Origin of the sequence: Klebsiella sp. 18074, assembly GCF_902705905.1 — a bacterium.
Lineage (GTDB): Bacteria > Pseudomonadota > Gammaproteobacteria > Enterobacterales > Enterobacteriaceae > Klebsiella > Klebsiella terrigena.
In genome coordinates this window covers 109712-165357 of sequence record NZ_CACSIS010000014.1, presented here as the reverse complement: position 1 = coordinate 165357, position 55646 = coordinate 109712, and the positions used below count along the sequence as shown (strand labels likewise).

At 55.2% G+C, this 55646-nt stretch carries 60 protein-coding genes and 2 pseudogenes (1 of these 62 cut by a window edge); 18 read left to right on the top strand and 44 right to left on the bottom strand.

The features are described from left to right. Window positions 1–354: 354 nt before the first annotated feature. Window positions 355–1293: an omptin family outer membrane protease gene (locus GVK32_RS15805; protein WP_159869564.1), complete on the bottom strand. Its 939-nt coding sequence runs from the start codon at window positions 1291–1293 to the stop codon at window positions 355–357. A 519-nt stretch (window positions 1294–1812) separates the two neighbouring features. Here GVK32_RS15805 and GVK32_RS15800 point away from each other — a divergent pair. Then, window positions 1813–2220, top strand: a pseudogene (locus GVK32_RS15800) (tyrosine-type recombinase/integrase); the annotation flags it as partial. Window positions 2221–2266: 46 nt separating this feature from the next. Then, window positions 2267–3202, top strand: coding sequence for a tRNA 2-thiocytidine(32) synthetase TtcA (ttcA, locus tag GVK32_RS15795; protein ID WP_159869561.1), 936 nt, complete (start codon window positions 2267–2269; stop codon window positions 3200–3202). Between the two features lie 48 nt (window positions 3203–3250). Here the strand turns inward: ttcA and dbpA are convergent, their stop codons facing one another. From dbpA to GVK32_RS15765, 7 genes are all read right to left on the bottom strand, one after another. Continuing rightward, the gene (gene dbpA / locus GVK32_RS15790) at window positions 3251–4624 is read right to left on the bottom strand and encodes an ATP-dependent RNA helicase DbpA (RefSeq protein WP_132510699.1); all 1374 of its coding nucleotides are present in this window, start codon (window positions 4622–4624) and stop codon (window positions 3251–3253) included. A gap of 14 nt (window positions 4625–4638) precedes the next feature. Then, on the bottom strand, window positions 4639–4824 hold the full coding sequence (locus GVK32_RS29545) for a hypothetical protein (RefSeq protein ID WP_071844916.1): 186 nt from the start codon (window positions 4822–4824) through the stop codon (window positions 4639–4641). A 282-nt stretch (window positions 4825–5106) separates the two neighbouring features. Further along, complete coding sequence (zntB, locus tag GVK32_RS15785; protein ID WP_159869558.1) at window positions 5107–6090, bottom strand: zinc transporter ZntB; 984 nt, start codon at window positions 6088–6090, stop codon at window positions 5107–5109. A gap of 63 nt (window positions 6091–6153) precedes the next feature. Then, window positions 6154–7110, bottom strand: a complete 957-nt coding sequence (locus tag GVK32_RS15780) for an ROK family protein (RefSeq protein WP_159869555.1) — start codon at window positions 7108–7110, stop codon at window positions 6154–6156. Next, the gene (locus tag GVK32_RS15775; RefSeq protein ID WP_159869552.1) at window positions 7107–7967 is read right to left on the bottom strand and encodes an ABC transporter permease; all 861 of its coding nucleotides are present in this window, start codon (window positions 7965–7967) and stop codon (window positions 7107–7109) included. The genes GVK32_RS15780 and GVK32_RS15775 overlap by 4 nt, the downstream gene beginning before the upstream one ends. Window position 7968: 1 nt before the next feature. After that, on the bottom strand, window positions 7969–8889 hold the full coding sequence (locus GVK32_RS15770; RefSeq protein ID WP_159869549.1) for an ABC transporter permease: 921 nt from the start codon (window positions 8887–8889) through the stop codon (window positions 7969–7971). Window positions 8890–8913: 24 nt separating this feature from the next. Continuing rightward, window positions 8914–10446 (bottom strand): ABC transporter substrate-binding protein, encoded by a 1533-nt coding sequence (locus GVK32_RS15765; protein WP_200842896.1) that lies wholly within the window; start codon window positions 10444–10446, stop codon window positions 8914–8916. Window positions 10447–10677: 231 nt separating this feature from the next. On the opposite strand from GVK32_RS15765, the gene GVK32_RS15760 reads away from it, so the two are divergent. From GVK32_RS15760 to GVK32_RS15750, 3 genes are read left to right on the top strand one after another with little or no spacing between them, the layout of a single operon-like run. Next, window positions 10678–11814 carry an ROK family transcriptional regulator gene (locus GVK32_RS15760; RefSeq protein ID WP_159869543.1) on the top strand — a complete coding sequence of 379 codons (1137 nt, stop codon included), beginning with the start codon at window positions 10678–10680 and terminating at the stop codon, window positions 11812–11814. 10 nt (window positions 11815–11824) lie between these two features. Further along, complete coding sequence (locus GVK32_RS15755) at window positions 11825–13276, top strand: M81 family metallopeptidase (RefSeq protein WP_159869540.1); 1452 nt, start codon at window positions 11825–11827, stop codon at window positions 13274–13276. Between the two features lie 3 nt (window positions 13277–13279). After that, the gene (locus GVK32_RS15750; protein ID WP_159869537.1) at window positions 13280–15097 is read left to right on the top strand and encodes an ABC transporter ATP-binding protein; all 1818 of its coding nucleotides are present in this window, start codon (window positions 13280–13282) and stop codon (window positions 15095–15097) included. 47 nt (window positions 15098–15144) lie between these two features. On the opposite strand, the gene fhuE is transcribed toward GVK32_RS15750, so the two are convergent. Beyond that, window positions 15145–17331 carry a ferric-rhodotorulic acid/ferric-coprogen receptor FhuE gene (gene fhuE / locus GVK32_RS15745; RefSeq protein WP_159869534.1) on the bottom strand — a complete coding sequence of 729 codons (2187 nt, stop codon included), beginning with the start codon at window positions 17329–17331 and terminating at the stop codon, window positions 15145–15147. 445 nt (window positions 17332–17776) lie between these two features. Between fhuE and GVK32_RS15740 the strand changes: the two genes are divergently transcribed. From GVK32_RS15740 to GVK32_RS15730, 3 genes are all read left to right on the top strand, one after another. Then, complete coding sequence (locus tag GVK32_RS15740) at window positions 17777–18847, top strand: YncE family protein (protein WP_159869531.1); 1071 nt, start codon at window positions 17777–17779, stop codon at window positions 18845–18847. Between the two features lie 213 nt (window positions 18848–19060). Continuing rightward, window positions 19061–19807: a DeoR/GlpR family DNA-binding transcription regulator gene (locus GVK32_RS15735; RefSeq protein WP_159869528.1), complete on the top strand. Its 747-nt coding sequence runs from the start codon at window positions 19061–19063 to the stop codon at window positions 19805–19807. Between the two features lie 13 nt (window positions 19808–19820). Then, window positions 19821–20903, top strand: coding sequence for an oxidoreductase (locus GVK32_RS15730; protein WP_159869525.1), 1083 nt, complete (start codon window positions 19821–19823; stop codon window positions 20901–20903). A 52-nt stretch (window positions 20904–20955) separates the two neighbouring features. On the opposite strand, the gene GVK32_RS15725 is transcribed toward GVK32_RS15730, so the two are convergent. Continuing rightward, a complete protein-coding gene (locus GVK32_RS15725) occupies window positions 20956–21621 on the bottom strand; it encodes a GntR family transcriptional regulator (protein ID WP_200842895.1) in 666 nt (221 codons plus the stop codon). Window positions 21622–21794: 173 nt separating this feature from the next. On the opposite strand from GVK32_RS15725, the gene GVK32_RS15720 reads away from it, so the two are divergent. Genes GVK32_RS15720 through GVK32_RS28940 form a run of 4 tightly spaced genes read left to right on the top strand, consistent with a single transcriptional unit; the run spans window position 21795 to window position 25231 of the window. Beyond that, entirely contained in the window at window positions 21795–22628 is an 834-nt protein-coding gene (locus GVK32_RS15720) for a fumarylacetoacetate hydrolase family protein (protein ID WP_159869522.1), read from the top strand. A 42-nt stretch (window positions 22629–22670) separates the two neighbouring features. After that, window positions 22671–23573 carry a VOC family protein gene (locus tag GVK32_RS15715; protein WP_159869519.1) on the top strand — a complete coding sequence of 301 codons (903 nt, stop codon included), beginning with the start codon at window positions 22671–22673 and terminating at the stop codon, window positions 23571–23573. 43 nt (window positions 23574–23616) lie between these two features. Beyond that, window positions 23617–24888 (top strand): bifunctional 3-(3-hydroxy-phenyl)propionate/3-hydroxycinnamic acid hydroxylase, encoded by a 1272-nt coding sequence (locus GVK32_RS15710; protein ID WP_200842894.1) that lies wholly within the window; start codon window positions 23617–23619, stop codon window positions 24886–24888. 22 nt (window positions 24889–24910) lie between these two features. Beyond that, a complete protein-coding gene (locus tag GVK32_RS28940; RefSeq protein WP_200842893.1) occupies window positions 24911–25231 on the top strand; it encodes a hypothetical protein in 321 nt (106 codons plus the stop codon). On the opposite strand, the gene umuC is transcribed toward GVK32_RS28940, so the two are convergent. Further along, window positions 25204–26466, bottom strand: coding sequence for a translesion error-prone DNA polymerase V subunit UmuC (gene umuC / locus GVK32_RS15705; protein ID WP_159869516.1), 1263 nt, complete (start codon window positions 26464–26466; stop codon window positions 25204–25206). The genes GVK32_RS28940 and umuC overlap by 28 nt on opposite strands. Next, complete coding sequence (gene umuD, locus GVK32_RS15700; RefSeq protein ID WP_133597873.1) at window positions 26450–26887, bottom strand: translesion error-prone DNA polymerase V autoproteolytic subunit; 438 nt, start codon at window positions 26885–26887, stop codon at window positions 26450–26452. The genes umuC and umuD overlap by 17 nt, the downstream gene beginning before the upstream one ends. A 276-nt stretch (window positions 26888–27163) precedes the next feature. On the opposite strand from umuD, the gene GVK32_RS15695 reads away from it, so the two are divergent. Next, window positions 27164–27358, top strand: coding sequence for a hypothetical protein (locus GVK32_RS15695; RefSeq protein WP_159869513.1), 195 nt, complete (start codon window positions 27164–27166; stop codon window positions 27356–27358). Window positions 27359–27514: 156 nt separating this feature from the next. Beyond that, a complete protein-coding gene (locus tag GVK32_RS15690; protein WP_041145229.1) occupies window positions 27515–27760 on the top strand; it encodes a DinI family protein in 246 nt (81 codons plus the stop codon). Between the two features lie 90 nt (window positions 27761–27850). Here the strand turns inward: GVK32_RS15690 and GVK32_RS15685 are convergent, their stop codons facing one another. Further along, complete coding sequence (locus tag GVK32_RS15685; protein WP_159883115.1) at window positions 27851–28294, bottom strand: hypothetical protein; 444 nt, start codon at window positions 28292–28294, stop codon at window positions 27851–27853. Between the two features lie 359 nt (window positions 28295–28653). On the opposite strand from GVK32_RS15685, the gene GVK32_RS15680 reads away from it, so the two are divergent. The 3 genes from GVK32_RS15680 (at window position 28654) to GVK32_RS15675 (ending at window position 30194) form a co-directional block, all read left to right on the top strand. Next, window positions 28654–28779, top strand: coding sequence for a small membrane protein (locus tag GVK32_RS15680; protein WP_370461149.1), 126 nt, complete (start codon window positions 28654–28656; stop codon window positions 28777–28779). Between the two features lie 278 nt (window positions 28780–29057). Continuing rightward, window positions 29058–29153, top strand: a complete 96-nt coding sequence (locus GVK32_RS29540) for a YnaM/YnfT family protein (protein ID WP_353853576.1) — start codon at window positions 29058–29060, stop codon at window positions 29151–29153. A gap of 792 nt (window positions 29154–29945) precedes the next feature. Beyond that, window positions 29946–30194, top strand: a complete 249-nt coding sequence (locus GVK32_RS15675; protein ID WP_159869510.1) for a DinI-like family protein — start codon at window positions 29946–29948, stop codon at window positions 30192–30194. Window positions 30195–30283: 89 nt separating this feature from the next. Here GVK32_RS15675 and GVK32_RS15670 read toward each other — a convergent pair whose 3' ends face one another. From GVK32_RS15670 to GVK32_RS15535, 28 genes and pseudogenes are all read right to left on the bottom strand, one after another. Next, a complete protein-coding gene (locus GVK32_RS15670) occupies window positions 30284–30592 on the bottom strand; it encodes a hypothetical protein (protein ID WP_159869507.1) in 309 nt (102 codons plus the stop codon). A 1-nt stretch (window position 30593) separates the two neighbouring features. Further along, window positions 30594–30833, bottom strand: coding sequence for a DNA polymerase V (locus GVK32_RS15665; RefSeq protein WP_159869504.1), 240 nt, complete (start codon window positions 30831–30833; stop codon window positions 30594–30596). A gap of 107 nt (window positions 30834–30940) precedes the next feature. Continuing rightward, on the bottom strand, window positions 30941–31780 hold the full coding sequence (locus GVK32_RS15660; RefSeq protein WP_159869501.1) for a hypothetical protein: 840 nt from the start codon (window positions 31778–31780) through the stop codon (window positions 30941–30943). Window positions 31781–31782: 2 nt separating this feature from the next. Beyond that, window positions 31783–33561, bottom strand: coding sequence for a hypothetical protein (locus GVK32_RS28935; protein WP_200842892.1), 1779 nt, complete (start codon window positions 33559–33561; stop codon window positions 31783–31785). Between the two features lie 133 nt (window positions 33562–33694). Further along, window positions 33695–34366 (bottom strand): hypothetical protein, encoded by a 672-nt coding sequence (locus GVK32_RS15650; RefSeq protein WP_159869498.1) that lies wholly within the window; start codon window positions 34364–34366, stop codon window positions 33695–33697. Between the two features lie 39 nt (window positions 34367–34405). Further along, a pseudogene (locus GVK32_RS29200) lies at window positions 34406–35081 on the bottom strand (YmfQ family protein). Then, window positions 35078–36226, bottom strand: coding sequence for a baseplate J/gp47 family protein (locus tag GVK32_RS15640; RefSeq protein WP_159869495.1), 1149 nt, complete (start codon window positions 36224–36226; stop codon window positions 35078–35080). The pseudogene GVK32_RS29200 and the gene GVK32_RS15640 overlap by 4 nt, the downstream one beginning before the upstream one ends. After that, window positions 36216–36665, bottom strand: coding sequence for a phage GP46 family protein (locus GVK32_RS15635; protein WP_136895632.1), 450 nt, complete (start codon window positions 36663–36665; stop codon window positions 36216–36218). The genes GVK32_RS15640 and GVK32_RS15635 overlap by 11 nt, the downstream gene beginning before the upstream one ends. After that, window positions 36662–37240, bottom strand: a complete 579-nt coding sequence (locus GVK32_RS15630) for a phage baseplate assembly protein (RefSeq protein ID WP_227697834.1) — start codon at window positions 37238–37240, stop codon at window positions 36662–36664. The genes GVK32_RS15635 and GVK32_RS15630 overlap by 4 nt, the downstream gene beginning before the upstream one ends. Then, on the bottom strand, window positions 37237–38316 hold the full coding sequence (locus GVK32_RS15625) for a phage baseplate assembly protein (protein ID WP_136071000.1): 1080 nt from the start codon (window positions 38314–38316) through the stop codon (window positions 37237–37239). The genes GVK32_RS15630 and GVK32_RS15625 overlap by 4 nt, the downstream gene beginning before the upstream one ends. Continuing rightward, the gene (locus GVK32_RS15620) at window positions 38313–39713 is read right to left on the bottom strand and encodes a DNA circularization protein (protein WP_159869492.1); all 1401 of its coding nucleotides are present in this window, start codon (window positions 39711–39713) and stop codon (window positions 38313–38315) included. Before GVK32_RS15620 ends, GVK32_RS15625 begins: the two co-directional genes overlap by 4 nt. Before the next feature lie 72 nt (window positions 39714–39785). After that, complete coding sequence (locus GVK32_RS15615) at window positions 39786–40520, bottom strand: hypothetical protein (RefSeq protein WP_064342783.1); 735 nt, start codon at window positions 40518–40520, stop codon at window positions 39786–39788. Between the two features lie 56 nt (window positions 40521–40576). Next, window positions 40577–42412, bottom strand: a complete 1836-nt coding sequence (locus tag GVK32_RS15610; RefSeq protein ID WP_159869489.1) for a hypothetical protein — start codon at window positions 42410–42412, stop codon at window positions 40577–40579. Window positions 42413–42556: 144 nt separating this feature from the next. Next, on the bottom strand, window positions 42557–42835 hold the full coding sequence (locus GVK32_RS15605) for a phage tail assembly protein (protein WP_048263925.1): 279 nt from the start codon (window positions 42833–42835) through the stop codon (window positions 42557–42559). 3 nt (window positions 42836–42838) lie between these two features. Beyond that, window positions 42839–43207 (bottom strand): phage tail tube protein, encoded by a 369-nt coding sequence (locus GVK32_RS15600; protein ID WP_159869486.1) that lies wholly within the window; start codon window positions 43205–43207, stop codon window positions 42839–42841. 3 nt (window positions 43208–43210) lie between these two features. Further along, window positions 43211–44728, bottom strand: coding sequence for a phage tail sheath subtilisin-like domain-containing protein (locus tag GVK32_RS15595; RefSeq protein ID WP_159869483.1), 1518 nt, complete (start codon window positions 44726–44728; stop codon window positions 43211–43213). Then, window positions 44729–44908: a DUF2635 domain-containing protein gene (locus GVK32_RS15590; protein ID WP_159869480.1), complete on the bottom strand. Its 180-nt coding sequence runs from the start codon at window positions 44906–44908 to the stop codon at window positions 44729–44731. Between the two features lie 3 nt (window positions 44909–44911). After that, complete coding sequence (locus GVK32_RS15585; RefSeq protein WP_159869477.1) at window positions 44912–45457, bottom strand: ATP-binding protein; 546 nt, start codon at window positions 45455–45457, stop codon at window positions 44912–44914. Then, a complete protein-coding gene (locus GVK32_RS15580) occupies window positions 45454–45816 on the bottom strand; it encodes a hypothetical protein (protein WP_159869474.1) in 363 nt (120 codons plus the stop codon). Before GVK32_RS15580 ends, GVK32_RS15585 begins: the two co-directional genes overlap by 4 nt. A gap of 5 nt (window positions 45817–45821) precedes the next feature. Further along, the gene (locus GVK32_RS15575; RefSeq protein WP_159869471.1) at window positions 45822–46202 is read right to left on the bottom strand and encodes a hypothetical protein; all 381 of its coding nucleotides are present in this window, start codon (window positions 46200–46202) and stop codon (window positions 45822–45824) included. Window position 46203: 1 nt separating this feature from the next. Continuing rightward, window positions 46204–47253, bottom strand: coding sequence for a major capsid protein (locus GVK32_RS15570; protein ID WP_151351893.1), 1050 nt, complete (start codon window positions 47251–47253; stop codon window positions 46204–46206). A gap of 92 nt (window positions 47254–47345) precedes the next feature. Then, entirely contained in the window at window positions 47346–47750 is a 405-nt protein-coding gene (locus GVK32_RS15565; protein WP_159869468.1) for a head decoration protein, read from the bottom strand. After that, window positions 47750–48328: a hypothetical protein gene (locus tag GVK32_RS15560; RefSeq protein WP_159869465.1), complete on the bottom strand. Its 579-nt coding sequence runs from the start codon at window positions 48326–48328 to the stop codon at window positions 47750–47752. Before GVK32_RS15560 ends, GVK32_RS15565 begins: the two co-directional genes overlap by 1 nt. Window position 48329: 1 nt before the next feature. Next, the gene (locus GVK32_RS15555) at window positions 48330–49199 is read right to left on the bottom strand and encodes a S49 family peptidase (protein WP_159869462.1); all 870 of its coding nucleotides are present in this window, start codon (window positions 49197–49199) and stop codon (window positions 48330–48332) included. Next, complete coding sequence (locus tag GVK32_RS15550) at window positions 49196–50833, bottom strand: phage portal protein (protein ID WP_047723972.1); 1638 nt, start codon at window positions 50831–50833, stop codon at window positions 49196–49198. Before GVK32_RS15550 ends, GVK32_RS15555 begins: the two co-directional genes overlap by 4 nt. After that, complete coding sequence (gpW, locus tag GVK32_RS15545; protein WP_032735077.1) at window positions 50833–51096, bottom strand: gpW family head-tail joining protein; 264 nt, start codon at window positions 51094–51096, stop codon at window positions 50833–50835. The genes GVK32_RS15550 and gpW overlap by 1 nt, the downstream gene beginning before the upstream one ends. A gap of 8 nt (window positions 51097–51104) precedes the next feature. Next, on the bottom strand, window positions 51105–53228 hold the full coding sequence (locus GVK32_RS15540; RefSeq protein ID WP_159869459.1) for a phage terminase large subunit family protein: 2124 nt from the start codon (window positions 53226–53228) through the stop codon (window positions 51105–51107). Next, window positions 53170–53733 (bottom strand): hypothetical protein, encoded by a 564-nt coding sequence (locus tag GVK32_RS15535; protein WP_032717776.1) that lies wholly within the window; start codon window positions 53731–53733, stop codon window positions 53170–53172. Before GVK32_RS15535 ends, GVK32_RS15540 begins: the two co-directional genes overlap by 59 nt. A 324-nt stretch (window positions 53734–54057) precedes the next feature. On the opposite strand from GVK32_RS15535, the gene GVK32_RS15530 reads away from it, so the two are divergent. Next, entirely contained in the window at window positions 54058–54345 is a 288-nt protein-coding gene (locus tag GVK32_RS15530) for a hypothetical protein (protein ID WP_064388684.1), read from the top strand. Here the strand turns inward: GVK32_RS15530 and GVK32_RS28920 are convergent. The 3 genes from GVK32_RS28920 to GVK32_RS15520 all read right to left on the bottom strand — a co-directional run. Beyond that, a complete protein-coding gene (locus GVK32_RS28920; RefSeq protein ID WP_177341182.1) occupies window positions 54342–54485 on the bottom strand; it encodes a hypothetical protein in 144 nt (47 codons plus the stop codon). The genes GVK32_RS15530 and GVK32_RS28920 overlap by 4 nt on opposite strands. A gap of 32 nt (window positions 54486–54517) precedes the next feature. Beyond that, complete coding sequence (locus GVK32_RS15525; protein ID WP_159869456.1) at window positions 54518–55156, bottom strand: hypothetical protein; 639 nt, start codon at window positions 55154–55156, stop codon at window positions 54518–54520. Window positions 55157–55257: 101 nt separating this feature from the next. Beyond that, a protein-coding gene (locus GVK32_RS15520; RefSeq protein ID WP_159869453.1) for a gas vesicle protein crosses the window boundary here: on the bottom strand, window positions 55258–55646 show its 3' portion. It continues 25 nt past the right edge of the window; 389 of the gene's 414 nt are visible here — the last part of the coding sequence; its start codon lies off the right edge, out of view; the stop codon is at window positions 55258–55260.

Below are 55646 nucleotides of genomic sequence, written 5' to 3'. Positions count from 1 at the left end.
ACATCCTGAGCGCTGGTCAGGGAAGACAAGAAACTGGCAACCGGAAGGCCCGGTAACGTTGAATCCGGAACGGGAAAAACAGGCGGCTTAAATTAACCAAGGGTGCCAACTACCTTGACACTTACCGTCACTATTGGGCTGGTATCTGTTCTCAAGAACAGATTCAATTGACGTCAGCTTCTCGCTCATTGCCACCACAAAACTCCTGGCGAAAGTTTAGCAACAGACTATCCCCGGCCAGGATCGCGGTGAATCGCCAGAATAGCCCGCGCTAGTCGTGGGTCACACAGTGCTATAAAAGCCCCAGAAGGGGCTTTATATCCAACAGAAGGTATACCCAGGATCTGTACTGATTTAGAACCGATATTGCAGACCAGCTGTAATAGTATAGTTTTTATTTGAAATTCCAGCAGCGTCGCCACCAATTGAGGCCGACTCGCCGCTGTTGGTATCAATAATCTGAGTACCTCCCTTGCCTTCTTCATATTTGCTGTATGTGAATTCGGCAAAAACTTTGGCATTAGGCGTGACGTAATATCCGGCATCAATCGACGTACCGTAATAACGCGAATTAGTCGTTTTCTCACGGAAGGTCAGATCCCGCATATAGTGTTCATCGTTATCATGTGCCCGGACCCAATCACTGAATTTAAACAAGGCATTAAATTCAAAATCATTAATACGATACTGACCCGCCAGACCAATGTATGGCATAGAGAATCGCTGACTGTAACCAATACCACGCTCTCCGGTTGGGAAATTGCCGGTATAAACACCGTTATCATAGTCGTAAGAACCACCGGTAGCCGTCCAGCTGAAACGTGTTTCCTGATAACCGGCGATTACACCAGCTTTGTAGTTTTCGTCCTGGAATATCCAGCCTTTCACATTGAGATCGTATTCATTGGCATAATTAACATTCGTGCTGGGATGAGATGAGTGGTCTGTCCATCCGGACTGGTTATCATTCATCCAGTCGTAATCATCCATATGACCGGATCCCGAAGCCAGAGACGTCCAGCCGCGGGCGTTCAGCGTCAGAAAGGAGTACGCATCCCAGGAGATGTCACCTTTCAGAATAGCAACATTCTTTATTTTCCAGTCCAGCTGACTAACTTTTCGACCTGTATCCGCGTCATAAACCATCTCATGAGATTTTCCGCTTAGCATCCCTGCAGAGGTCGATACAGTAAAACTTTCTGGAGAGAAATTCGGGGTTAACTGCGTTGACTCCGCATAAGCTGTTCCTGAAAGAGTAGCCATCATCATTACTGCAACAGTACTTTTTTTCATTTTTTTTCCATAATCAAAAGGGAATCCATAAGTTGCAGATGAAGTTTAAATCTCATACAAATGTGAGGCAACTGTCAATTTTTGTAATTGTTTTTTTCAGTCGCCAGGAATTCCAACCTCCTGACGGGTTACATTCCTCTTTTTTAGAGAGGAATAGCCCGTACTTTGCAGATATCCCTGATGTATTTGCTGGCTAATATCGATCACCTGCTGCAGCAAAAAACTGTGTTTTTCACTCGATTCTCACTCAACCAGCAGGTCTATTAATTATCTATAGCGAATCATTTAACAACTAAATTATCAGGGTGCTAATAATTATATTTTAATCCTGGTGCACTGCTTTTAACTGACAAAAGATAGCCTCGAAAAATTTAAGTTTCTCTGATCGAGTTGCCAGCACCGCCCCTCGACTCAGGTCGAGTTTTTTATTACTTCTCGTTTACCTCAGGCAAATATTTATAGATGGTTTCCCCCTACCCCAATCACCTCTGCATTCTGCTACCGGGCAATTAGATGCCTGAACCTGCGCGGGAAGCTTTGCAAGCACAACACGCACCGACTACCTCGCAATCTCTGACGAAAATTACTTTTCACCGCAGGTGAGTACGGCGCTCGCGAACCACAAAAACTGCGCTTTGTTTTTATACCCAGGAAGCGGAACGAGGTGCAGAAGCCGACTACTCTCACAGCAGTATCGGTAGTAGATGAGAAGTCGCAGTAAAACGCGCTGGCATTCGTCGTCGGAATCCGTACCATACCCGACATACTTTTGCCTGCTGGCTGCTATCAGCCGGCGCTAACCCGTCTTTTATTGCTAACCAGATGGGGCATGGAAACGCGAAAATGGTGTCTGAAGTCTACAGTTCATGGACTGAAGAAATGAACGGCGATCGGGTATCGATACTCAACGCCAGGCTTGAACTGTGATTTAACTTTGCCCTACATGCCCTTTTTGTTTCAGAGAATGTTAATAATGCTTGATAATCAGCAAGTTACAAAGAAAGAAAAGTACAACATCGATAAGTTGCAGAAGCGCCTGCGCCGCAATGTCGGCGAAGCCATTGCCGATTTTAATATGATTGAAGACGGCGACCGGATTATGGTTTGCCTTTCCGGCGGGAAGGACAGCTACACCATGCTGGAAATCCTGCGCAGCTTACAAAAAAGCGCCCCCATCTCTTTCTCTCTGATCGCGGTAAACCTCGATCAGAAGCAGCCCGGCTTCCCTGAGCACATTCTGCCTGAGTACCTGCAGCAGCTCGGCGTCGAGTATAAGATTGTCGAAGAGAACACCTACGGGATCGTCAAAGAGAAGATTCCTGAGGGTAAAACCACCTGTTCGCTCTGTTCGCGCCTGCGTCGCGGGATCCTCTATCGCACGGCCACCGAGCTCGGCGCGACTAAAATCGCCCTCGGCCACCACCGCGATGACATCCTGCAGACGCTGTTCCTCAATATGTTCTACGGCGGCAAGATGAAAGGCATGCCGCCGAAGCTGATGAGCGACGACGGCAAGCATATCGTTATCCGCCCGCTGGCCTACTGCCGCGAAAAGGATATCGAGCGCTTCTCGCAGGCGAAGGGGTTCCCAATTATCCCATGCAACCTCTGCGGCTCCCAGCCTAACCTGCAGCGTCAGGTGATCGGCGACATGCTGCGCGACTGGGATAAACGGTATCCGGGGCGCATCGAGACCATGTTCAGCGCCATGCAGAACGTCGTGCCGTCGCATCTTAGCGACGTCAGCCTGTTTGACTTTAAAGGCATTACCCACGATTCTGACGTGGTTGACGGCGGCGACCTCGCGTTCGATCGCGAAGAGATCCCGCTTCAGCCTGCCGGCTGGCAGCCGGAAGAGGATGATGCCCAGTTGGACGAGCTGCGGCTGAACGTAGTGGAAGTGAAGTAAACCGCGAACAGGCGTCTCAGCGCGGTGGCTGAGACGCCCTTGTCTACTCTATTTCAGTAAACGAACCCGGCAGTTCTTGCCCTTAATCTTGCCGTTCTGCAGCAGCTTAAACGCTTTGTGGGCCACGCCCTGGCGCAGCGCCACGTAGACGTGCGCCGGATGAACGTTGATCTTGCCGATATCGGCGCCATCGAATCCCAAATCCCCGGTCAGCGCACCCAGAACGTCCCCTGCGCGCATTTTGGCCTTCTTACCGCCGTCAATGCACAGGGTCGTCATTTCGGCTTCCAGCGGTACGATCGTGCCGCCGGCCGGTGCGTTCATCCAGTTCAGCTTCAGCTGCAGCATTTGTGCAAGAATATTGGCGCGCTGGGCCTCTTCCGGCGCGCAAAGGCTGATCGCCAGCCCGCTTGCGCCGGCGCGTGCGGTGCGGCCGATGCGGTGAACGTGAACTTCCGGGTCCCAGGCCAGCTCGTAGTTAATCACCAGCTCCAGGGATTTAATATCGAGACCGCGCGCCGCCACGTCGGTTGCGACCAGCACGCGCGAGCTGCCGTTCGCAAAGCGGATCAGGGTTTGATCGCGATCGCGCTGCTCGAGATCGCCATGCAGCGACAGCGCGCTCTGCCCGGCAGCGTTGAGCGAATCGCAAACGGCCTGGCAATCCTTTTTGGTATTACAGAACACCACGCAGGAGGCCGGCTTGTGCTGGCTGAGCAGCTTTTGCAGCAGCGCGATTTTGCCTTTCTGCGAGGTCTCGAAGAACTGCTGTTCAATTGCCGGCAGCGCATCAACGGAATCGATCTCGATGGTTTGCGGGTCGTTCTGCACGCGTCCACTAATCGCCGCAATGGCCTCCGGCCAGGTCGCGGAGAACAGCAGCGTCTGCCGCTCGGCGGGCGCAAAGCGAATCGCTTCATCAATGGCGTCGCTGAACCCCATATCGAGCATCCGATCCGCTTCATCCATCACCAGCGTCTGCAGCGCGTCCAGTGAGACGGTGCCCTTCTGCAGGTGATCGAGCAGGCGTCCCGGCGTGGCGACGATAATGTGCGGCGCGTGCTGGAGTGAATCACGCTGGGCGCCAAAGGGTTGGCCCCCGCAGAGGGTGAGAATTTTAATATTCGGCAGAAAGCGCGCCAGCCGACGCAGCTCGCCAGCGACCTGATCCGCCAGCTCCCGCGTCGGGCACAGTACCAGAGACTGCGTCTTGTACAGCGTGGCATCAACCTGCTGGAGCAGGCCGAGGCCGAATGCGGCCGTTTTTCCACTGCCGGTTTTTGCCTGCACGCGCACATCTTTGCCGGCCAGAATCGCCGGCAAAGCCGCTGCCTGGACCGGGGTCATCGCAAGGTATCCCAGCTCGTTCAGGTTATCGAGCTGGGCGGCGGGCAAAACGTTTAGTGTTGAAAAAGCGGTCACAATTTTTTCTCGTGTTAAAGGGCGCGCAATTGGCAGGCGCGTATCCTCGCAGAATTGCGCCTCTGATGCGACAATTTAATCGGTTCGTCGTCCGGCGGCGGGTCGGGTAAAGGATGCGGACGAGGCCGCGGGTCCGGCACTGGCGTCGGGTCGTTGGGTTCAGGTGAAATGGGTATTGAATTTAAAGGCTGATATCGCATTTTGACTCTCCCGGTTATGAGCGGGTGTACCACCCATTAAGCGTAGAAGCTGGCCGCAGGAGAGCAAAAAAAAAGCCGACTCAATAAAGTCGGCATCGTACGAATCAATTGTGCTATGCAGTAATTCAAAAAAGGAAGTAAGACAATATGGAGCGCAACGCCCATCGCTTGACGTTGCATTCACCTGCGAGAGAGATATTGCCCCGAATGGGTAGATGGTTTATTGATTTCGCTCAAACATTGCCGGGTTTTCGCCATCAGATGCTGATAAAAGGCGATTATTTACAGCCATTTACTACGATGTAACCACCACGCAACACCGCCAATCAGAACAACTAACATCACGCAAAAGATGGAGAAGCCGAGATGCCACTCGTTGCCGGGGATCCCGCCGAGGTTAACGCCAAACAGGCCGGTCAGGAAGGTGCTGGGCAGAAAGACCATTGCCATCAGCGACATGGTATAGGTTCTACGCGACATCGCCTCCTGCATAATTTGCGCGATCTCATCGCTCATTATCGCCGTGCGGGCAATGCAGCTATCGATCTCATCCAGGCCGCGGCCGAGGCGATCGGAGATATCCTGCATGCGCCGACGCTGGTCGTCATTCATCCACGGCAGACGTTCGCTGGCCAGCCGGGAGTAGGCATCGCGCTGCGGAGCCATATAGCGGCGCATCACAATCAGCTGCTTACGCAGCAGAGCCAGGAAGCCGCGCGGAGGGACCTGCTGATCCAGCAGATTATCCTCAAGGTCGATTATCCGGTCGTGCAGCTGTTCGATGAATTCGCTGGCATGATCGGTCAGCGCATCGCAGATATCCACCAGCCAGCTGCCGCAGTCCGCCGGGCCGGTGCCTTCGCGCAGGTCACCGAGCACGTCGTCCAGCGCCAGCACTCGCCGCTGGCGGGTAGAGACGATGAGGCGCTCGTCCATATATAAGCGCATCGCCACCAGCTGATCCGGCCGTTCGTCGGTGCTGCCGTTAATGCAGCGCAGCGTAATCAGCGTCCCGTCGCCGACCCGCGTCACCCGCGGCCGGGTGCTTTCGCCCGCCAGCGCATCCCGCACGCTGTTCGGCAGCAGCGGCGTTTCCGCCAGCCACTGTGCGCTGTCGGCGTGGGTGTAGTTGAGATGCAGCCAGCAGGGATGCTCTTTATCGATAGTGTCGCTATTCGTCAGCGGTTTTACACCGCCCTTGCCGTCAAACTGCCATGCAAAAACGGCATCCGGTACATTCAGTTCCGCACCTTTAATCGCCTCCACCAGACCTCCGTCAACTCAGGCTTAATTTTCGTAGTCTAGCCTGACGCCTCCGTTAAGCAAGGGCTAAAACAAGCAGGGTGCTGAATTCGCTGATAAAAGCCGCTGCCCGAGAATGCTGGCGCCGATAAGGCCGCCGTCGCTCGCGTGGCGACCCGCAACGATCAGCGGCCGAGCGGTTTTCAGCAAAATCTTACGCCGCAGGGCCTCGTCAAGGCGGCTAATCAGTGCCGCCTCGCTCGCCATGCCCCCGCCGGCCACTATTCGGTGCGGCCCGAGAATATTGACCGCGTGGGCCAGCGGCTCGCTCACCACCTCCAGCCACGCGGCGAGGGTCAGGGCCTGCGGTTCGCGGCCCGCCAAACCCTGGGCAACAATCTCCCGGCTGCTCAGCGCCTGGCCGCTCAGGATATGATGCAGCCGCTCAATGCCTCTCGCCCCGCCTAAGGTGTCGAGGCACCCAGTCTGCCCGCAGCCGCAGGGCAGGCGCGGCAGGCTTAGGCTGTGCTCGCCCACCTTCAGCGCGGTCTGCACAATTGGCGCGTGGCCCCACTCGGCGCTGATCCCCTGATTACCGTAAAGAATATTGCCATGAATCGCGATGCCGCCGCCGATGCCGCTGCCGAGAATAATCCCCAGCACCACCGGGAACCCCTGCGCCGCGCCGCCGCTCGCTTCCGCGAGGGTAAAGCAATCGGCGTCATTGGCCATCACCGCCGGACGCCGCAGCTCCGCGCTAAGGGTCCGGGTCACGCTGACGCCCTGAAAAGGCGGCACGTTGCTGGAGAGAATGCGATCGGTGGCGACATCCACCACCCCGGCGCAGGAGAGCGCCAGCGGGCTTTCTACCGATAGCCTGTCGCCGTAGTCGGCAATAATGTCGCCAACGGCCGCCGAAAAATCACCCCAGCTGCCGGTGGGAACGGGACGCTGGCGGATATCGCCGATAGCGCCCGCGGTTTCGGCGATCGCGCTTTTGATAAACGAACCGCCAATATCGAGGCAGAGCACCCGGGCGTTCATAGGCGAGTGTCCAGCAGGTCGCGCAGGCCGTCGCCGAGAATATTAAATCCGAGAACCGAAAGGACGATAGCCAGCCCTGGCCAAAGCGAGATCCCAAGGCTGATCCCAAGGAAGTTGCGCCCGTCGCTCATCATCGTGCCCCACTCCGGCATTGGCGGCTGCACCCCCATGCCCAAAAACGACAGCGAGGCGGCGGCCAGAATCACCGAACCGCCGGTCAGGGTGGCCTGCACGGTAATCGGCCCCAGCGTGTTGCGCAGAATATAGTGAATAATCTGCCGCCGGTAGCCGATCCCCAGCGCGCGCGCCGCTTCCATATACTCCATATTTTTAATGCCCAGCGTCAGGTTGCGGCTCAGACGGGCGTATACCGGCACCGAGAAAATGGCGATCGCCAGCAGCATGTTTATCAGCCCCGCCCCCAGCACGCTCACCAGCAAAATAGCCAGGACGATCCCGGGAAAGGCGAAAATCACATCCATAATCCACATAATGATGTGGTCGACGCTTTTGCCGCACAGCGCCGCCATAATGCCCAGCGGCAGCCCCATCGCCAGCGACAGCGCCACGCTGACCACCACCTCGATAAGGGAGATCCGCGCGCCGTATATGATGCGGGAAAAAATATCGCGCCCGTAGTCGTCGGTGCCCAGCCAGTGTTCCGCCGAAGGCGCGGAGAGAATATTGAGGAGATCCTGGTCATAGGGATCGTAGTGGCTCAGCCACGGCGCAAAGAGCGCGCCGAGAACAATTAAGGCCACGATAAAACCGCCAATGGCGATCGACGGATGGCCTATTCCCCAACGCAGGCCGTTCATCAGGCCATTACGCGATTTGGCGAGTGAGATTTCAGACATATTAATCAAACCTTATTTTCGGGTTGATTCTGGCGATAATCATTTCGCCCACCAGATTCATCACCACCACGCTGGCGACCGTTATCATCGTCACGCCCTGAATAACCGGATAATCGCGATAGCGCACGGAATCCACCAGGTAACGTCCGATGCCCGGCCAGTTAAATACCGACTCCGTCACCACCGCGCCGCCGATCAGGCTGCCAAAGTTGAGCGCAATAATGGTCACGATGGGGATGAGAGCATTGCGCAAGGCATGCTTAAAGTAGACGTAGAACGGTGCCAGCCCTTTGGCCCTGGCGGTGCGAATATAGTCTTCACCGAGCACGTCCACCATGCTCGATCGGGTCATGCGTGACATCACCGCCATCGGGAAGATGCCGAGACACACCGAGGGCAGAATATAGCTTTTCCAACCCTCAGCCCCCAGGAGCGGCAGCCAGCCCAGCTTCACCGAGAAGGTGTCCATCGCGATCAGGGCCAGCCAGAAGTTGGCGATGGAGGCGCCGGCAATAGCGATCAGCATCAGGGCGTGATCGGCGGCATGATTGCGATAAATCGCCGCGCACATCCCCATCGGAATGCCGAGCACTACCGCCATCAGCCACGCCAGCAGCGCGAGGCCGAGGGTATAAGGTGCCCGCTCGCCGAGCTCGACGGAGACCGGCTGCCCCGATTTTAGCGAGATGCCGAAGTCACCTTTGAGCATCCCGACCACAAAGTGCCCGTACTGCAGCGCCAGCGGATCGTCAAGCCCGAGGCGGGAGTGCATTCGGCTCACGTCGTCCTGAGTCGCCTGCGGGCCGGCCATCAACCGCGCAGGATCGCCGGGGAGCATCCTGATCGCCAAAAAGACGATCAGCGACGCGCCGAGCAGGATAAGCGGCAGGGAAAGCAGTTTTTTGATGACGTAGGCTTTCATAACGACTCCAGTCAGGCCCTTGCTTTACGGCTTCTGGGCGTTGATAACGATAATTTCGCCGCCCGGCTCCATCCGCACGCCTTTAATATCCGCGCGGGTGGCATAGAGATCGTCCTGGAAGTAGAGCATCACGTGCGGCGCATCCTGCATGATGACCTTCTGCGCCTGCACGTAATCCGCGATGCGCGCCTTGTCATCCATCGTGGTCGCCGCTTTGTCCAGCAGGTCGTCGAGGGTCGGGTTTTTATAGAAGCCGAGGTTGGCGCCAACCGGTGCGGCGCTCTGGGAGTAGTACAGCGGGCGCAGCTGTAAATCGGAGCCGTTGAGGCCAGAGGACCAGGAGGCAAGCACGGAATCGGTGCGGTTCGCCAGCTTTTCAGCGGCCGGCGCAAAGGCGGCCTTGCTCCAGACGCCGCTTTCCATCTGCTGAATGTTCAGCTTAATCCCCACCTTGCCCCACATCGCCTGCAGGATTTGCGCGGTCCGGGCATCCGGCCCCTGTACGGCAATATTGATGTCAAATCCCTGCGGATAGCCGGCATCCTTGAGCAGCGCTTTGGCTTTGTCGATGCTGTAAGCGTATTCGTTGAGCGACTTATCGTAGCCTTCATTCACCGGCGCCAGCGGCGAGTTAGCTGCGGAGGCGTAACCGAACATCACCGCCTTCAGCAGCGCGTCCTTATCCGTCGCCAGATTCAGCGCCTGGCGCACGCGGACGTCGTTGAGCGGTTTCTGCTCAACGTTGAGCGCCACCCAGAATACCGACGCGCCCTCGCCCTGCTCCAGCTTCACCTGCGGATTGCTTTTCAGCTGCATACCGAACTGCGGCGGCACCGGGTTAATCACGTCAACCTGGCCGGAGAGCAGCGCCATATTCATCACCGAAGGCTCCGAGCTCCATGTCCACTTGATTTGCTCCGGGCCGCCGCTTTCTCCCCAGTAATGCGGGTTCTTTTTCTCTAAAACATACTCCCCGGTTTTATATTCCTGCAGCATATAGGGGCCGGTTCCGTCCGCTTTGCGGCCAATGGTGCCGGCTTTGTCCGCCGCCGGGCTGACCATTTTCGCCGCGCCGCCGGTGAGTAAATTGAGGAACGAGGGATAGACTTTTTTCAGCGTAATTTCGACGCTGCCATCGTCAATTTCCTTCACCGACGCAATCACGTTGCGCATCCTCGAGCTGGCTGCCAGGCTGCCTTTGGGATCGATATGGCGCTGAATGTTGGCCACCACCGCGTCGGCGTTAAACGGCGTACCGTCATGGAAGGTGACGTTCTTGCGCAGCGTGAAGGTCCAGACCTTGCCGTCCTCGCTCACCTGCCAGGCCGTGGCCAACGCGGGGGTGATTTTGTAATCGGGGGAGAGATCGACCAGCCCTTCATACATCGGCTTGAGGACCGTATCGGTGAAGGTCGCCGTCTGGTCGCCGGGATCCATGCTGCGCGGCGCTTCATTTTGCATCACATTCAGCGTCGCCGCCTGCAGCGCCGTGATATTGCCTACCGCCAGAACGCCTGCCAGAACGGCAAGTCGATATTTGCTCATCAATACCTTCATCGCGTAACCCCTTCCCGTATGTTATTTCGCCAGTTGTGGTCTTTATGTTGCTATTAAGTTTTGTTTTTACACATAACAAAATTCTTTAAATGTGATATTAGCCACCATTAGCGCTTAATTAGGTAATAAATTTAACTTATATGCGATCAGTTAGTTATTTTTGTGAAGAAACTGATTGCTAAATCAGCAGGGCGCAATTATGTTCAGAAAAAAGCGAAGGGTCGGGGCACTATGCTGAACAAACTCCAACAACAACTGGTTCATCTGGTCTGCAGCGAAGAGGGAGCCAGCCGGGCCGACCTCGCCCGCCTGACCGGCATGAGCAAGCCGGCCATCGGCGCGCTGGTCAAAGAGCTGCTGGCCGCAGGCGTCCTGCAGGAGAGCGCGATGGCCGCCTCCAGCGGCCAGGGGCGGCCTTCGGTTACCCTGTCACTTTCCCCGGATGCCGCCTGTGCGATCGGTATCTCCCTGATCGACCATCAGCTGGTGGTGGTGCTGATGAACGGCATCGGCGAAAAGATTGCCGAGCGCCATCTCACTCCCGAGGTCGAGATCCTGGCGCTGATCCAGCAGCTGGCGGCGGAAATTGCCGACCTGCTCAACAGCGCGGTCGTTAACCGCCAGCGCCTGGCCGGCATCGGCTTCGCGCTCTCCGCCTTCGTTGACGCCGCCCAGTCGGTTTGCGTGCAGTCCGCGCTGCTGGGCTGGCATCTGGTTCCGCTGGCAGAGCTGCTGAGCCGCGCCACCGGCGGGATCCCGGTGGTTATCGAAAACGATACCCGCGCCCTGGCGACCTACGAGAAGACCTTTGGCCATCTGCGCAAGTACGAAAGCGCGGTCGCAATCTCCCACGGCAGCGGCATCGGCAGCGCGGCGGTGATTTACGGGCGCATCTGGCGCGGCGCCCACGGCGGCGCCGGGGAAATCGCCCACTGCACAATCGTGCCGGCCGGTAAGCCCTGCCGCTGCGGGAAGCGTGGCTGCCTCGACACCGTGGCCTCCCTGACCGCCATCTTTGAACAGGCGCGCATGGAGGGCATCGAGGCCACCAGCCTCGCCGAGCTCGAGGCGCTGGCCCGCAAAGGGCACTCCGGGGCGATCCATATCCTGCACCAGGCCGGCGACGCGCTCGGGATGGCTATCTCCCATCAGATTCAGACCCACGATCCGGCGGCGATCATGCTGGCGCATCAGCCCGAGAGCTTTCAGGGGCTGCTCAATACCGTGATGCAGCAGGCCATCGAAACCTATCTGCTCCCCGGTATGGCGGGGAAAACGCCGCTCATCTACCGGCCGCTCGAGCAGGACAGCTGGGCGCTTGCTGCCGCAAGCGTGGCCCTTACTCACGTTTTATTTCCTGAATATTAACGAGGTCCCTATGCGCATTGCCGTTGGCGGAATACACATTGAATGCAGCACGTTCAATCCCGTACTGACTCACGAGGACGAATTTCGCACGGTCGAAGGTGACGCGCTGCTGGCGGCACCCTACTTTCAGTTTCTCAAGGACTATCCGGCGACCTTTCTGCCCACCCTACACGCCCGCGCCATTCCCGGCGGCCCGGTCGCGCGTGCCGCCTATGAGAGCTTTAAGACCGAGTTTCTGACCCGCCTGCAGGCGTCGCTGCCCGTTGATGGCCTCTATCTGGCGATGCACGGCGCGATGTACGTTGAAGGGCTGGAAGATGCCGAAGGCGACTGGATCGCCGCCGCCCGGGCCTGCGTCGGCGACGCCTGCCCGATAGCCGTTAGCTACGATCTGCACGGCAACGTGACCCAGCGCATTATCGACGCCATTGATATGTACTCAACCTACCGTACCGCGCCGCATATTGACGTTGAAGAGACCATGCGCCGCTCCGTCACCATGCTGGTCAACAGCATCACCACCGGCGTACGGCCCGGCGTGGTCTGGGCACCGGTGCCGGTGATGCTCCCCGGCGAGCGCACCAGTACCGAAGATGAGCCGGCGAAAAGCCTCTACGCCACCCTGCCGGCAAGCGATCGCCTTCCCGGCGTGCTCGATAGCTCGCTGATGGTGGGCTACGTCTGGGCCGATGAACCGCGCGCCACCGCCGCCGCCATTTTTACCGGCACCGACCTGAAGGTGCTGAAACAGCAGGCGGAGAAGCTGGCGCAGTCCTACTGGGACGCGCGCGAGGCGTTTGCCTTCGGCTGCCGCACCGGCAGCGTGGCGGAGTGCGTGAAGGAGGCCATCGCCAGCCCGACGGCGCCGGTTATTCTGGCGGACTCCGGCGATAACCCCACCGGCGGCGGCGTGGGCGATCGCGGCGACGTGCTGGCCGAGCTTCTGCGCCAGAACGCCAGCAATACCCTGGTGGCGGGCATTGCCGATGCCCCGGCGACCCAGGCCGCCTTTCGCGCCGGCGTTGGCGCAGAGCTTGAGCTGACCGTTGGCGCACAGCTTGACCCGGCTGGCGAAAGCGTCAGCGCACTCTTTACCGTGAAGCATCTTCTGCCCGCGGGCGCGCACGGTAGCGCTAATCAGGCCGTGTTACAGGTCGCCGGCATCACCGTGGTGGTTGCCGACCGTCGTCGCCCCTATCACGATCTCGCCGATTTTAGCGCGCTCGGCTTAGACCCAGGCCGGGTGCAGATTCTGGTGGTCAAATCGGGCTATCTGTCGCCGGAGCTGGCGCCGCTGGCCAACCCCAACCTGATGGCCCTTTCCGAAGGGGTGGTCGATCAGGATATCGAGCGCGTGCCGCGCCGGCGGATGCTCACCCCGACCTGGCCCTTCACCGGCACGCTTGAGTTCACGCCGCAGGCGTTCGTTTCCGCCAGAGCCCCTTTTGCCAGGGGGTGCTGATTGATGAATACCCCGACGCCTTCTCCGGTGCTGAGTGTAGATAATCTGTCGGTCTCGTTTCGCCGCGGCGATAGCTGGCAGAAAGTGGTGCGTAATATCAGCTTTACCCTTAATCCGGGCGAAACGCTGGCCATTGTCGGCGAATCGGGTTCGGGGAAAAGCGTCACCGCGATGGCGATTATGCGCCTGCTGTCATCGCGCAACAGCCGCACGGAGGGCAGCGTGAGCCTCGGCGGCAGGTCGCTGCTGGCGCTGCCGGAGGAGGAGATGCGCCGCATCCGCGGCGCCGAGGTGGCGATGATTTTCCAGGAGCCAATGACCAGCCTCAATCCCGCCTTTACCATCGGGCATCAAATCGCTGAAGTCTTTATTCATCACCAGGGATTATCCAAATGCGAAGCGAAGCGCCAGGCCATTGCCCTACTGGAAAAGGTCCGCATTCCCCACGCCGCGCAGCGCTACGATGAGTATCCGCATCAGTTTTCCGGCGGCATGCGCCAGCGCGCCATGATTGCGATGGCGCTGGCCCTCAAGCCTAAGCTGCTGATTGCCGACGAGCCGACCACCGCCCTCGACGTGACGATTCAGGGGCAGATTCTCGATCTGATTAAAACGCTGCAGGCGGAAAATAATACCGCGGTGCTGTTTATTACCCACGACATGGGCGTGGTGGCGGAAACCGCGGATCATACGCTGGTGATGTTCCGCGGCGATGCGGTGGAGTGCGCGCCAACGCCGGGGCTGTTTTCCGCCCCCCGGCAGCCCTACACCCGCGCGCTGCTGGCCTCGGTGCCGGCGGCGGGTGAAATGACGGCCGTTAGCGCCCCGTGCCGGTTCCCGTCGGTGGATTTACAGACCGGCGAAACCCGGCGCTACCCGCCCGAGTCCGCGCTACCCAACCGCTCGCAGCCGCCGGTGCTATCGGTAAAGAATCTGGTGACCCGCTTCCCGGTTAAGCGCGGTTTTTTCAATCAGCTAAGCGGCCATATTCACGCCGTGGAGAACGTCAGCTTTGATTTGTGGCCGGGAGAGACGCTCTCGCTGGTGGGCGAATCGGGCTGCGGAAAATCGACCACCGGGCGCAGCCTGATCCGCATGATTCAGGCGCAGTCCGGCGACGTGACGCTCAATGGCTACAGCGTCCTGCAGGCCGACCGCGCGCAGCAAAAGCGCCTGCGTCAGGATATGCAGATGATTTTTCAGGATCCCTTTGCCAGCCTCAACCCGCGGCTAAAGATCCAGGAAACGCTGATTGAGCCGCTGCTGGAAAACGGGCTGGCCACGCGACAGCAGGCGCTGGCGCGCTCGCAGGAGCTGATTGAAAAGGTTGGGATGAGCGTGTCGGTGCTGAACCGCTATCCGCACGAGTTCTCCGGCGGACAGCGTCAGCGTATCTGCATCGCCCGGGCGCTGGCGATGAACCCGAAGGTGATTATTGCCGATGAGTCGGTGTCGGCGCTGGACGTGTCGGTGAAGGCGCAGGTGGTCAACTTAATCATCGAACTGCAGCGCACCATGCAGATTGCCTTTCTGTTTATTTCGCACGACATGGCGGTTATCGAGCGCATCAGCCACCGGGTGGCGGTGATGTATCTCGGAGAAATCGTCGAAATTGGTCCGCGTCAGGCGATTTTCACCCACCCTCAGCACCCGTATACGCAAAAGCTGATCGCGGCGATCCCCAAGACCGACCCTGCGCGCCGCCATCTGCTGCACGAAGGCAGTAACGACGAGCTGCCGACGCCGTTTCGCGATAAGGCCTGGCAGCCCCCCGCCCGCACCTATGAACAGGTTGGCCCCCAGCACTGGGTAATGCGCTAGCCTCTCTGCCCGCAGGCCCTCTTACGAGGCGCCTGCGGGAGCGGTAATCAGAACCGATAGTTCATGCTCAGCGAAACGCTGCGCGGCTCCCCGTACACCGCGGAGTCATCGAGGTAGGAGTAATATTCACGATCGAACAGGTTGTTGATATTGGCCTGCACGCTAAGCTGTTTCGTCAGCTGATACTGCGTGAACAGATTCACCAGCGGGTAGCTGCCCTGATACAGGCGCTGCGTTTCGCCGTCCGGCCCGCTGACGTCTTTGTAGACCCGATTTTGCCAGGTTGCCCCGCCGCCGACGGTTAGCTCGGGCAGCGCCGGGATACGATAGCGCGTGAAGAGCTTGAGCTGGGTTTGCGGCGCAAAGCTGTTATAGCGGCCGCTGCTGTCGGTGGCGACGTAGCGCGTGGCGCTGAACGTCAGCTGCATGTTGTCGCTGACCGCGCCGTTAACCTCCAGCTCCGCCCCTTTGCTGACCGCGCCCTTTGCCGCACGGTAGGCCTGCTCGCTGGAGCCGTTAACGAACTCGCCGCTTACCGCCTCGGGCGCATTCTCCTGCTCAATGCGGAAGATGGCGAAGCTGGTGGTCAGTCGGCTATCCAGCCAGTCGGCCTTCAGCCCGGATTCGTAGTTCTTCCCGGTTATCGGCGCCAGCCATCCGCCGTCCGCCGAACGCTTGGTCTGCGGGGAGAAGATTGAGGTATAGCTGGCGTATGCCGACAGGCTCTCGGTGATGTCGTACACCACGCCGCCGTACGGCGTGACGTTGTATTTACGCATATCGCCGCTGCTGCCGTTGGCGCTGTACTGGGTGTAACGCGCGCCGAGGATCAGCGATAGCGGATCGGCGAGCGAGAACCGGGCGGCGGTATAGGCCGATTTCTGCCGCACGATATCATCCGCATTCAGATACCAGTCCCCCCACTCCGGCTGCGCCACGCTGCCGTTCCAGCCGTTATTAAAGACGCCGATCTGCGCGCTATCCATCGGCCCGTCCTGGCTGAAGCTGGCGTTATGCTGGCGGCTATAGTTCGCGCCGGCCATCAGCTGATGCTGGCGCCCCAGCAGCTCAAACGGCCCGCTGGCGTAGGCGTCGAAGGAGTCGAGGGTTCGCTTGCCGCGATCCTTGCTTCCCCAGCCGCTGGCCCCCTCGCCGGTATCGGCATCGGGATTCCCCATCACATACAGCAGCGTGTCGTTCAGCGTCTGTTCGCCGTGGGTGCCGTTGAAGCGGAATGACCAGCCGTTATCCCACTCCTGCGTCAGGCTGGCAAATACCTTGCGGGATTCAATCGCGTAGCGCGTCCAGTCCGCCGCCGTGTTGGTGCTGCGGTCGTAGTGGGTCCGCGAACCGTCGCTATACAGGCTGGGGAGTCCGCCCCACGTCGGATTGCCGGTATTCGACTTCTGGTAGTCCCAGCCCAGCGACAGGTGGGTGCTATCCGTCAGGTCGGCATCCACGACGCCGTAGAGAAACTTTTTGCTCTTATGGTAGCGGTCCAGCCAGCTATCCTGATCCTGATAGCCGGCAATCACCCGCCCGCGCACGCTGCCGTCGGCATTGAGCGGAGCCGACAGGTCGCCCACGTAGCGCTGCTTATTCCAGCTGCCGTAGCTGGCGCTCACGTTCCCGGTCAGGGTTTTGCTGTCCGCCTTTTTACGCACCATATTCACCGTGGCGCCGGGGTCGCCTGCGCCGGTCATCAGGCCGGTGGCACCGCGTACCACTTCGATGCGATCGTAAATAGCGGTATCTTCCTGCGCATCGCCGTAGTTCCAGGCATCACCAAGCGAGGTGGGAATATCGTCGTAGGCGAAACTGGTGATTTGAAATCCGCGCGCATAGTAATCCGAACGCTCGCTGTCGATCTGCTGCGAGGAGACGCCGGTCGCGTTGGTCAGCACATCGTCGATGGTCTGCAGATTTTGATCCTTCATCCGCTGCTGGGTCACAATCGTGACCGACTGCGGCACATCGCGGGGAGCCAGCAGCATCTTCGTACCCGCACGGGTGGTTTTGGCCGCGTAGTCCTGCTGCTCTTCGGACGCACTTCCCGCGCTGCCGTAGACCACCATATCCTGCTGCGTGTCGGCCGCCGCGCCTTTATCCTTCTCCGCCGCCTGCACGGGGTGGACAAAGGCCTGGATCGCCAGCGCCAGCAGTGAAACGGTAAATGGTTTAGATAAATTCTGTGCCGGCGGTCTACCGCCCGTGCCCCTGTCGTTGAAAAACATAAATTTTCCCATCAGGAATTATTATTGTGAGTGGTGTTATCTCGCCCGCCGCCGCGCTGAAAAATTGCGCTTTGCCAGCAGGTTGATGACGGCATACGGTGCGAGAAAACAATAAATGAGAATGGGAATAATAATTATTTGCCTTATTTATCGCAGGCTATTTTGTCAGTTAACCGTAAGAAATATGTAAGCAAATGTATGCTCTATGTAAATCAATAGCCTGGCGCTAGCGTGGGGCGGATCTACCGCCGGGCTGCCCTAGTACGTGCGTAGAAATAGCCGCGTCGTCGGCGATCCTCGTGCCGGTTCAGGCGCTCAGGACGGCACCTGAGGCCGGGATGATTTGCGCCCGCAGCATAAATGATTATGATTCTCATTCTTGTTTTTTACGTTTCCGCTGCGGTTTGCCCCGGCGGGAGTGCTTTATCCAATGATGGGGTTCAGAATGAAATCGTTGTTTGGCCCGCGTAAATCAGCGCTGTGCGCTGCGCTTCTCTCCGCGTTAACCCTGACGGCATGGCAGGCTTCGGCCGAGGCCACGCCGCCCGCCAAAGCGCCGGCGTCATTAAGCCAGAGGACGCTGGGGGATGGTTTGTACGAGATGGCCTATTTACCGGCGCAGAGCGCGCTGGTTGTCGCCAGCGCCCAGGGATTTAAAGCGGTTAACGGCGGCATGATCTACCGTCTGGATCCCACCACGCTGGCGACCCGGACGGAAACCCATACCGATTTGAAGAACTTCGGCATGGCGGTCGCGGATGACGGCAAGGCGTTCTACACCACCAACTCGCTGGACGGCGGGGTATCCAAAGTGGATGCGCAAAGCGGTAAGGTGCTACAGCGCCTGATGTTCGTCGGTCAGGATAAGGACGGCGACCCTATCGGCGCCCGTGAAGTGCTGTTCCACAATGACCAGCTGTTTATTGGCCGCGTGGCCGATCCGGGTTTTATCTCCATCGTGGATGCGCAAACCATGACCCTCAAGGGACGCATTGATAACGCCGGGAAGTGGGTGACAGGGCTTATCTACTCCCCGCACACCGATCGTATTTATGCGGCAAACGGCGGCGGTGAAATTCTGGTGATTAACCCGGCCAGCCACAAAATTGAGCAGCGCTGGACGCCGGGTGACGGCAAAGAGTACCTGTTCCTCAATCTGGCGGAAGATCCGGCCACCGGCCGCCTGTTTGTTACCGATGATTCTAAGGCCAAAGCGACGCTGGTCTTTGATGAGCGTACGGGTAAGGTGATCAAGCGTATCGACGGCGATGCGCTGGGTATTAAGTTCAGCGCGAAGCGCAACGAGATTTATATCAGCCAGCGCGAATCGAAGAAGGTGCTCCAGCTGGATGCTGCCACCTATGCGCTGAAAAAAGCCTGGTCGTTCGCCAGCCATCCGAATAGCCTGCTGCTCTCCCCCGACCAGGAGACCCTGTACGTCAGCATCAAGCAGGACTTCAACGAGGATAACTCCACTAAGGGCCCGGACAGCGTCGCCCGCATTAAGCTCAACTGAGTTTTCGCCGCGCCGTGCGCGGCCCGGGTCTGGCCAGGAAACGCCGGGCCTCTCGCCGCAATCCGCGACCGAAGCCCGAAAGACAAACCGGCCGCCAGGGATGGCGGCGCCTCCCCCTCCTCACGCTTCGCCGCTTTAGCCGGTATGGGATTTCATTTGCCGCAAAATGCTGTATTATGCGATTTATTGCAGCAATTTGCAGGATTTAAGACCGTGCACAAAACCGCCAGACAAAAATACCTCCTGGATATCATTAGCGAAAATGGCCAGGTCAGCATCAGCGAGCTGGTCGAGAGGCTACAGGTTTCCGCGGACACCGTTCGCCGCGACCTGACCGATCTGCAAAAGCAGGGGCTGGCGCAAAAGAATCACGGCGGCGCTATCGCCCTCGACCTGTCGGCGATGAACCGCCAGGGCAGAAACGCCCTGCTGCCGAAGACCAAACAGCGGCTGGGTAAAATGGTGGCGGAGAAAATTCCCGCCGGCTCGACGATCTTTTTAGATGCCGGCAGCACTGTGCTGGCCGTCGCCAGCCACATCAAGGGGCCGATGACCGTCATCACTACCTCTTTAGATATCGCCCAGCTCTTCAGCGACCGGGCGGATATTCAGCTGATCCTGCTCGGCGGCAGATGGGATATGCAGCAGCGCCTGTTTGCCGGCAGCGCCACCCTCGCGCTGCTCGCGCGCTATCGGGCTGATATCGCTATTCTCGGCGCCTGCGCGCTGCACGCGCAGCTGGGCTTAAGCGCCAGCCAGGAGGCCGATGCCGAGATCAAGCGCGCCATGCTGGCGGCAAGCACCGAGTGCTGGCTGGTTGCCGACCATATGAAACTGAACCACTGCGAGCCTTATCTGGTCGCCGGATTAGCAGAAATTCATCAGCTATTTTTAGATACGGCCTGGGAAGACGCCGGGGACGACATTTCAACGCACATCAACATTGCTGACGCTCAATAACGTGGAGAGAATAATGAACAAAGTTATCGCCGGTGACGGTAAGAACATTAATATTGCGCTGATCGGTTATGGGTTCGTGGGCAAAACCTTCCATGCGCCGCTGATCCGCTCGATTGACGGCCTGAAGCTGGCCGTCGTCGCATCGCGCGATGAGGAGAAGGTTAAGCGTGACATCCCCGATGTTACCGTCATCGCCTCACCCGAAGAGGCGATCCGGCATCCGGATATCGATCTCGTGGTGATCGCCTCCCCTAACGCCACGCACGCCCCGCTCGCCAAACTGGCGCTAAACGCCGGCAAGCATGTGGTGGTTGATAAACCTTTTACCCTCGATATGCCGGAAGCTCGCGAACTTATCGCCCTGGCGCAGGAGAAGCAGCTGCTGCTCTCGGTATTCCACAACCGTCGCTGGGACAGCGACTTCCTCGGGATCAAGCAGGTTATCGAGCAGGGGCTTATCGGCAACGTGAAGCACTTCGAGTCGCATTTCGACCGCTTCCGCCCGGAAGTTCGCGTGCGCTGGAGAGAGCAGAACGTGCCGGGAAGCGGCCTGTGGTTTGATTTAGGCCCTCACCTGATCGATCAGGCCCTGCAGCTGTTTGGCCTGCCGCAGTCGGTGCAGGGCAATATCGCCACCCTGCGCCAGGGCGCGGAGATCAATGACTGGGCGCACGTGGTCTTAAATTACCCTCAGCATAAGGTCATTTTGCACTGCAGCATGCTGGTCGCCGGCGGCAGCGCGCGCTTTACCGTTCACGGTGACCAGGGCAGCGCGGTCAAACAGAAAGCCGACCAGCAGGAGAGCCAGCTGCTGGCGGGCGTCATTCCCGGCAGTGCAGGCTGGGGCCAGGATGACGATAGCCTGAGCATTTTTGACGCGCAATCGCAGGTTCTGGAAGTGGGCGCGCCGCAGGGCGATCAGCGTCAGTACTACATCAACGTGCGCGATGCGCTCACCGGCAAGATTGAAAACCCGGTGCAGCCGCTGCAGGCGCTCGCCGTTATGGCCGTGCTGGAGGCCGCCGTTCTCTCCGCAGAAACCGGCACGCTGCAGACGTTAGCGCTCACCGCCGACGAGCTGGCCGCGCTGAAGTAATCCTCGTATAAACATGGCCTGCGGCTTCGCAGGTCATTCCCTTCCCCCGGCTTCAGCCCAGGGCTTCGTTTTCCAGCACGATCTCCATCGTTTTCACATAATGCGCGGTAAGCAACGACGTCGCCAGCGCGATATTGCGATCCAGCGCGGCCTGCAGCAGCTGGCGATGCTCCAGCGCCACGTCGCGCCCCTGGCTGACCGGCGACTCCACCGCCAGCGCGCGGTAGCGCAGCGTCTGATCGCAGAGGGTATCGACAAAGTGCAGCAGCCACGGCGAGCCGCAGTTGGCGAGCAGCGCCGAGTGAAATGCCTCGTGCGCCTCTTCCCACGCCGGGTCCAGCTGCTGGCTTTGCGGGTCGCGCATGTCGTGGCGTTCCATACGGTGATGGGCGGCAATCAGCCGGCTTTCCCAGTCGATATCGGCATTAAGGATCGAGAGTTCCAGGGCTTTGCATTCAATGTGCAGGCGAGTCAGGGTGATATCGCGCAGCTCCGGAGCCGAAACGCGGCGCACGCTAAAACCTTTCTGATCGACAGCCGCAACAAACCCGGTGGTCGCCAGGCGCGACAGCGCTTCACGCAGCGGAATAACCCCGGCGTCATAGTGCTCGGATAGCGCCTTCAGGCGCATTTTGCTCCCGGGCTTCAGCTTGCCGTTGATGATATCCCGCCGCACCCGCTCTTCCAGCCGTGACGCCATCGTACGTTTTTCATTCATCTCATCGACTCGCTATAGGGATACGGCAGCCCGCAGGCCGCGCTGAATGGCAAAATTATATACAGATCACACAATAGAACTTAATCCTTAAAAATATATATTTTTTATTGATCATATATTTTATTGCCATTAGCCTGCAACTAACTACTCACCACGACTACAGGAAATGACCTATGCGTTACGTGTATTTTACTCATCGGCAGCGGGCGACTCTCGGCGTGCGCACCGCGGAAGGCGTCAAAATCTTGGGTGAAGAACCGCTGGAATCCCTGCTCGGCCGCGGCGTCGACCTGAGCCAGTACGGCAAAGAGGCGCAGGGCGAAACCGTCGTGCCAGAGGAAGATAGCTACCTGCCGGTGCTGACTCGCCCAGGGAAAATTATCTGCGTGGGCCTGAACTACGCCGACCACACCAGCGAATCGCCCTACGCTCAGCCGGATTATCCGACGGTCTTCCCGCGCTTTAACAGCAGCCTGCTGGCGCATAACCGGCCTATCGTCCTGCCCCGGCTTTCCAACACCCTCGATTATGAGGGAGAACTGGCGGTGATCCTCAAAAGCGGCGGGCGTTATATCAGCCCGCAGCACGCGCTGGAGTGCGTCGCCGGCTACGCGCTGTTTAACGACGCTTCCGTGCGGGAGTATCAGTTCCTGACTCCGCAGTGGACGGTTGGCAAAAACTTTGACGATACCGGCGCCTTCGGTCCCGATTTAGTCACCGCCGATGAACTCCCTCCCGGCGCCCGCGGCCTGCAGCTGGAAACGCGGGTAAACGGCCGGGTCGTGCAGTCGGCCAACACCAGCGACATGCTGTTTGACGTCGCGACGCTTATCGCCACGCTGAGCCAGGCCATCACCCTCGAGGCTGGGGATGTGATTGTTACCGGCACGCCGGCAGGCGTCGGTTTCGGGATGAATCCAAAGCGCTATTTGCAGGCGGGCGATGTTGTCGAGGTGAGCGTGGAGCAGGTCGGCACGCTGTGCAATCCCGTGGTTTTAGAAAAATAACCTAACGTTACCCGACGTACCCTACACCAACCGGGAGGAATGATGACGGAACTACGTGGTGTTCACTCCATCGATCACTTTGCGCTGTTTGTCCCTTCATTAGAGGAAGCCGCGTTTTTTTATGACCACTTTGGCCTGACGACCCGCAGCACGGAGGAGGGCCAGCAGCTGGCCGCCGCCGACGGGCATACCTGGGCCAAAATTTTACCGGCCGAACGCAAGTCGCTGGCCTACATCAGCTTTTTATGCTTCGAGCAGGATTATGACGCCCTGATCCGCCAGGTGCGCGCCAGCGGCGGCGAACCCGAGTTTGTTGACGATGCCGGCTTCTGGTTTAGCGATCCCGACGGCAACCGGCTGAACGTCAGGCCCGGCAAAAAGACGATCCCGGATACCCGCCGGGTGGTGCCTTTCCAGCCGAAGTCAACCGATACGCGCGGCACGGTCACCCGCGATGCGGTCAAAAAAATCAGGCCGCACCGGCTGTCCCACGTGCTGCTTTTCTCGCCGGACGTGCCGAGCGCTATTCGCTTTTATCAGCAGGCGCTGGGGCTGAATCTGTCCGATTTTTCGCAGGATATTATCGCCTTTATGCACGCCCGCCACGGTTGCGATCACCATCTGGTGGCATTCGCCAAAAGCGCGGGCAAGGGCTTTCACCATGCGGCCTGGGAAGTAGACAGCATTGATGATGTCGGCAACGGCGCATCCCAGATGGCCGCCGCCGGCTATAAGGCCGGCTGGGGAACCGGCCGGCACTGCCTCGGCTCAAACTATTTCCACTACGTCCGCGATCCGTGGGGATCGTTTTTTGAGTACTCGGCGGATATTGATTTTATCAGCGCCAACGCCAGCTGGCCGGCGGGCGATTTTCTGCCGGAGAACTCGCTCTACCTATGGGGCCCTGATGTCCCGCCCGACTTTATCCATAACAGCGAAGCGTAAATCCGCCATCAGGCGGCTCCCGTCACAAATACAGGCAAACGTTATGAATAACACTATGTACGATATTGCGATCGTCGGCTACGGGCCGGTCGGTCAACTGTTATCGCTCATTATGGGACGGCAGGGTTATCGGGTGGCGGTTTTTGAACGCTGGGAGACGCTCTACCCTCTGCCGCGCGCCGTTTTCCACGATCACGAGATCCGTCGAATGCTGCGCATGCTGAATCTTGAAGAGGACGTGGCGGCCATTTCCCACCCATCTTCTCTTTATCAGTGGTTCAACGCCCGCTGGGAAATGTTAGTGGAAGTTGACTGGGCGTCAGAATCGATCAGCGACGGGCCCTTTGGCTATTTTTTCAATCAGCCGGAGCTGGAGGCCATTTTTGATAAGCACGTGAAGACGTTAGGCAACGTGCACGTGCAGCATGGCTGGGAAGTGAAGCAGTTAAAGCAGCATCCCGAGTCCGGCGAGCTGCTGATGGTACACACCGCGGATCGCGATAACCCGGATGCGGCGTGCCAGCGCGTGCAGGCCCGCTATATTATCGGCGCCGATGGGGCGAACAGCATCATCCGTCAGGCCTGCGGCATTGAATGGCTGGATTTAGGTTTTGCTGAAGACTGGCTGGTGGTTGACGTCAAGCCGCGCCCGGGCGTGACGCTGGACGTCCCGGAGGCGGCCCAGTGGTGCAATCCGCAGCGGCCGACGACCATGGTGCCGGGAGGTCCCGGCTGCCGCCGCTGGGAGTTTATGCGCCTGCCGCACGAGGCGCTGCACGAGCTGCAGTCAACGGACAAGGTCTGGCAGCTGCTGCAGCCGTGGGCCACGCCGGAGAGCGTGGATCTGGTGCGCCACGCGATGTATCAGTTCCGTTCACGTATTGCCGAAACGTGGCGGCAGGGCCGGGTCCTGCTGGCCGGCGACGCCGCGCACCTGATGCCGCCGTTTATGGGCCAGGGCATGTGCTCCGGCCTGCGCGACGTCTGGAATTTAAGCTGGCGCCTAGATCGCGTACTGCGGGGCGTCTGTTCCGATGAGCTGCTGGATGATTATACGATCGAGCGCAGGCCGCAGATTCAGGCGGTGATCGAGGCCTCTATCGCGATGGGGCGCGTAGTCTGCGTCTCAGACGCGGGGCAGGCAGAGACCCGCGACAGGGCCCTATCTTCGCGGGGATGTTCCCCCTCTCCCGCCTTTCCCGGGGCTAAAAGGAGGGCTGATTTACCTGCAGCCACCCCCCTCTTCGTTACTCAGCGGCGAGCTTTTTGTCCACGGCTCGCTGCGGCGCGGAGGCCAGACTCGGCGCTTCGATGATGCGATGGGGCGAGGGTTTCATTTGATTCTCAGCGAAGCCGTGGCGACGCGCACGCTGCTCGATTTCGCCCACCGCGCGATGGCGCAGATCGGCGGCGAGGTGATAGTGATTGCCGATAGCGCAAATTCACCCGGGTACTGGGAGGATGTCTCCGGTAAATACCGGGAGTTTATGCGCCGTCATCAGGTTAACGCCGTATTAATGCGCCCGGACTTCTATATTTACGGCGCCGAGTCATCCGCGGAAAATATTGCCGGGCTGCTCAGCGCGCTGCAGCAGCAGCTCCTTGGTAGCGAAGTGAATGCCCAGGCGGCCTATTTGACGATGGGCAAATCGGCGTAGCGGGTCGTATAGCCGGGCGATAGCATCTCACGCTTCATCGCCCAGCTTTTTTGAATGCCCTGCCCGGCGAACCACACGCTGCCGCGGCCCGAGCGATTCAGGCTATCCACCACCTGCATCAGCGCGGCGCTGTTCGCCCGCGGCTGATACTCATCAAACAGATTGAGCTGCGCCACGCCCTGACTGAAGAAATCACCCAGCATGATGCCGGCTTTCATATAGCGAAAGCCGTCCTTCCACACTCTGTCCAGCGCGTGGATAGCGACGCGAATAATGTCCCGGGTATCGTCGGAGGGCGTTGCCAGCCGACCGCTGGCCTGGGGAGCGTAGAAGGCTTCATTTCCGGCGTGCGGGCTGGTTCGCATAAAGACGCTAACCGCGCGGCAGTACTGCTTCTCAGCCCTGAGCTTTTCCGCCGCGCGTTCAGCATAGGCGCAAACCGCCTGATGCATATCGCTATATTGGGTAATGCGGTGGCCAAATGAACGGCTGCAGATAATCTGCTGTTTGGTCGGCGCAAACTCATCCGTCTGCAGGCAGGATTCCCCCCGCAGCTCGCGCACCGTACGCTCCAGCACGACGTTAAAGTGCTTACGCATCACCCAGGTAGAACTGTCGGCAAGCTGCAGCGCGTTTTCGATGCCCATCAGCTCCAGCTTTTTTGCGATCCGACGGCCCACGCCCCAAACTTCATGCACCGGCACCAGAGCGAGCAGCTTACGCTGGCGATCGCGGTTCGATAATTCGACCACGCCGCCGGTTTTGCTCCACGTTTTAGCGGCGAAATTCGCCAGCTTGGCGAGCGTTTTAGTCGGCGCGATGCCAACCCCAACCGTGAGTCCGGTATGCTTCAGGACCCGATCGCGCATTTGCTGGCCGAAGGTCTCAAGCGGCATATAGCTGGAGACACCGGCTAAATTAACGAAGGCCTCATCGATGGAGTAGATTTCAATCGCCGGCGCCATCTCCGTTAGCGTCATCATTACCCGGTGGCTAAGATCGGCATAGAGCGCATAGTTCGAGCTAAAAACGGCCACCTGCAAACGCTGCAGATCGTCTTTAATTTTGAAATAAGGCGCCGCCATGGGGATACCCAGCGCCTTTGCCTGCGCCGAGCGTGAAATAATACAGCCATCGTTATTTGACACCACCACCACCGCTTTTCCCTGCAGGTCTGGCCGGAAAACGGTTTCGCAGGAGGCGTAGAAGCTGTTGACATCAACAAGCGCGAACATGTCGGTGTGATTTTAAGCTGAAGGTGACCACGCCGAATATTTGCAGCTCCTCCCCCGGCTGGCAGACAACGGGGGAATAGCTGAGGTTACGCGGTATGAGCTGAAGGACAGGCCGGGTTTGCAGCTCCTTGACGGTAAACTCGCCGGCTACGGCAGCAATCACAATATCGCCATGCTCCGCGGTCAGCGAGCGGTCAACCACCAACAGGTCGCCATCATCAATCCCGGCCCCCGTCATTGAATCACCGCTCACCCTGACAAAGTAGGTCGCGTTTGGGTGCCTGATGGCCAGCTTATTCAAATCAAGGGTATCTTCGACATAGTCCTGGGCCGGGCTGGGAAATCCGCAGGGAACAAGATCGCGAAACAGCGGCACCAAAAACCGTGGCGACAGCTCAACCGGCTTGTAGAACGTCAACATAAACTCACCTGACATAATAACTGTGTTTATATACAGTATTAATAAATCATCCGGGTTAATCAAGCCGCTTATGCTCGGTTATCACGAAGGCCTTGAAGTTCGGCACTATTTAGGCGGATGCTGCGGCTCGCCGCGCCCGGCGGCGCTAAAAATAACGCGTCTCTGGCAATCTCACGCGATTCGTAGCAGGATAGATGCTGCAATCAGCGCGTTATGGTGAGGTACCATAACTACAAACTATGGCGATTCGTCCAACATACTGAACGGGAGATTCTTATGTACTACACGTTAGGAGATACCACCCTCCACTTTTATCGCTATCAGTGCCGTTTCTACGTTGCCCACTGGGATGGCGGCAACGTAATGACCGACAAGTTCAGGCAGTTCATCGAGTTGATTACTGAAAAAACGGGAGTTGACGCGAAGAACGTCGAGGCGGTTGCGCGAGACTATTTTAACAACGTCGATTAACGGTTGTTCAGTAGCTGAATAACCGACCACCACTTATTACGTACATGCCCTGTGCTGGCCGGCTGGCGAGGCGGAAACGCGCGCTGTTCTTCCTCTCGCCTTGACACTGTACAAAAAAACAGTATAACTACTGCCTACCGTTACAGGAGCCAAAGCATGTTTGTAGAACTGGTTTATGACAAAAGAAATTTTGAAGGGTTAGCCGGGGCCAGAGAGACCATTATGGCTGAACTCACCAAACGTATTCACCGCATTTTTCCTGAGGCTGACGTTCGCGTTAAGCCGATGATGACGCTGCCCGCAATCAATACGGATGCCAGCAAGCATGAAAAGGAGCAGATCAGCCGTGCCGTTCAGGAGATGTTTGAAGAAGCGGATATGTGGATGACCGCAGACGAATAAGCCAGGCCGCCGCGTTGATATCAACAGCGTTTTTTCAGGGACCGGCGTTAGCATTACCCAATACTGCTCCCTGGATATCAATTTGCCCTGCTAATATTTTCCCCAGCCACCGGCGCAGCCCGCCGGCCGTTTAAATACGCTCTCCTGTTCACCAGACTTAAATTTATCCGCGGCCAGGGAAACAAGCTGCGCGATGAACACCAGACACAAACTGACTCCCTGAATATTACGTAATGTTATATTCACAACCTGAATAAAATGAAACCCACTGCAGATTATCCTGACCATGGCGGCTGAGGAATGACTCCCGTCGTGCCCATTGTCTTTTTTCAGGCAAGTTTGCCGCAAAATATTCTGGCAACGGCCGGCAGGTAGCGCAGGCGTTGAATAAAATGAAACCCACTGCAGATTATCCTGACCATGGCGGCTGAGGAATGACTCCCGTCGTGCCCATTGTCTTTTTTCAGGCAAGTTTGCCGCAAAATATTCTGGCAACGGCCGGCAGGTAGCGCAGGCGTCACCGATCGGCGGCATCCTTTTCCCTACGCATTCCCTACGCATTCCCTCCGCGGCGATTTTCGTCCGAGGGTGGGTCCATGTTTCTAAATTTTTTCAGTCAGTTAGTTTATAAAAACGGTACGGATGATGCTCTCTTTCGGCCCGAACAACCCAAATCCCCTCTAGCATCTTTAAGCAAAATAGCGGCGATTAATTGAAATATTATGCTACAAATCCGCGTAAATATCGATATTAAAACCCAGAATCAATTCATAAACATCATTAAAAAAGCTTTTTTGACAACTATGAAAAATATTTCATTAGGATTTTTCTTAAGGCGAGAGTAAATTTCTTCGCATAAAAGCAAGAATATCCATAAATTTCTCGGGGAATAAATGCGTATGGCGAATTTACTCTTTTTAGCACTGGCGGTCGCACTGCTCCTGGTCGCTGTTTTTTCTCTTATTTCGTATATAAGAGATCGCAAGAAACAAAAGTTTACCTTCAAAAAAAGACGCTAGCGGCAACAACGTTAGGGGGGACGAGCACGCGTTGAGTCCCTTTAACCTACGCAGCCGGGCGAGCGCAGGGCCCACTCTTCACTGTACCTCTTTGAAATAGCTTAAATAGCCTGAATTATTACACTGAGGCCAGACTTCGGGAAACGAGAAATATTATTGTTGCATCACGTCAGGCCATCGCATCCCGAACGGGTTCTGTTTATTTGCGGAACTATTGCTCAGGTACGCAGTCTGATTACTGTCTGTATAAAACTATCGAGACTGCTGTGACCACACTTATGATTGTTGTAACAACGCTTGCCGTGCTTAGTCTGTTCGTATTGAGTCTGGCAAAAGTTGGAATCGCTGTATCCAATAACCCCGACGAGTTCTGATTGCTCTTCGGGCCATCGTCGAATCTCCGGACTCCCTGTCGCTGATCCTACATACCGCACGTCAGCGATTATCGTTTTTCCGCAGCGCCGCCCTCTTCTTTTTGCAGAACCCTCTCCTTTGCAGAAGCGCTTTACCGCTGCGGGTGCCCGACTCTCCCTTCCGCTGCCGTAACCACTCCCCGATCCGTCACCCGGAGCCGCTGACGCGCTGGCCGAGGAGAAAAGCTACTCCTTCGTTCGCTTACGCCGATACTTACGCTTAAATTTAAGGTCGATGGCAAAAATAACCACGATAACACCGACAAGCCATAACAGAGTGGCACCCGTTTCAGCAACGTTCACAACGTCCCTTTATCTATCATTTAATGTTATGGATAACATTAATAACCATATAAAACCAGTAAGCAATCGTTTTCGTTACAATTGTATGGCAAATAAATGGCGGAATGTCGCATCCGCAAGCAACAGGTCAGAAATCCGCCGCCGCCGGATGGAATGAAGCTCCCAGGGCGGAGATTGACGGTTCGCATTCCCTCTTCCACCAGGCTATATCTTAGACACCTTTATGCGTACAGGAGTGATGATGGTGAGCAAGAAGATTCTGATGCTGGTGGGCGACTACGCCGAAGATTACTTGAATGCAAACATATCATGATAATTTTTAAGTAAATTAATTAAAACAAACCTAAAAAATGTACTTAATTATGTACTCACACTCCTAAACAATCCATTTGACTAGTAATCACTCCTTGCTCAATACTGTATATCCAACCAGTGTAAAAGGTGATTATCATGCGTGTAGAAATCAGCATTGCCAAAGAGAAAGCCGGAAAAATGCCGCGGGGGTCAATGGAGGCTCTCAAGGAAGAAATGACCCGGCGGATCAGCAAACATTACGATGATGTCGAGGTGGTCGTTAAGACGGCCAGTAATGACGGCCTGAGCGTACTGTGGGCGACCGATAAAGATGCTGCAAAGGAATTTGTCGAGACAACTCTTAAAGATGCCTGGGAGACCGCTGACGACTGGTTCGTCCGTTAATTGACGTGTAAACTGGCGCCGATTGCTGGCATGAACACCCGCAGCCATCCTCGCCCGGCAGCTATTGCATACGGTTGCTGAGTGGGGAATCACACCGGACAGTCATCCCGACGCAGATCGTTAACGGTGAACGTGACGACGCCGTAAACCTCTACCCCATCCCCCTCGATCGCCTCTCCATCACGGGTAATGAACGATTGCCCCTGCAGTCGGCCAAAATCTGTCATGCTGTCGTATCGGATCAAGACGATATCGCCCTGCTGTGGTCTCAGCGACATATCCAGCACCGCATAACCGGAATCAGTTTTGATAATCTTCGAGTTGCCATCCACGCGGCACAGTTTCGTAACGGTGAGTGTATCCTCGATGTAATCGGCTGCTGGCGACGGAAAGCCCATATCACAGCCCTCCGTTCGGGTTGTAGAGCTGGAACATCCTATCGTCCCCCTCTTGCGTTGAGACGTCTTTGAATGTCGTCACGTAGCCCTCGATCCACTGGTTCGCCTGCCGTGGCGACCAGTGCCAGTTTACCTTCTCCAGTTCTTGCAGAAACCGTCTGGTAGTGATGGTGCGCCTGCCGTTGGGCTCGATGACTATCGCCGCTCGGCAGGCTATTTCGATTTCGTAAAGACGTGGCATGATCTGAACTCCTGAATGATACTGTTTTTATATACAGTAGTTTTATCGAAACTTCAGATCAAGAGAGGTTGCGCCTATCAATTTTCATGACAGGCGCAGTGCTTTGATTAAACGAGGTACTCGTTGGCTAACGTTACCGCCTGGGCAATCAAATCAGTCGCAACAGTTGTTTTCCCTGTGAGATTTACCAGCATCGGGCGGCCAACCATCTGACCACCCCACGGACTGTGAATGGTCGCCGGATAACTGCCAATACGCGGCAGGTTGGTGGGCACTGGCACAACCCCATCCCACGCGCTGTTAGTCGCTGTCGCTACCAGCGTGTTATCAACATAAATGCGCGTAACAAGTGTTCCCGCTGTGGTTTCCCCGTCAGCGTATACGGACACCACATGCACATTCCCATCTGTCAGTGTTGCAAGCTGGGCCGTGGCCGATACCGGTACTGACCCCATCAGTGCGCCCTGTACGGATGTCAGAACGCCGGCAGTGCTGACAATCCCCCAGATACCAAAATTGATACTGGCAGCAGCGGTATTATTAAGGCGGCCAAAAAACATAGGGTACCGGTTAGCAGCTGGCGTGCCATATCCAGATGCAGGCAGTTTTATCGCCACGCTCGCCAGGGCGCGTTTGCATCCGGCAGGTAACGAAAACTCAGCCGTTGGCAGAAGCACATAATCGTTGATGTTTGGTTCGGTGCCGTCGAACTTCAGCATACCGGTTTCCAGTACGCGGACATTCGGACCGTTTGTGGCATTGGTCCCGCCATACACCAGGTTCAGCAGGTTCGCGTAGGCCGGGATTGGTGTGCCGCCGGAATAACAAACATCATTGCTGAAATCCAGCAGGCCCAGCGTGGCGGGACGCATGATAATTTCATCGTTTTCAAAATAGTTCCCGCCGCCAGCCAGGGGCGATTCATCGGATTGTAGAAATATCGCCATTATCAATAGCCTCGTTTTGTTCTGAATTGATAGCTCAGGGCTGCATAAACACCATAGCCGGCTGTGTTGGGATGACGGTTATCGCTGCGCAGCGATGATGGCGTTATATCGTTACCGTAATCAGTTACATCCTGTGCTATAGCAGGGTTGTAATCTGCAACCAGTGTTTCGCGCAGGTCCAGGCCGTTATTACCCCGGACATAATAATCGGGGTATTTTTGTGACCAGTAGTAGTTGAGTTCTAAAATGCGCGGATAGCGAATGCCGCCATAATATTCGACGGCATAATTATCAGCAGTTAAACCAAACAGAAGGATGTTTCGGCCGGATTTCTCGGCAAACGTCACCATAGCGTCAACGTTAGATTTTATACTTGCCACGTCATCATCGTAATCGGCAGATGTCGTCGCTCCGGAGCGAAAATCGTTAATACCGGCATCAATCCACGCTTCAACGTCTGAATAATCCTGCATAGCGTAATCAGGCACGAACAGCGACCCAGGCAGACAACGCACGCCGGCACCCTCCAGCGCCGTCAGCGTGTACGCCTCCGTTTTGGTATTGTCGTTGGCGCCGCTGGCTGTGCGGGTGATGCGACATTTCACACCACAAATCCAACCTTCCAGGGTGCGCGTTGTATTGTCCGAGTTGGTGCTGAGGATGCGGCGGTCCTGGCTCGGGTATGCCGGTGCGGCCGTTGCGCTGGCGCCGTTAAACTGCGCGATGGTAACGGCGCTGTTTGCTGCCGGTATCGCATTGCCGGTGACCGTGATATACGTCGGTATAGCCCCCATCCGCATAGCGATTTGACCAGACCTCTGCCCACCGATTCCATAATTCACAGCAGTAAACCCATTTCCAATGAGTTCTGCTAATTGCGTTGGATATGGTGTGCCGCCGGTGCCGGCCGTTTTGCTGTTACCATGTGCGTGAGCAATAACCGCATGCGTAACGCTGCCGGAATTCTCCTCCAGCCACTTAATTTTCTCGTCAATATTCCCGCTGAGATAGGTAACAAACGCCCCGTCAGATTTTTGACTGCCGTACAGCATCTCGTCATTTTTCCCGGCGGCGCCGGCGATATACCCTGAGCGTTGAAATTTATTCGTAATCTGATTTTCCGTGATGATGGAAAATACCGGAACAGGTGCATTATTGACGTTGGCGTAAAGCGCTGCATCATTATTGGCGTCAACATAGACGAAGCACATATCCAGTGCCGTTTTCGACATTGCCGTAGTAATGTCAGTGTAAACACGCAGCGTACCGATAACGTCCTCTAAAACAGTGCCGTCAGAAATTTCTGTTTTCCCGTCGGACTTGCGGCCGCCGATGCAAATCGTGCCGTCAGCACCAAAAACCCCGGCATAAAGACGACTCCGGCTTGAGGAAGGCAATCTGACGTCTATGTAGGCTTTGGACACCATACTGCGCCCGGTAGCCTCAAGCGTACCACTGTTGTTGATGTACTCGTCCGCCAGCGAAGCATCACCAGCATTTCGTACCCATGTTACCGCACCAACAGGAATTTTTCCGTCATCTGCCGCAGCCTGGGCTTCTGGTAAAGTAGTAAATGGAAGGCCGAGAATGGTGATGCTATCCTGAGTTACTTTGAGAGCCTCGGCATTCTTATTTAAAATTCCCTTCCACGAAACGTTTACTCGTTTTCCTCGATCAAGCCAACTTTCACTGTCGGTATTTAAAGCGATATCTAAATTTTCTACGTTTTCTTTTAAAACTTTAATTCCAGCAGTGCCAAGGGGGGGTGTTAATTCAGGCATTAAGTTGTCCTCACTTTTCTTTGGATGTGCTTATCACCAGAAAAGATAAATTATTTTCAGAAAAAGACTGACAATCTAAATTTAAAATACAGAGAGTGATCGCTCGGTAGATATCAACCTATAGGCTAATTGTTCAGTTTGCGATTTTCTGCCATAAAGTCGTGCGGTGCTGGTCGTTGATGGTTTCTGTCTGCCCCATACAACGCCATGTGCCAGAGAGCGGCGTTGTTGCGTGATTACCATCACCTGTCGAGGGAAACAATGCCGAGCCATCTACAGTGCCCGTGTAACCCATTGCTCCGTCGTACCATGCAAATGCATAGGCCCCTATTTCATTTATAAACGGAGGATTATCTTTTGTGGCCATCGCGCCAAGCCCAAGATTTCCCCTTGCGATTGCCAGATTAGTTAACCCCGCAAAGTTTTGATCTTTCTGTAATGCGCCAGTAATTCGCGAATCGTCCCCTGCAGCCACCGTACCAGCTGTAGTTCCTACCGCTCGTGTAGCAGAATTACCCAGACCGAGATTAGTTCTTGCTGTAGATTTATTGTCAAGGTCACTTAGGTTCAATGACTTTTTAAGATAGTCGCTAATAGAAAATAATTTATTTAAGGCTTCTAATACCTGCGCTGAATTTTCGGGGTCTAATTCAATGCCAGCCCCTTCGACAACGTTAACAAGTTCAGTCTGAATGGCATTAAACCATGCAGCAACCAGCCTTGTGGGAGGAATGCCACCGGATATTTTTCCATCAGTAAAAAGGCCATCAAGAGCCGTAGATTCTACATCACTAATTTTTAGCATGCTGAAACACCTGTGATTGTTGATATATTATATTTACGCTTAATATTCCGGCCATACACTATTCATCAAAACATCAAATAAAGATTGATATTCCGGCGTATTAATCTCAGCCTCAAAGCCATACACAAATATAATATTTATATGTGATGGTGCGATTTTTGTTATCGCACATTCAAACTGTTTATCCCCCCACGAACCGAGAGGATCACCGCAATAAGTGCTACCTGAATATGCGTATCTTATTGTTGTTCCGGGAACATTAATTTGCCATGTGAAAGGCCATTCATCGCCATTTATCGCATCTCCACATACCGACATTCCACACATTGCAGGTCGAAATTGAGTGATGTATATGGTGTAACCCAGCGCTGCCGCAACACTGATGTAGTAATTGCGGTTTAATCCACCAGTACTGATTAGCTTTGACACAACGGCTCTCTGGCGAGCGCCAATGCTATCTGCTATCCATTTCGCCAATAGCACAATCATCAGGTAGACCGAGTGTACGCTCCCATTCGTAAAGCATCATCAGTGCTGTTGAAGGAAAACCACCTGACAGTAACGCCAGTGAATCAGTGTCAGAACGTGCAAATGAATGTGCAAGAGATCTGACCGTCGCGTACTGTGTACTTTCAACATCGCGGGGCCATGCAAGGCCGGTGGGCAACAGTGAAACCAAAGCACGCGTATAGTCATCAACAGAATAAAGACTCATGTGAAATCAACCGTCCCCAGCAATGGCAGCTCACCCGTCCCTAAAATGATGTTCTGGGAGGGTGATTCCAGCACATATCCCGTCGTGCCGGCGACCTGACTGATCGCACCGTTAATATCGGAGAGATAAATTTTTCCTGACCCGTCCGGCGTTCCGTTGTCAAAAAATAGCAAATTAATAGCGTCTTTTATTGCCTGCACTGTATCGCTGTCTGCGTCCGGGATCCCAGAGATAGTGAAGTCGACAACTTTTTCTATTGGAGAGCAGACGTAAATAATCGCAGTATCAGCCTGGAGAGGGTAAATATAATCCGCCACCCTTCCCTGATCGCCTGTCGCCTTTATCGCCCCCCAGTCTTCAAGCGATGACACCCCATCGGTCCCGACCGGGAAACCGTTATTCGTCGTGTCATTGCCATCACACATAATGTAAATAACGACGGTACCCGCCCCCATCCCGCGCCGCTTTACCCATGCACGGGTTACGCCAGAAATTTCCAGCGCCCATTTTTTATAATCGGCGTCACTCCCACCCTGAGGCGGGTTCTGGTACGCCTGCAGCCCGCGCTGTCGGAAATCCTCCTCTTTTTCGATATCTGCCCCGCCTGTCGCTGGCTCGATCAACGTCAGCGTATTGTCGATACCCGGCACATTGGCATCCAGCGTCAGCAACGTGCCGGAGTCGGCATTGCCAGCGCTCCCGCCGCCGCTTACGTCGTCAGAAATATCGGGTAAAATAGCCGTGACAGAAGTGGTCCCACTTTTCCCGGCGGATATGGCCAGTTCCGAATCAGTGACATACTGATAACCGTCGGACCGGTTCAGAACGGTACCCGCGGGAAGAATGGCCCCGACAGTTCCCGTTGCCCTTGCTGCAGGTGAACGGGCGGCAGTGGCCGCTTTCCGGTAAGTCTGTTTTAGTGCCATCCAGCCTGCCAGCCACTCCCCGGTAGATGTGAACGGGTTTGTCTGCAGGGCAATATAATCCAGGTAGGCATAGTGCAGGTGCGACATACCGGCATCCATGTCCGCGACGACCTTCAGATTCCCGAAGCGAAGCAAGGCACCAACATTTTTTAGTTCTGCCTGCATAAACTGCCGGTTTTCTTCGCGCAGCTCACTCAGCGTTTTTCGTTTAAACGGCATTATTTATTTGCTCCCAGATCCAGAAAAATGCGCTCTCCTGCCAGTCTCCATCCGGCGGCAGATAACGAATAATCAGGTTGAGCCTGTTCGGCATGACAATCTGCGTTGTGCAACTGATATCACTGACGACACCATCGCCTTTCAGCCAGTCAAGAGCCTCTTTTGCGTACTCTTCTGCCCTTATCGCGACATTCGTCGTCAGTTTTTCGCGCCGCAGCAACCACAGCCGGCTACCCAGTTGCGTATCGGCGTCTGAGTCTCCCCACCAGCCGCGGCGATCACTACCGTCATAAGCGTCGTCCCGGCGGGCAAGGCGATCTGTGAACAGACTGAGGATGATTGCGGTTTGCAGGTCGTTGCCGGTTTCCAGAGCCCCGAGATCGGTGTGCCAGTCAGCACGAAGCGCATCAACATTCCAGAATGATGAAATATCACTCATACCTGTTCCCCTGGTTTCTCGCTGGTTACGGTATCGTTACCTTGTTCGACCTCTTTCACTTCATGATCGTGTTCGTTATACGCGTCCCTTAACTGTTTCAGCGTTTTGTCGTTGGTTTCACAGTTATCAATAACATCACCGGTGACCAGCAATTTAGGTGTGATGAGCTTCACCTGTTCTGTCGCGGTAGCCGTTAGATTTTTTGCGTTATTGACGGTGACGTCCTGGCCCTTTGCATCGATGCTGATGCCGGCTTCCGTCAACTGGATGTACAGCCCCCACTGGTTGTACATTACCGTTTCACCGGGGCTCAGATCTGAATGGCGGTACCCCTGATGGTTGGTCGCGATGACTACCGGATTCGAACGATCACCGCCCAGGAACGCCAGCACGACATCAGTACCAACGGGAAGCCCGGAAGAAAAGCCAAACTCGGCCAGTCTATGTGCGCTGGCGACCTCAAGCGGGGTCTGGTACTGCACTGACTGGGTCCCACCAGTGTCCTGCATCGCAGTGACTCGCCCCACGCCCAGCATGCTGGCAATACGGTTTGCAATATGTCGAAACTGGTTCATTGGCTGAATCCTGCTATCTGCTGGTAAAACGCATAGGGTTGCACTGCAAACGCCTCTGGTGGCATCAGCGTCAACCGGGCATGCGTACCATCGCTGTCCCGCATAAAAGTGACTTCGGCTATCAGCAATTCAGTATCCGGTAGCCTGAGCGTGGGGAGATTCACCGGGATCAGCGTATTTGGCTCCCACAATTTCCCGGCCTTATCCCGCCAGTTGTCTACCGTGACGCTTAACTGCTTCGAGCGACCGTATCGGCGGTTCATCTCCCAGTCGATCGCGCGCTGCGCCTGCTTCGACGCCATCAGCGTGCTTTCAACGATAACGATGCGTTTGCGGTATCGCATACTGGCCGCTTCAGGATCACGGGCAGTGGCCAGCGTTACCGAGTCATAGGCCGTATCCGGAGAAAATCCGGCGATCGGCGAAACGCTCATCGAGACCCCAACATAGTCAGAGAATCGTTCCGACATATCGGCGCGGTAGTACGCCTGTTCGACGTTCTCGCCTTCCGCCACTCCACTGGCTGCCCGTCGGGTTCCTGTGCGCGTAAGCAGCAGGTTTCCGTCGGGCAAATCGTAATAGAGTAGCGCGGACCACCGGGACACCCGTTCGATGATCTCCTGCGGAGATTCGCCCCAGTTAATCGTGAACTGAGGCACGTCGACCAGATCGTCAACATCGCATGACACGTTGATGCCGTACCACGAGGCCAGGCGGGAAGCGATATTCAGTGCATCACTTCGGTTAATAACGTTGTTCGGCCACTCGGCAGAACAGTCCACCAGGTCCTGACATTTGCTGCGGCCGTTCGCCTGGACCTCATGCCGGGCTCGTGTTATCGCAGGCTCCCAACTGTCAACATAACCCGTTATCACCGGGTCCTCACCGAAATGGACCTCACAGGGCGCCCCCTCCACCACCAGCTGCTTTTCGTGGGTGCCAGGGTAATAGTCCAGAAGGCCCAGGCTAAAATCAGACGGGAAACGCTCTATTGAGCGCGTCACGCGGACTGAATCCCAGCCCTCTATTTTTTTGTCACCGACTGTCAGCGTTACTACATCCTGATCATCGCTCATTGTCGTAACACCTTCATCGAAACAGGCATAAACGCCGGGTGCGGTACGTCTGATTCCTGAATCAGCTCATCAGCGCGCCCGACATCCTGATATAAACGATTAGCCAGCGTCAGCGCGGGGAGTGGTTGCGCAGAATTGAACTGCATGAGCTCGCTTAAACTGGCTGAAAGCGCAGACATGGTGTCGAGAAATGAAGACCTGACCAGCAACAATGAACTGTAGAGTTCATCGTCGGCGCGGTCGCCTGTCGCCAGTAGAGCGGCATCCAGTTGATCCGACACCCGGTGGGTAATCTGCTCCGCCTCGTTGCGACTCGTCGGGTTTGATTCAGCGGCCGCTGCCGCCATTGCCGCGCTGCACAGAACAATAATCAGGACATTGACGCTTTCCGCAATATCAGCACCTGCTGACGACTGCTGATATTCTGAACTGGTGGCGTTGGCCAACTTTTCCAGCGCAGTTATCCGCTCATTCACACCGCCAGTGCAGTTGAGGATCACGTTGATAACGTCAGTAGTACGTTGCACAAACTCATCAACCGTGGCAGAGCTATTCAGGCCGGTGACGGTATCAAAAATCCCCTGACGGTCCATGATGGCACTGGCAGATACCTGCACGGAAAGTGATTCAAAATCATCGGTGTCATCGGCAGAGACGCTACCGTTTACACCTGATGAACTGCCACCCACCTCCCCCTTGCTATAGCGCCCGTAGCGCTGATTACCGAACGTTGATTTGAGAACGTTGCTGACATTCGTCACTTCATTGGTGGTGCTGTCCACCATGTTTGTCCAGAAAGCGATCGTGTTCTTGATGGTTTTTATCGCCTGCGTCACGCCACGGATTTCACCTTTAATCCGTGCGATGGTGCTTAATACGGTGGTGCTGACCAACTTCAGGTAATTTGTGCGAACAGATTTTCCTGCAGCACTGCTGCCGGTGACCGCAAAAACCTTTAGCCCTGACTCGATCGCCATCAACGTGAATTCAAAAACACGGCCTGCATCTGCAGAACCGGAAAGCCGAAGCCCGTTTTCCGGTATGGCCACCGTCATTTCACCCAGAGTCGGGTGAATCAACGTGCCTGTGCCCTTCTCCTCACATGCGGTGATGAGCGCCTGACGCTGGGTAATAACATCACCACCGCCATACATCTGGCTGTCCTGAATGAGGAAGCCACGAATGACAATCCGCCGGACACCGCGCCCCATATCCTCTATCCAGGCAGTGTCACGATAAGGGTATTCGTGCACCGCCTGGCGGCGGCCGTGACTGCCTTCCTCAGCGACAACGGCAAACGGAACACCTCTGAAGCTCGAGGCGCGCAACTTACTCTGCCAGTCATCACTGGCGTCGCCGCCCATCAGCGACGAAATCGCATCCTGAATAATCGGCATTTAAACTCCAGGTATAAAAAAACCGCCAGCATGGGCGGTTTTAGTTTTTTATGGCTTTAAGTTATATAGATACTAATTACATGCTGATAATGCTGAAAGCACCCAAGCGAATTGAGATGCATCAAATTTGCATTTTTCTTTATCTGTTGGGGATATTATTGCCCCATAAACTTTTCGCCCATCATTTTTGGTAAAGTAATCTTTTGTGACTATTATGTCACCGTTCTTTTTAACCCACTCGCCATAGCTATCGGAAACTTTCTTTAATACTGCCACGCTCATTGCGTCACCTGGCGTGTGGTGAAAGCGGTACAACCTGGTTCTAGTTGGTTCTATGAAATTGAAATATACATCATTCTTCCAATATGAAGGCAGGAAGATAAAAATGCCTTCAGGGTCACTCCCTTTTATTTGCTGCCTGCTAATTAAGCCACCAGGATATGAGCCAATTTCACCACGCTCACTGACTACGACCTTTGTTATTACAGATTCTGAATGCTCTTCATTATAAAGAGATACGTACATCTCTAAAAAACCATCAATATTTGATGAAGAAACAACTTTGAGGGAATCCCCTGGTAGCTTTTTAATTAATGTTGACCGCGCGACATTCTGACTGAAATCCTTTCCATGAAAACATATCGCCAAGTCCGCAGGTTTGTCCTGTAAGGTTCCGGTGATCGCAGGTGTTGTTATGTCTCCCCAAAACCCTTGATTTACCATCACCCTACAGACAGCATCCCCCCTCCCAGCCAAGACCGAAAGTGGATAAAAAACAGCAAGAACAATTATGTATATAGCTTTCATTTTTTCCTCACATGAATATATTTACATAATTGTATCTTATTGTATTTTTATAGAAACTAATAATTCATAGGTGTAATTATTTTTCCATTGTTTTCAACGTTGTACGTTTTCCTTTCACCTTTATCGTTAGTCATAACGATCTCCAGTCTTAGCGGTTGTTCTGTGAAAGCATCCTTGAGGGAGCGGGCTAGGTTATCGGTGACGGTATTCGAGTCAAGGTTGCTTTTCTTTGGCGCCAGTATTGATTCCGGGCGATAGCCACCAGTCGGCATCGAGTTGATATTGTTCCGCTGCTGAGAGAGTAGCTCCGGGCTGCGCTTTCCTGACCACCGGTCATCCGTGATGGCCGTTCTTATCGCGTTTTTGAGTTGTTCTTCCGTGTAGGGTTGAGAGCCCTGCTCATGCCTAATCATTGAGGCCATCAACTTCTTCAGGACTTCGGGGTTATGGAGGTCAAGACGCTGGCCTGAACCAAAACCAGTTCTGGAAGTCACATCATCGATATAAGCCCGGGTATTGTTTTCAGAACTCGGGGCATACGTATGAAGAATCCCACTCGGGGTATTATTGCCACGATCCCCATATAGCATCAACTGACGAGCCATTGCTGCAAGACCATCATGATCATTGGAGAACGTCGAGAAACCGCCGCTCTTACCTGTTGAGTTAGGGGCGCCTCTCAAGTTTCCAGGATTGTGATTCCTGAATCCTATTGTATTGGCGGTGTTGCCCCCATCGTTATAAGGCATATTCTCATTGCCTGGAACTTTTTGTAGCAAAGCTGCAGATAAATCATCCTGCAGACTGTATGCCTGCCACATTGCTCCGTATCGGGCATTAAGCTTTTTCTCCACCTCGGGATCAGGTCTGTTAAGAGTAAAATTGAGCCTTTCAGAAGCTGACAGACTGGCTTTAAACTCATCATCTCTTAATGCTTTCCAGCGAATATCTTTATCACGATCTCCGTGATAAAAAACCTTCCCGTCATATTTTTGGGCGTCATTGAGAGATTTATCAATAGCGGGATCGTGTCGAAATAACTTAATTGCTTCATTGCCAGCGACCTTTTTAAAACCGGCAACACGAGCATAAAGCTCATTCATCTGGCGATTGGCTTCTGACATTTCCTTATTAAATTCAGGATCCACGGTCAGACCAAATTTATCGGCCTTCGCCAGGAGCGTTGCATATTTGGCACCCTCACGCATCAGGGTCAATAGCTCTGGAGTAAGCCCAACAGCATCGGCAAAGGATTTTTGCTGGTCAGGCCGCAGGGTCGGGAAAATTTTCGCAATCGACTCCAGTGTTTTGAGGGTATTTACTGAGCCGTCACTGTTCTTTTCGATCTGTGCGCCAATTTGGGCCATAGCGGCCATAACACCCGCATTCTTACCGCTGGCTGCCTCATTAAATGCTTTGAAAATACCCTCAATGGATGAGGCCGCACTTTCACTGTCTGCCCCCAGAATACGCATCGCGCCGGCCAGTTGCGTAAAGTCCCGGACGCTCATAGCGGTGTTCTGCGCATGGGTATCGAGGTTGTAAGCCTCTTTAGCTGCTTCCCTGAAACCGTCGGCAACCTTTTTTATGCCGTATCCGACAACGCCGGCCGCGCCAAAGGTAGCCATTTTACCTGCCAGCTCACCGACGATCTTCAGTGGAGGAATGATATCTCCGATGAACTGGACGTTATCCCGTGCACTACGGGCCATTTTATCCAGCCGACCGCCGACATCATCCAGACTATCAACCGTCTCATCACCGCCGAGGTTAAGCTTTTCCTGCGTCTCATCCAGGTGAGGGAGCAGGTTTTTAATGGCTTCGTTGATTTCATCAATGGTGGCGCTGACCCTGTCGTCCGCAATCAGCTCGAAATCGAATGCATTACTCATCGTCCTGATCTCCGGACTTCAGTTTATTAATTCGTTTGGCCTGCGCCACCCACCAGAGCAGCCGTTTCTGGGTCATACCCCATGCCCGTTCGTCGCTCCACCCGAAATAGAAGGTGACGTCTGCCGCCACCTCCTGCCACGCGGTCAGGGCTTCCAGTTCAAAAAACCGAGCAGATACTCCTTACATTTGCAAAAATCCACATAATCCATCGGTGCCAGTACGCTTTCCCGGGTGTCTGTCACCAAGGCAATCAGCAAACGCATTGCAGCAATCGAGGTGGAGGATTCCTGTTTTTCGTAGAACTTCTCAACCTGAGTCAGCGTGGGGGCCTTCAGTTCCAGCTGCTCATAACGTATTTTTTGCGCTGCATCGTCCAGGGGGACGGTCAGAATAATGGTCTTCGTACGTTCTAATTCAGCCATAGATTAATTCTCCGTCACTTCACGGCCTTCCCAGCGAACATCGAACACCGCATCTTCGCTTTCCACTTCCTGAACGTTGACCGTCCAGAGCGCGCGACCAATAATCGTTTTCCCGTTCGCCAGTTCGGCAATCACGTTAACGTTGGTCTGCCCGTTAAAATCACGGACACTGGTGCCGCCGCTGTCACGCAGGCGAGCTGAAATGTACCCGGCAACCGGTTTTTCCTTATAGCCATGCACGCCATCCATCCCCGTCAGCGTCGAGCGGTTAACGGTGGACGGCTGGTATTTAAAGGAACCTTCCACCATGACTGAAATACCGTCCACGGTGACGTAGGCGGTACCGGCCAGGCGGTTTGAGGTATCAGCCATGATTTATGCTCCTGTATCTGTTGACTGCGCCTGCAGGCGGAACTGGTTAAGCAGCGCAAAAATACGCAGCTGATTGATGAGCGTTCCCGGCCACAGCACGTCAACGCGGTTCGGATTGGACGCATTTTGTTCAACGATAATATTTTTCGCGAACGCGTCAGCATCCTGGGCGTAACCGTTAAACACCAGCGTCTGGTATTCGGCGATCTGGTCAGCTTTGATGATGTTGGGCGTGACAATGGGCTGACCGGGTGCAAAGCGGGTGCCGTCGGCGGCCAGTTTCATGCGCCCAAACTTGCTGGTCACTGCCGTACGCAGATAGCGGGTCACGAACATCAGGCTGAACAACGTTTCCACCTGCAGGTAGCTGTCGTCTTCATCGCCGTAACTGTTTTTCTGGTAGGTGGTGATGATGTTTTCTACGTTGACCGTCCCGTCGTCGGCGACGGTGTATGTTGAAATGCCGCTGTACAGCAGGTTGTTACGCTCAGTGAGTTCGAAACGGTCCTGCAGATCAGGCGCCAGCACGCCATAAACTGGCAGGCTCTGCAGCGGACGGCCCGGATCATTACGCAGGCTCGGGGCAATGGCGCCAGCCAGCGCGGCAGACCAGATATAACGAGGCGTTGGAGAGCGATAGACGCCCAGCAGCGTTTCATGCTGGTTATTTCGGGCCTCGCCTTTCGTCCCCAGCTCAGCATAGGTTCCCGAGGTCGTGCTGAAGGCATGCCCATACAGTTGTTTATCCCACGCCCAGCGGCCGGAAGCATCGTTCAGAAACGCCTTCATGGCATCAAGAGAGGCCGTATCGTCGTAAGGGTTGATGATGAAATCGAACGTTTTATCCTGCAGGTTGCCCAGCGCATCGACAAAGTCAGGCGCGCCGGCGCCGCCTGCCATCGAGGTAATGGTCAGGGTGAGACCTGCAGGCGTCGATTCCCCGCCCTGCGTCCCCAGATAGTTGAGGCGAATATCAATCCCGTTACCCAGGAGCCCCCTGTTTTTTGCCGTGAACTCCACCGTGTCAGTGGCATCCGATTTAACGGCTGCTGTAACCGGGAGGTCAGTTTTACGGGCGATGGCGGCCACCAGTGCCGTAGCAATTTGCGCCGGCGTATCGGTAGCTAGCACTGTCAGTTGCACGCGGGTCCCGGCGAGGTAGAGAGAGATTACGCCCGTCTCAGACGCCTGTGACGCGACCTTGATACTCCCCTTCGCGGCCACCATTGACCCGGAGTCGTCCGCCAGCGGCAGGATCCAGATTTCAGCAGCCGTGTCATTTTTCTGATAGGCGGTCATCATGCCATGCAGCTGCGAGCCCTTGCCGGTCAGTTCTCCCACACCATTCGGCGAGGAGACTTTGACGGGAATATTGACCTGCGTCGAACCAGCAGCCAGCATCTGACCAATCAGCAAGGTTCGTTGCGTCGCCGTCGCAGTATTGGCCATAGAGTTGTCGAACTCGACGTAAAACAACGGCGGCCGGAGATTACCGGGTACGCGTGAAAACGGAACGGTCATTTAAACGTCCTCTTTTTTAGCGGTGTTCTTCACACCTTTTTCCAGCACCAGGCTGACATCACCATCCTTCAGACGGCGGCGCCAGAAGGTATTATCCGGGACAACCGCGCCTTCTACAGGCAATGGCTCCCCCCGGACGGGACAGCGAACGCTAAGCCCGTCTTTTGGTTTTACAAACATGGATTACTCCTGAAGGTTAATACTGAGACCCGGGCGCGGGGTGCCATCCGGCATTTCGACGGTGATGTCTATCCCTTCCAACGGAGGCGGGTTGATGGGATAAAAATCTTCCGGCCCCTGATAATGTTCGATGTCGATCTCAAACAGCAGTTGACCCAGATGCGCTTCACCCTCGCCATCAACGTCAATCGTCGAACGGATTTCCGCGTACTTCTGGATTTTACGAGTGAGCTCGTAGCTGTTGATGACCGCCCTTTCTACCTGCTCGCGCAGGTCCTCCAGCGCCTCCTCGGCCCGTAGCGCCCCATCATCATCGGTTTCCCCGTCATATTCCTGGACGCGGCCAGTGATGCGGACAGTGGTTACCGTGGTGAACGCCGGCGTATTCCGCCCCTGCGCCTTTTTATGGTCAAACGGGGTTTGTACCAGCAGCACCGGATAAAGCGCCGCCGAGGTTGGCCAGTCCCGCGGGGAATAAACGCGGTCGCCGGCATCGGTGTGCCCGACCAACGCCATGACCACCATTTTGCGAATAGCTGATGCATTCATCGTGCTTTCACCACATTGAGAACAAGGCGGGATCCGCCATGACTGTCAGGCTCGACATTGGACACCACGAATAACTGATTAATGACGTGTCCGCCGACGGTTTTAATAAACACCCGGTCCGATACTTCAGGCTGAGGTTTTCCCAGCTTGCGGAACTCGGCATCACGTACACCGAGCATCGGACTGGAGGTATTGATCACTGAATCCCCATCGAGGTTTTCAGCAGCCTGGGCATACCCACGGTCAAAAATGCCGTTAATCGAGAAAGGAGCAGTACCGTCTTTGGGACGGTACTCGTGTTCATCGCCGAAGACGCCATGTAACGGACTTAACAGGTGTAAATCCCAGTCGACGCCCATACCAGTTACTCCGCCGTGACGCTTACGGCTGGCGCAGCAGAAAGCACGCGATGACGCAACACCTGAACATCAGCAATCACGCCAGCGGCAAGCAGGCGATCGGCATCCGTTCCGGTTACCGGGATGCGCGTATTTTCGCGGTAAACTTCACCGTCATGACGAATGCTGTTTCCCTTCAGAACCACAAATTCAGGCTCCGAAGCAGCTTCGACTGAATCATCCCCAGCGCCATCATCACCAGATGAATCATCAGCGTTTGTATCGCTTTGCACCTGATTGTCCTGGGTACCTTCTCCCGCGTTCAGGTCCTCAGCGTTAAGGTCTTCGACGCCAGCGCCCCCCGCATTCAGGTCATCCACCAGCACCGATTTAGTTTCTTTCGCCATATCACACCACCGTTGCGCAAAGGGACGCGTTTACCCGGCTTGGAATAACAAGCGGGGAGGATTGCATCAGGATAAGACGTTGGGCTGGATCTTCTTTCACCCAGGACTTGGGCGCATAGGCCAGCGGACCGTAGTTGAATGCCGGATCCAGAATGACGCCAAAGGCGCGGGTACCCATCAGGTCCGCACCGCTCATGATGACTGCACCATCAGGGATCATCGGCTTTTCTACATTATCGAGCGGGTCAATAAACCAGTCGTTATATAACCAGAGGTCAAAATTACCCCAGCGGCCTTTATAGATAGCCCCCTTCATCACCTGCGGACCCGCATTAATCTGGTTACCAAACGGGCTCAGCGCCGGGAAGTTGATGGCATTATCCTTGATGGTGGTATCCAGGCGGAATGCACGCCATGACTTATTAGTGAAGACCAGGTCAGTGGCGACAGAACCGGATTCTTTCAGGAAAGTGGTCTGCCAGTCTTCAATATCATCTGACGGTTGGGTATTGGTCGCGCCGGCGGCAACGGTCAGCGGCCATTTATCCGAACCGCTCAGTGTGATAGTCAGGTCTGGAGAACGCCCGAAATTCACTACCTTAGTTTCGTAACCTTCCCCGGTGACCGTGACTGTCCCGGACACCAGCGCGCTGGCCGCCATCCACTCCAGGCGACGGTTGATCATGTCGATCTGGTCAGTCATTTCAAACTGCAGATTTAACATTTCACGTTCGGCGGCGGTGTATTCGCCACCAATTCGCTCGCCAATCTGACGACGGATCGGTTTACGCAGATCAGGGGCGCGCTTGTCCTTGATGTACGCCGGTTTGAAGGTATTGGTCTGGTATTTACGGGACTCGACCAGCTTGCCCTCCACCAGCGGAGAGACAAACGGCGCCATACGACGCAGGCCGACATCAACATCAATCGCCACTTCTTCAGTCTCGTAGGTCACGACATTCGGGAAGAAGCGATCGAGTAGCCAGTTTTGACTGGTTTTCAGGTTAGGAACGACCCCTATCAGCACGCTGGTATCAAAAATATTGTCCATATTCAGTCTCTTGATAATGCCAGCTGCACGCTGGCAAAAATTGGAATGAGTCAGCCCCTGCCGGTTAAAGCATTGGGTCAGAGAGGGTTAAATCAGGAAGTAGCTACAGGGGCCTGAGTGCTGTCTTTCAGGAAAATAGCCAGCGGGCGAAGGGCTGTTTTCAGCGCCGGAATGGCCCAGGAGTTATCAAAAATGATGCGGTTCTGGTTGAACTCACCCATCAGATACAGCCCACCATTCTGGTCAGTGGTGGATGCATCAACGTCATCAACCAGAATTGCCGCCGGCGCTTCACTGCCATCGGTAGCAGTTTTCACACTCAGCTTATACTTCCCGCTGGCGGTGACCACTCCCAGTACCGCTCCGCGCTTATATACACCGCCGGTGATAATACCGGTATCGGTAACCAGCTGGAGCGTCCCGGCAATGAGCTGATCGGGTAAAAACAGCGAGCTTTCCATACCCGGAGCAAACTGATTCTGACCATACTGATCCATTATTTCTCTCCTTTAGTGGAGTTGTAGAGACTGGTCATTTTGTTCACCAGCGTCGCTTTACCGCCAGATGGTTTCTCCCCATCCTGCCCAAGCCGGACATTCTCGCTTTCCTGCATGCGCTGATCGAGAGAGCGCTTGCGCGTCGCCTGGGGTTGAGTAGCTGGCGCGGTAGATTCCAGAACGTCGATAGCAGCCGCAGCGCTCATCCCGGTGTTGAATGCGAGCGAGGCGGCCAGCGATGGGTTCGCAGCGGCATGCTTACTACCGAAGATGCGGGCGCAACGTTTACGCTCAGCAATGCGGGCACTGTTAGCCGCTTTGCCTTCTTTGCGGTCGTCGTCATCGTCGGAATCATCCTCTTCGGAAGCATCCGGATCGTCATCATCATCTTCCGCATCGTCGTCGCGTTCGTCTTCTTCGGCGTCGTCGTCACGCTCATCGTCTTCCGCATCATCATCGCGCTCGTCTTCTTCCGCGCGACGGGCTTTCGCCTTTTTGGCTTTTTTATCGTCTTCCTCTTCGGAAGCCGACGCGCCAAGTCCAATAAGGTGGGCAAAACTAAACGGTTTCTTTGCCATTTCAGGCTCCTGTTTTTTCAAGTAAATGTCTGAACGCAGCATCCGGAGGGCATACCTCATCAGCCAGTCCAATCTCCACACCATCAGCAGCCATAAAACAGGCAGCCTGAGTACTTTTAATCACCTTCGCGCTGATCCCGCGATTTCTGGCGACGGTATTCACAAACAATTCCCCCATCGCGTTAATGTCCTGCTGGATGGCATTGAAGGCTTCTTCAGAGAGCTCCCGCAAAGGGGAACCTTCGGCTTTACGGCTTCCGAAGGTAATGATCGTCACTTTCAGGCCGTCGTCTTTAATTCGCTGCGTCCAGTCCAGGTGCATGGTGATGACGCCGACTGAACCCACACCGCCGGTTCTGGGAACGGAAATACGGTCAGCCGCGCTGGCAATCGCATACGCTGCGGAATATGCATTTTCGGTCAGAATGGCATGGATGGGTTTCGTGCCCCGGGCGTTGTAGATTTCATCCACGAGATCAAAGCACCCGGCCACTTCACCGCCGGGCGAATCAATATCCAAGCAGATGCCGTTAACTTCCGGGTCGGCCAGCGCGGTCAGAAATGACTGGCGGATGCCGTCATAACCGGTCATGCCACTATAGGGTCGCAGACTTCCCAGTTTTTGAACCAGCGTACCGCAGATGGGGACCACGGCGACCCCGGCCACGTTGTCATATCCGGGGTCGCGTTTTGACTCCCGACCACGTTTGTCGTCGTAGCCGTACCAGTCATCGTCTTCCATCGCCAGAGAGGATTCGATTCTGCAGATGCCAAACCGGTCCATAACCGCGGCCATGATGACCTCGGCTTTATTCGGATGAAGGGCCAGCGGCGTATTAAACAGACGTTGCGCCAGATGAGGTAGATTCACTTTTCCTCCGGATCTTTGATTGTCTCGCTGGCGAACTTGTCCGCCTGCGCCCAACTGGGTAATGGGAGACCGCGTTTCAGGCAGGACTCAATTTCCAGTTGCCGTTGGTCAAGCACCTCTTCCCAGTCCTCGCCGACGTTTTCCCCCACTTCAATTTCGAGTGTGGAAAGCCCCGCATCCAGACCAAGAATGGCGCCTTTTTTCTCTGCAACCGGATCTACCCAGCCGCGGCCAGGCCCCATCCAGCGAGCGCGGGAATAGGCGGCGCGGGCCTCTACAAAGTCAGGCGCACCCGACGGCAGAGGCAGGTCCTCGTTATCATGAACTTCTTCTGCAAACGCAGTCAGGACAGGCTGCGCGGTCCCCATTGAAAAATCATCACGACGTCGGGTCAGTGTCTTCCAAGCTTCAAGCAATGAAGATCGCGCGGAGCTGTAGTTAACATCTGACCAGTCCTGAGTGACCTGTTGCGGGGAAAGCCCGGTACCGGACGAGAAGTTACGCAGCACGGCCGATTCGAACACCTCAAAGTTGCTGTACGGCCGGGCGGCATTAACCGTTGTGATTTTTTCACCTGGGTAAAGAATCGGCATCCTGGCGCCATTTTGCAGGGTCAGCCGGCGGTCATTGTGAAATTCCACTCGGCCGTCCTGATAGGCTCCCAGACTGGTGTCATCGAAGCTTTCCCCCATCGCAGCCTGAACCATTTCAGAATCATAAGGTGACTCTATATATGCTGCGAAAATGGCATTCAGAATGGCGGCCTCCAGTTCGCTCTGGTCATATTTCACCAGCATTTTCAGACGCTGAATGACCGGCGTCAGGATGCCATTGCCGCGGTGTTGAGCACCCCGCTCATGGTCGAAATCATGGACGACATGCGGACGCCCCCAGGCGGTTTCACGGGGTATACGCCGCCATGTCATAGTTTTGGCACCGCTCCACCAGTCGCCGATATGCGCCTCACGGATGTGATAAGCAATCGGTGCGCCGTCCTCATCAATCTCCACGCCACCGCGAATATTCGGCATGTCGAAATTCTGCTGTGGGTTACTGAGCCTGTCAGGATCGACGACCTGAACAGTGGTGGCATATCGTCCCCTGCCCCGCCCCAACCGGTCAGGCCGGTACTGGAGGACCATCAGCGCATCCCCGTCAATCAGCTTGTGGCGAAAGGCCAGGCGCAACATCTGCGGCACAGTCAGCTTGCGTTCAACATCGCAGTACCGCCCGGTGTCATATGCCCAGGTGCGCCAGTGCGCCTCCAGCGCTTTGCCGTACTCTTCAGCCCATGTTGAATCGAAGGATTTATTACCGGTGACCATACGCAGCACCCGGTAATCGGGTTTCATGATGGGCCTGAAATTGGCGCCGACGGCGTTATCCAGAAGACGGGTTACGGCGCCGTTCGCCCACCCGTCATTACGGACCAGGTCACGGGCACGCGAAACAATGCGATCGCGATAAATGTTGATTTCGTTGTCCGGCGACCATAGCGCTGGTTGCCAGTTCGCCAGCTGATCACTAAACGAATCGGCGGCGTCATAAGGTACCCGGCTGCCGCCCGTCAGCATGCTGGGCCGCGGTGCGCGATACGGGGTACCATCCGGGCCAAGTATTTGCACTTTATTCATCAGAATCGAAACCTCACTGGCTTCCGCGGTCTCGCGACAATCCCCAGCTGCGCCTGCAGTAACTGAATCAGCGCCAGCAGGTCAGCCAGAGAACTTTGCTGATAAGACACCGACCGTGTCCCGTCTCCCTGCGAATAGGAAAATGAAACACCGCGACTCCCGGTTGTTAAATCAATGTATGCCTGCTGAGCTTTCTGCAGGGCGTCCCTGAGCTGCTCATCAGTCATCGAGCCAGCCAGCAGACTGGTATTCCGGTTGAACATGGTTTTCCTTATTGCGGCAGGAGTTTTGAAATTTGCTTACGCTTAACGGGCGCCGGTTCTTCAATAACCGCGCCGGGTAACTCGTAGCTGATTTTTTCTTCTGGTACGGCAGGTGCCGGCAGGAATTTTTCAGGGTTGGCTTCGAGGTTGGCGGCCCGAACGTTGAGCTTTAACCCCATATGCTTGAGCCCACACAGTGCGGCATAGCTGTATACCAGGCAGTCGAGCGCTTCATTGGCTCTCCCCGGTATCTGCTCCCAGACACTGAAGCGCTGGCCTGCAGTCACTTTGTAAACCAGACGTTCGGCCAGCAGCTGGTTGAAATACCCCAGGTCACGGTCATCTGGGAAATGCATATAACCCGCCGCGGCTGCGCCCGGTGCGGGAGGGTCCAGGTGGAGGCGACCACGCACCACATCCTTGGCAGAGTTCACACCGATGATAATTGGCCGGAAACTGGCTTTGCTTTTCGATGTCGGGCGCTTTGTCGGCCAGACAGGGTTACGCCTGCCGCTTTGAGCAGACTCACCTTTGATCGCCCAGACACGACGTCCCAAACGCTCCTTAGCAAATTCGTAGACCTTTTGCGTGTGGTGGCCGCCGGAGTCCATGCATGTCGCCATGATGTTCAGTCCACGACCATCACCCCGGCGCCAGATCTGTTTCAGGTATGCATCGAGTCGTTTCCACGGTTCATCCGTTTCCAGATCGCCATAAATCACATCGTGGGAAACCGACCATGATTCCTCATCCCTCCCCCAACCGGTGATTGTGATTTCGAAGCGATCATCCTGGGTATCTACGCCTGCAGTTAACAAAGCCACGCCATCAGGAACGATGGCCGGGAAGACTTCACGACGCGCCAGCAGAATATCAACCGGCAGCTGTTTGCCGTGGTTGGGTCTGTGTGGCAATCCCATTTGCGTGTTCCACCAGGCTTGCTCTTTATCCGGATCCCCCTTCGCCTTGATATATTTTCCCGCGATATCCGACGGTTTATCTTTCTGCCAGGGGCTGAACAGTTTGGAAGCCTGATAGCCGGCATGGTGGTTATCGACAGCCTCTTTTCCGCAATCCGGACAAATCGCCCGGTAGACCGCATGCCGCGGTGATTCGGACCATTTCCAGACAGCAGCCACGCTATTTTCATCATTCGCCCGCCAGGCCTGATCGTACTCAAGCAACGGGGAGTGGCGAGAACCGCAACACTCAAACGGCCGGGTCTGATGCCAGCGGATAGTCTGTAATGCGCGCAGGCGCTCACCTTCAGACCAGCCGGCACCGCAGCATTCACAGTGGATCATGGCTGATTTTGTCAGGTGTTTATCACCCTCTTTCGGCCACTGAACGTGTTTAAAAAAATCCAGAAACTGCCGATGCCCACAGTGCGGACAAACAACAGAGGCCCGGCGCTGATCAGATTCGGCATAGCTGTCAGCAATCCGGCTTTCATCCTCAACGGTCGGCGAACAGGCGCGGACGGAAAGCCAGGTCAGGCCAAACGTTGCGGTTCGTTCCTCCGCGAGGGTTATCGGATCCCCCTCTCGGGTAATCGGGTATTTATCCACCTCATCTGCCAGAAGTACGCGGATAGGTCGGCGTGCCAGGTTGTCCGGGCTACCGGCGCCTGCCAGCGCCAGAAATCCGCCCGTAAACGCTTTATAGAGAATGGTTTCTTTCGAACTCTTCTGTTTTGAGTCGCCGATGATTTTCCGCAGTACCGGCGTCACCCGCACCAGCGGGCTGATACGCTCTTTTGAAAACTGCTCTGCCGCCTCTTCTTTCGGCTGCAGGAGCAAAATCGGGCATGGATCGAGGTGAGCGAAATAGCCGAACAGGTTTTCAAGCAATGCCGTTTTCATCAGCTGCGTGCAGCACATCACCGTGACGACATGCACGCCGGATTCAGTCGCCGCCAGCATCGGACCACGGGCAATTTCTACAGTCGAGGTCTCCCAGTTCCCTGACGTGCTCCCGGCCTCCTTAGCCAGCTTCCGGTAGTCATCCGCCCATTGCGGAACGCTGATACGCGGCGGTGGCGTCCATCCTTTTCTGACACTCAGTTGAAGTCGTTCAATCTTCAGCTGAGTTAAATTCTGGCTCTCCGAGGACTGAGATATGTTTGTGGACATGTTCGATCAGCACCTCTGTCATCCTGTCCGCCGGCACATCCAGATCAGCGGCCATAAGCGGGGCCACCCGGGAAGGCCAGTTCATCCAGGCATCACGCTGTTGGCGAAAGGCGTTGAAAAGAATCTCCTCGGCGGCGACCAGTTCAATCGTCTGGCCACTGTCTTTTTCATACTGAAGTTTGGCCAGCAGAGCCATATAGTTTTCGCGCACCCGCGCGGCTTCCTCCCGGGTAAGATCGGCACCTTCGGTAAGGATAATTTTTCTGGCAGTGTCTTCAAGTTCATCACCGACATCATCAACGACCGCCGGCGTTTTCTTTTTCTTCGCGTTCGATGCGCGCGGATCCTTTCCGTCGCGGTTTCTCTTCAGTGCAGCATCGCTCGCTTCAACATCAATCAGGTCACCGTCCATCACGATGAAACGGCCGGCTTTAATCCAGCGCCCAATCGTTTTGCGATCGACGCCTGAGTGCTGCGCATACTGGCTCTGATTCATCATGGTCATGGGGCATCACCTGGGACATTTTTTAGTTGGGACATTTACCTGGGACATTTTTGCAATGTCCCACACGAATGTCCCACTGGAATAAATGGAATAATCCGTGCCGGCTCTGGCGTGGCTGGCGATCCCTTGAGGTGGGACATGGGACACAAAATAAAAAGTTGTAGCTACAAAAACACCGCGGCGCGCAATGCCCGTGCCTTACAAAAGTCTCAGGAAGGACCCAAAACCCAGAGGGGGATCACCGCACCCTGATTTGCCTGTCATTTCGCCACATCAGGCTCAATGGTATGCTGACAGCTCTCACACAGCCCGCAAGGATAAGAAATGGCAAAATTTAGTGTTCGTGTCGAATTGAGAAATTCTCAGGATGCTGATTACGATGAGCTTCACCAAAAAATGGAGGCCCAAGGTTTTTCCCGAACGGTTGCAATGACGACGAGTGATAGCGTTCTCATACTACCTAATGCCGAATATAGCTATGAAAGCGAGACAAAAGATAAAGCTGCTGTCGGTGAGTTAGCTGAATCAATTGCAGAAAAAATACGCAAGAATCCCAAAATCATGGTGACTAAATCAGGTGGCCGCTGGTTCGCTAATCTTGATGATGCTTAACCCTCATGATCACCTGAATCAAGGGCGTTATTTGCTAACCAAATGCGGGCTTCAGTGCCTGCATTTGGCTCTAACTCCTGAAGACGCTTTACATCCTCAAGCAGCAGCGCGATAACATTTTTAAATTCTTTTTCATCCATTTCAGTACTCTCTCACTAATTCATTGAATAGGTTATTTTGCAGTCCTGATCGCGTCAGCGATGGCGCGACTCAGTGCGGCAGGCATCAATGCTTCCGCCATAGCTCGTGAGCGGTCCATGTACCCAAGCACCGGCGTTACGGGTAATGCATCACCAAACCTGACCAGCAGCTTAGGAGAGCGCTGTTTCGGCTTCGGCCTGCGCGTACCGTTCGCAGAACGTTTTGCCCGTTTCTTTTTCACCTTCTTCGGCTTCCGGCGTTGCCAGACAGCATCGACGCCATTCACCTCACCGACGAACACATTCGGCTTAGCTTTCATCTGCGAAAGTTTATTGCGCGGCATATTTCCGTATTTGTTCAGCTTGATGTTCTTCGGGTTGAGCAGCGCCTGGCTGTTCAGCTTATGCTCACCGCCAAACTCAAAGGGCTCCAGGTATTCAGCGGCGATATCACGCACATAAACTTTCGCGCGGAGGTTGTTCTTTCTGGCCCCCGATGAGCCCACAGCATTAACCGTGAACGGCGTCGGCGATTCCAGCTTTCGCCCCAGTGCGACTTTTTGCGCTGCGGCAATTTCTCGCACGACTGTTGTCATTGCCTGCGCCGTGGCGAAGGGTATTTGTTTCTGCAACTGCGTTAACTGGCGGGAAAGATCCTTCAGAGTTGCCATGCTTACCAACCATTAATTAAGCCACTAAAAAAGCCACCAAGAGGTGGCCTTTGCAATAACAATAAACTCAATTGGGGAAAATAGATTATTTAAATAATCAATCAACCAATATTTCCGATGAAATGACCATCAACCTCATCAATTTTAACCCTAAGCATGGCATTGCCGACAGGGCCCATTTGTCCATTATCGCAACGAACCTTAATGTTCTCTAAATGCAAAAAATTGTTAGGGTATTCAAAGTCTGGGTCTTCGCTAGTATAGCCATCCTTACCCTTTGTCTCAAAGTACGTAGAGAGAGCCTCTCCGATTTCTCCAGAAGACTTTAGGCCATCAGAAATAAGTTGATAGTATTTTCGCCCCGCAATTAGTGAGCCGGTAATTACACATCCCTTAACGAACAATGTAACACCAATCCCAAGGTTTAATTTATTAACTATACCATTTAAAAATGTTAGATCTTCATCTTTGGTTTTAAGAGCTAATATCT

Bases quoted from the DNA above. Each gene is read 5' to 3' on its own strand.
- GVK32_RS15600 (WP_159869486.1), bottom strand. From the start codon at position 43,207: ATGGCTGATACCTCAAACCGCCTGGCCGGTACCGCCTACGTCACCGTG.
- GVK32_RS15690 (WP_041145229.1), top strand. From the start codon at position 27,515: ATGTTTGTAGAACTGGTTTATGACAAAAGAAATTTTGAAGGGTTAGCC.
- GVK32_RS15770 (WP_159869549.1), bottom strand. From the start codon at position 8,889: ATGAAAGCCTACGTCATCAAAAAACTGCTTTCCCTGCCGCTTATCCTG.
- GVK32_RS15670 (WP_159869507.1), bottom strand. From the start codon at position 30,592: ATGGGCTTTCCGTCGCCAGCAGCCGATTACATCGAGGATACACTCACC.
- GVK32_RS15695 (WP_159869513.1), top strand. From the start codon at position 27,164: ATGTACTACACGTTAGGAGATACCACCCTCCACTTTTATCGCTATCAG.
- umuC (WP_159869516.1), bottom strand. From the start codon at position 26,466: ATGTTCGCGCTTGTTGATGTCAACAGCTTCTACGCCTCCTGCGAAACC.
- GVK32_RS15540 (WP_159869459.1), bottom strand. From the start codon at position 53,228: ATGTCCACAAACATATCTCAGTCCTCGGAGAGCCAGAATTTAACTCAG.
- umuD (WP_133597873.1), bottom strand. From the start codon at position 26,887: ATGTTGACGTTCTACAAGCCGGTTGAGCTGTCGCCACGGTTTTTGGTG.
- GVK32_RS15635 (WP_136895632.1), bottom strand. From the start codon at position 36,665: ATGAGTGATATTTCATCATTCTGGAATGTTGATGCGCTTCGTGCTGAC.
- GVK32_RS15750 (WP_159869537.1), top strand. From the start codon at position 13,280: ATGAATACCCCGACGCCTTCTCCGGTGCTGAGTGTAGATAATCTGTCG.
- GVK32_RS15665 (WP_159869504.1), bottom strand. From the start codon at position 30,833: ATGCCACGTCTTTACGAAATCGAAATAGCCTGCCGAGCGGCGATAGTC.
- GVK32_RS15625 (WP_136071000.1), bottom strand. From the start codon at position 38,316: ATGAGCGATGATCAGGATGTAGTAACGCTGACAGTCGGTGACAAAAAA.
- GVK32_RS15740 (WP_159869531.1), top strand. From the start codon at position 17,777: ATGAAATCGTTGTTTGGCCCGCGTAAATCAGCGCTGTGCGCTGCGCTT.
- GVK32_RS15580 (WP_159869474.1), bottom strand. From the start codon at position 45,816: ATGGGCGTCGACTGGGATTTACACCTGTTAAGTCCGTTACATGGCGTC.
- GVK32_RS15650 (WP_159869498.1), bottom strand. From the start codon at position 34,366: ATGCTAAAAATTAGTGATGTAGAATCTACGGCTCTTGATGGCCTTTTT.
- GVK32_RS15780 (WP_159869555.1), bottom strand. From the start codon at position 7,110: ATGAACGCCCGGGTGCTCTGCCTCGATATTGGCGGTTCGTTTATCAAA.
- GVK32_RS15720 (WP_159869522.1), top strand. From the start codon at position 21,795: ATGCGTTACGTGTATTTTACTCATCGGCAGCGGGCGACTCTCGGCGTG.
- GVK32_RS15685 (WP_159883115.1), bottom strand. From the start codon at position 28,294: ATGCCGCCGATCGGTGACGCCTGCGCTACCTGCCGGCCGTTGCCAGAA.
- GVK32_RS15610 (WP_159869489.1), bottom strand. From the start codon at position 42,412: ATGAGTAATGCATTCGATTTCGAGCTGATTGCGGACGACAGGGTCAGC.
- GVK32_RS15560 (WP_159869465.1), bottom strand. From the start codon at position 48,328: ATGGCAAAGAAACCGTTTAGTTTTGCCCACCTTATTGGACTTGGCGCG.
- GVK32_RS15550 (WP_047723972.1), bottom strand. From the start codon at position 50,833: ATGAATAAAGTGCAAATACTTGGCCCGGATGGTACCCCGTATCGCGCA.
- GVK32_RS15620 (WP_159869492.1), bottom strand. From the start codon at position 39,713: ATGCCGATTATTCAGGATGCGATTTCGTCGCTGATGGGCGGCGACGCC.
- GVK32_RS15585 (WP_159869477.1), bottom strand. From the start codon at position 45,457: ATGAATGCATCAGCTATTCGCAAAATGGTGGTCATGGCGTTGGTCGGG.
- GVK32_RS29545 (WP_071844916.1), bottom strand. From the start codon at position 4,824: ATGCGATATCAGCCTTTAAATTCAATACCCATTTCACCTGAACCCAAC.
- GVK32_RS15590 (WP_159869480.1), bottom strand. From the start codon at position 44,908: ATGTTTGTAAAACCAAAAGACGGGCTTAGCGTTCGCTGTCCCGTCCGG.
- GVK32_RS15605 (WP_048263925.1), bottom strand. From the start codon at position 42,835: ATGGCTGAATTAGAACGTACGAAGACCATTATTCTGACCGTCCCCCTG.
- GVK32_RS15535 (WP_032717776.1), bottom strand. From the start codon at position 53,733: ATGACCATGATGAATCAGAGCCAGTATGCGCAGCACTCAGGCGTCGAT.
- GVK32_RS15640 (WP_159869495.1), bottom strand. From the start codon at position 36,226: ATGCCGTTTAAACGAAAAACGCTGAGTGAGCTGCGCGAAGAAAACCGG.
- GVK32_RS15805 (WP_159869564.1), bottom strand. From the start codon at position 1,293: ATGAAAAAAAGTACTGTTGCAGTAATGATGATGGCTACTCTTTCAGGA.
- GVK32_RS15530 (WP_064388684.1), top strand. From the start codon at position 54,058: ATGGCAAAATTTAGTGTTCGTGTCGAATTGAGAAATTCTCAGGATGCT.
- GVK32_RS15730 (WP_159869525.1), top strand. From the start codon at position 19,821: ATGAACAAAGTTATCGCCGGTGACGGTAAGAACATTAATATTGCGCTG.
- fhuE (WP_159869534.1), bottom strand. From the start codon at position 17,331: ATGTTTTTCAACGACAGGGGCACGGGCGGTAGACCGCCGGCACAGAAT.
- GVK32_RS15575 (WP_159869471.1), bottom strand. From the start codon at position 46,202: ATGGCGAAAGAAACTAAATCGGTGCTGGTGGATGACCTGAATGCGGGG.
- GVK32_RS15615 (WP_064342783.1), bottom strand. From the start codon at position 40,520: ATGAAAGCTATATACATAATTGTTCTTGCTGTTTTTTATCCACTTTCG.
- GVK32_RS15570 (WP_151351893.1), bottom strand. From the start codon at position 47,253: ATGGACAATATTTTTGATACCAGCGTGCTGATAGGGGTCGTTCCTAAC.
- GVK32_RS15660 (WP_159869501.1), bottom strand. From the start codon at position 31,780: ATGGCGATATTTCTACAATCCGATGAATCGCCCCTGGCTGGCGGCGGG.
- GVK32_RS15755 (WP_159869540.1), top strand. From the start codon at position 11,825: ATGCGCATTGCCGTTGGCGGAATACACATTGAATGCAGCACGTTCAAT.
- GVK32_RS28920 (WP_177341182.1), bottom strand. From the start codon at position 54,485: ATGGATGAAAAAGAATTTAAAAATGTTATCGCGCTGCTGCTTGAGGAT.
- GVK32_RS28935 (WP_200842892.1), bottom strand. From the start codon at position 33,561: ATGCCTGAATTAACACCCCCCCTTGGCACTGCTGGAATTAAAGTTTTA.
- GVK32_RS15595 (WP_159869483.1), bottom strand. From the start codon at position 44,728: ATGACCGTTCCGTTTTCACGCGTACCCGGTAATCTCCGGCCGCCGTTG.
- GVK32_RS15765 (WP_200842896.1), bottom strand. From the start codon at position 10,446: ATGAAGGTATTGATGAGCAAATATCGACTTGCCGTTCTGGCAGGCGTT.
- ttcA (WP_159869561.1), top strand. From the start codon at position 2,267: ATGCTTGATAATCAGCAAGTTACAAAGAAAGAAAAGTACAACATCGAT.
- GVK32_RS15760 (WP_159869543.1), top strand. From the start codon at position 10,678: ATGCTGAACAAACTCCAACAACAACTGGTTCATCTGGTCTGCAGCGAA.
- GVK32_RS15680 (WP_370461149.1), top strand. From the start codon at position 28,654: ATGCGTATGGCGAATTTACTCTTTTTAGCACTGGCGGTCGCACTGCTC.
- GVK32_RS15775 (WP_159869552.1), bottom strand. From the start codon at position 7,967: ATGTCTGAAATCTCACTCGCCAAATCGCGTAATGGCCTGATGAACGGC.
- GVK32_RS15565 (WP_159869468.1), bottom strand. From the start codon at position 47,750: ATGGATCAGTATGGTCAGAATCAGTTTGCTCCGGGTATGGAAAGCTCG.
- GVK32_RS15725 (WP_200842895.1), bottom strand. From the start codon at position 21,621: ATGAATGAAAAACGTACGATGGCGTCACGGCTGGAAGAGCGGGTGCGG.
- GVK32_RS15710 (WP_200842894.1), top strand. From the start codon at position 23,617: ATGAATAACACTATGTACGATATTGCGATCGTCGGCTACGGGCCGGTC.
- GVK32_RS15525 (WP_159869456.1), bottom strand. From the start codon at position 55,156: ATGGCAACTCTGAAGGATCTTTCCCGCCAGTTAACGCAGTTGCAGAAA.
- GVK32_RS29540 (WP_353853576.1), top strand. From the start codon at position 29,058: ATGATTGTTGTAACAACGCTTGCCGTGCTTAGTCTGTTCGTATTGAGT.
- GVK32_RS15675 (WP_159869510.1), top strand. From the start codon at position 29,946: ATGCGTGTAGAAATCAGCATTGCCAAAGAGAAAGCCGGAAAAATGCCG.
- gpW (WP_032735077.1), bottom strand. From the start codon at position 51,096: ATGTTCAACCGGAATACCAGTCTGCTGGCTGGCTCGATGACTGATGAG.
- GVK32_RS15715 (WP_159869519.1), top strand. From the start codon at position 22,671: ATGACGGAACTACGTGGTGTTCACTCCATCGATCACTTTGCGCTGTTT.
- GVK32_RS15630 (WP_227697834.1), bottom strand. From the start codon at position 37,240: ATGAACCAGTTTCGACATATTGCAAACCGTATTGCCAGCATGCTGGGC.